This window comes from Mycobacterium sp. KBS0706, assembly GCF_005938675.2.
Classification (GTDB): domain Bacteria; phylum Pseudomonadota; class Alphaproteobacteria; order DSM-16000; family Inquilinaceae; genus Inquilinus.
Window position 1 is genome coordinate 1 of the sequence record NZ_VCCH02000043.1, and the last position, 57,671, is coordinate 57,671.

Below are 57,671 nucleotides of genomic sequence, written 5' to 3' on the forward strand. Positions count from 1 at the left end.
CATGGGGCCGCAATCCCGACGGAGCAGCCGGATCCTCCCGATGGCCAACGCGCCACTCGGCACGTGCGGTGCGGTCCTGGACGGCCCCAGCCTGCAGCACGACGTTCATCCGCATCTCCTGATCACGCGCTCCCGCGGGCCGGGCTCGGCGGCGGTCAGTAACCATGTCCATAAGGGAACCCCGCGGGGGCGGTGATACTGACGGAATACCGGGATTGCAGCGCCGGGCCGAAATGGGTTCGCAATGCCGTGTCCGCGATCGCATAGCCCCAGTTGATCAGCTTTTCCTGAACGACATCGGACAGCGCCTCGAGCCTGGTTGGCGTTTCCGCCAACGGCCTGGGATCGCGCCCTGTACATCCCAGTGGATCGGACGGGGCACCGTAGTCGGAGAATGCGGTGCGGATTCCCCAATATGTCCCCGTCCGGTCATTCGCCTCGTATGCGTCGATAAGCTGACGTTTCCGGAGGCTTCGGACCTGGTTGTCGACGATGTTGAGAATCCGAATGGAATGACGCATCCAGTCATGTGCTGGGGTCTCATCGGCCGCGATCTTCTGGCCGCCGTCGCTGACGAGAATTGTCTGATATCGCTTGAATGCGGCCTCCAGCCCGAGATTGTCGTACACGCCGCCGTCGCTCAACACCGCCTCGGTTTGGAATCCGGGTCCGAGATCGCCGACCGTGGACGGATCAACCGGGTCACCGATCGGGACCGTCACCGGGGAGAGGACCGGCGGAAACGCGGATGAGGCCGCCACGGCGAGGGAGAGCTTCAGCGTCGGATTCCGGAACAATCCAACGCGGTAATCCCCCATATACGGCCGGGAGAACCGCCACAGCGCTCCCGATTGCACATTCGTCGCGTTGATCACGAAGCGCGGGGCCTTGCCCGATCGATCATCGGGCAGATCGGAGAGCATTGCGCCCTCGAACAGCTCGTCGTCGTAGGATCGTGCAACGCGGTCGCCGATGGAGCCGGGCAGGAGAAGCCCGCCGAGGATGGCGCCGGCATCGACATCCGTGCGCGCCATCGCACGGATCTTGTCGACGACCAGATGCAGTCGCGTGGCCCGGCCGGAGGCGTCAAAGGCGAGGTCGTTCCAGCGCAGGGCAAGATAGCCCGCGGTGATCGAGCCGCCCGAGACGCTGGACACCCGTGCCAGCCGGGATAGCAATCCGGCCTCGTTCAGCCGGATCAGCGCGCCCAGATGGAAGACCATGGCGCGATAGCCGCCACCCGAAAGGCACAGCGCAATGCCCGGTTCGGGTTTGGCGTCGTCGTCGGCGAAAGAATTGTCGGTCATGTTGGTGCACCCGTCAGTCGCTGGACTCGTGGGGCGATCGGCCGAGCCGCTGCGGAGCAGAGATCCGCAGCGAAGTTGATCGCGCCCGCATGGGTCGGATCCCGATCAGATCACAAGCTTGAGATCGACCACCGCACCCACCGCGAAACTATGCGGTCCCCACTGTTTGGTGACTGTGACGTCGCCGGCCTTGCTGCCTTCCAGCACGACCGCGAGAGGCGTATCTATCGCGACCTCGCAACCGCCGTAATTTGGATATCGGCCGCGATCCCGCATGAAGAACCCGCGCAGGCCGGACAGCGAGGGGCCGTCGATCATGCCTGCGAGCGGTGTCTCAGGGCGAACACGCGGCAGGCCGTCGGGCCCCTGATCGATTTTATCGGGTCCGCAAACGAAGATCTTGACTGGTCCAACCGCTCCTTCCGAGGAACGCGCCACGCTTACGGCCAGCCAGGCCTTGCCTTTCGCCGGCTGCGGCGCTGTCGTTGCCGGTGTCTTGACCTCGCGATAGCCGAGCGCGACGAGCAAATTGTTGACTCCCGCGCTGCCGCCGGCGATTACCAGCGCGGTAATGATCAGGCCCGGAACGTCTGCCGCATATGTACTGTTGGTCGAGGCATTGATCAGCGTCGTGATCAGATCCAGTTTGAATATCGAAACAATGATGTAAGCGGAGACGATCGATATCAGATGTCGGATTGCGCGGGGGTTGAATGTTTCGACAAACGGTCTCCAGTTAAATAGAACGGCCAATGCCGATTCCAGGATCACGGCCAATGCGAACAGCAAAGAAATTGTTTCGAATGCAGAAAAATAGACTTTGCTTGATAGAGTTGTGGCGATGGGAGTGATTGATATTATAATTTCCTTTTGTGGTATATTTTCCGCTTGGTATGTGAGTTTGTCTTCTTTGCCGGATGCAGATCTCATCGGCTGGTAGATGAGGTTAGATTTTGTGCTGTCGCTGGGGTCGGTCTGGATGGCGGTGGTGCCGAATTGTGGCGGGATCACGACCTTGATATCCTTTGCCGGACCTGCGACCACTCGTTCTTCACCCACACCGACGGAGATCTTTCCAGTCGTATTTTCCGTCTGCGCCCAAGAAGAAAGAGCATGGGATAGAACGAAGATAAATATTAATGTATTTAATATCGATTTCATCATCACACTCTCTGTGATCTGCCGATAAAATACTGAAAAGTTCAAAGTATCTTCACAGAGGCTGATCTTATGACGAAGTTTGGCATTTTTTTTGCTGGAAATGCCGATCGTCAAATCAGCCCGGATTGCTGCCATCTGGAGAGGAGGCTCCGCGAGACCTCGAAATGCATGGCGTCCTCGACGGGGAATGCCGCGCCCCAAAACCATCCCGCCGCGTTGAAATAGGCGGATAGAACGAGAAGCCCGCGCTGCGTAAATCCATCGCCCTGTGTGTCCAGACTGCCGGCGAGTTTGATATCTACGGCTGTCCCCCATGAATGATTGGACACATTGGGGCCGATCTTGATTGTCCCATTCTTCTGTTTGATCTTGGTGAATCGACAGCACAGCATCCCCTCCGTCTGCAGTATTGCATATAGAGCAGGTTGCTCGGCCTTGACCCGGAGGAAGATCGCCTCGATCGCATCAAGCGCCGGCTTGATGCCGGTCAGGGCGAATGGGCCGACGTTACGCGTCGCCAGGAGTTTCTTGAATGGAGGGCTATTCGCGGTCGTGCATTTGCCATCCGGGCGATATTTGCCGTCGATGACCGGATGTCCGAAAAATCCGACCATGCCCTTGTTGTTGGCGGCTGTCAGGCCGAGATTGAATGTGCCGTGGGGTGGAACAGGAATTTTCTCAAGATAATTCATAGTATTCCTACTTGATAGTCGGAAATCGCTTCAGAAAGATCGGAAAGCTTCAATCAATCGGCCGAAAAGGCCAAGCCGGAAAAGTCGACCAGAATTCGGCCGATTATCTCATGACTGCTTATCTGTAGCAACCATAGGGACGAATCTGTGTCGGGAGCAGCCGAATTGTCCGGTGGGCCGACACGTCGGTGTCGGCAGTGAATGGAGCTATGCCGGGCCAGAGCCAGGACAGAATCGCGCCGTCGCCATCCACCTCCTCGCCGCCTTCCTCGCCAGTAAATGTCTGCGGACCCTAGCCTCGTTGGTCGGCACGCGGCGGCGGGCAAGGGCCCGAGGACCGGCGCTCGACGATCTTCGAGGCGATCAGGATGCGCTGCGGCGGGTCGTAGGGCGGCCGTCCCTGCCGGATCCGCTCGATCAGCAGGCGGACGGCGGCCGCGCCCATCTCGGCGCCATGGACCCGGACGGTGGTCAGCTGCGGCGAGATCTGCGTCGCCGCCACGAAGTCGCCGAAGCCGATCACGGAGACATCCTCGGGGATGCGGTAGCCGAGCCTCAGCAGCTCCGACACCACCGTCACCGCCAGCCCGTCATGCGGGCAGAAGATGGCGGTGGGGTTGACGCCCTTGGCCTGCAGCGCCCGCAGCGCGCCGACGAAGCCGCCATTCTCCTCGAACCACATCTGGTGCAGCGACGCGTCCGGCACGACCTCGGTGACCTCGCGGATGCCGTGGTAGCGCTCCGTCCGCCCGCGATAGGCGGTCGCGCCATAGACGAAGGCGATGACGCGATGGCCGAGCCCCAGGAGATACTGCCCGATCGCCTGGCCGGCCTCGCGGTCGGTGCCCGACACCTGGTCGACCGGCTCGAGCGGCGAGATCCAGCCCATGCGCACCACCGGGATGTGCATGGCGTCGACCAGCTCGATCGTCTGCCGGTCATGCGGCCCGACCACCAGCAGCCCGGCGCATTGCTTCGCGATCGAGGCGACGTGGTCGGGCGCGTGGGTCCATTGCAGCCGCAGCGGATAGCCCAGCCGGTGCGCCTCCTGCTGCACGCCGTTCTGCACCATCATCCGCAGCTCGCTGTTGACCAGGTCCATGTCGTAGCAGACGAAGCCGATGTCGCGCGGGCCGGCCTGCGCACCGGTATAGCCGAGCACTTCGGCCGCTTCCTCGACCCTACGGCGCGTCGCCTCGCTGACCCCGTCCTTGCCCGAGAGCGAGCGTGACACGGCGAATTTCGACACGCCGACGCGGTCGGCGATCTGCTGCAGCGTCACCCGGCCGCCCCGTCGTTCAGCGCCCATCGCCATCCATCATCGAAAAAAGATCGAACATAACGCTTTACCTAACAAAACCATACTGGAACGCTACCGTTAGCCAAAGCAAGAGCTAATGCGTTAGCCCTACTGGCTGGGAGGACACCATGAGGGAAGAGCTGAAGGCGGCGCTGAGCCGTCGTGCCTTTCTCGCGGCCGGCTCCGCCGCGATCGCCATCCCGGTGCTGCCGGTCCGCGCCTTCGCCGGGGATGCCAAGGAAGCCGCGGTGCTGCAGGCGCTGGTCGACAAGGGCGACCTGCCGCCGCTCAAGGACCGGCTGCCGGAAAACCCGCTGGTGATCACGCCGGTCGACCGCGTCGGCACGCATGGCGGCGACTGGTCCCACGCGCTGGTCGGCGGCGGGTCGCTGTCGATGCTGGTGCGCTACCAGGGCTACGAGCCGCTGCTGCGCTACACGCCGGACTGGTCGGGGGTGACGCTGAACGTCGCCGAGGATTTTCAGGCCAGCCCGGATGCGCGCGAGTTCACGGTCCGGCTGCGCAAGGGGATGAAATGGTCGGACGGCCACCCCTTCACCACCGAGGACATCCGCTTCTGGTACGAGGACATCCTGCTGAACAAGGAGGTCGCCTTCATCGGCCAGGACCACTGGAAGTCCGGCGGCAAGCCGGCCCGGCTGGAGGTGGTGGACGCGCAGACCTTCAAGGTGATCTTCGACCGGCCGAGCGGCCTGTTCCCGCTGCAGATCGCCTGGGCCAATTCCGACCAGACCTGCAAGGCGCCGAAGCACTACCTGCAGCAGTTCCACCCCAAGCACAACCCGCAGGCCAATGAGCTGGCCAAGTCCCGCGGCTTCGAGAGCTGGATCCCGCTGTTCCAGTTCGAGGCCGGCTTCGCCAGCGACAACGACTATTTCCAGAACTCGAAGCGTCCGACCCTCACGGCCTGGAAGCTGACCGTCGCGCCGGGGGAAAGCACCGAGCGGGCGATCGCCGAGCGCAACCCGTATTACTGGAAGGTCGACACCGCCGGGCAGCAGCTGCCCTATTTCGACCGCATCGTCTACCAGATGGTGGCCGACCCCCAGGTCCTGCTGCTGAAGGTGCTGCAGGGCGAGATCGACATGATGGACCAGTACATCGCCACCCCGGCCAACAAGGCGGTGCTGTTCGACGGTCAGGAGAAGGGCGGCTACGGCTTCTACACGCTGACCTCGACCGAGGCCAACGAGATGGTCTTCATGCTCAACCTCAACCATCCTGACGAAGTCAAGCGTACCCTGTTCCAGACCAAGGACTTCCGGGCGGCGCTGTCGATGGCGCTGGACCGGCAGGCGCTGATCGACACCGTCTTCATCGGCCAGGGCGCGCCGGCCCAGGCGTCGATCGAGACGGGCGATCCGCTGTATGTCGAGCGGCTGGCGACGCAGTACACCAGCTACGATCCGGATGGCGCCAATGCGTCGCTGGACAAGATCATCCCGGACAAGGACGGCGACGGCTACCGGCTGGACAGCCAGGGCCGGCGGGTGTCGATCATCTTCGAGATCGACCAGTCGCGGACCACCTTCGTCGACATTTTCCAGCTCGCCATCCCGATGTTCCAGGCGGTCGGCATCGACGTGCAGATGAAGCCGATGGACCGGTCGCTGTGGGAGACGCGGGTGCGGCAGGGGCGGGAGTTCGACGGCACCGCGCACAAGTTCGGCGGCAATTCCGGCATCCCGGCGATGCTCGACCCCCGCTATTTCCTGCCCTACACGACCGAATCCTTCTACGCCAAGGGCTGGCAGCTCTGGTACCGCGACCGCACCAACCCGGATGCGATCGAGCCGCCGGAGGTGACGAAGAAGCAGTTCGATCTCTACGACCAGCTCAAGGCCACCGCGGATCCCGCGAAGCAGAACGAGCTGATGCGGCAGGTCCTCGAGCTGTGCGCCGACGCCTTCTACACCTTCGGTGTCACCTTGCCCGCCGACAGCTACGGCGTCGTCCGCAACGCCATGGTGAACGTCACCAGGTCCATGCCGAACTCCTTCGGCTGGCCGACGCCCGGCCCGACCCGGCCGGAGCAGTACTTCAAGGCCTGATCCCCGCGCCGGCCGATCCGGGCCGGTCCCCCATGACCACGCCGATGGACACGATGCCCGACACCTCGCAGCCGACCGCCCTCCGTACGTCCGACTGGTACCGGACCGCCACCCGCTGGACCCAGCTCACTCTGGCCGAGGACGACCCGGTCCGGTTCGACCCCGAGGTCTGGATCGACCTGTTCCGTCGCACCCGGTCGAACGCCACCTGCCTGTCGGCCGGCGGCTATATCGCCTATTACCCGAGCCAGGTGCCGCTGCATTATGTCAGCCGCTTCATCGGCGAGACCGATCCCTTCGGCACGCTGGTCGCCGGCGCCAGGTCGCTCGGCATGCATGTCATGGCCCGGGTCGACCCGCACGCCATCCACCAGGATGCGGCCGACGCCCATCCGGAATGGATCGCGGTCGACAAGGACGGCCGCCCGCGCCGGCACTGGGCCTATCCCGACGTCTGGGTCACCTGCGCCTATGGCGACTACAACAGCCGGTTCATGCCGCAAGTGGTCGAGGAGATCACCCGCAACTACGATATCGACGCCATCTTCGCCAATCGCTGGCAGGGCCACGGCGTCTGCTACTGCGACAGCTGCCGCACCCGGTTCAAGGCGGAGTCCGGCCACGACCTGCCGCTGCAGCCCGACGCCAACGACCCGGTGTGGCAGGCCTGGGCGGCCTGGCGCCGCAAGGTGCTGACCGCCGTGGTGGCGCAGTGGGACGACGCGGTGAAGGCGATCCGGCCGCATGCCAGCTTCATCCCGAACATGAGCGGCTCCTCGCTGATGGAGTTCGACCTGTCGGTGATCCAGAAGCACTGCCCGTTCCTGGTGGTCGACCACCAGGGCCGGCGCGGGGTCGAGGTCGGCTGGTCGGCCGGGCGCAACGGCAAGCGCATCCGCGCCACCTTCCCGGACCGCCCGGTGCAGATGATCACTTCGATCGGGCCGGAGGAGGAGTATCGCTGGAAGGACGCGGTGACCTCGGGCGAGGAGATCGTACTGTGGATCAATGACGGCGCCGCGCACGGCATCCATCCGTGGTTCACCAAGTTCAACGGCGTCGTCTCCGATACCCGCTGGGTCGAGCCGGTGGCCGATGCCTTCGCGGTGCATGCCGCGCTGGAGCCGGTGCTGGCGCCGATGAAGCCGGCGGCGGAGATCGCGGTGATCGACCCGTCGACGACGCTGCGGCACTGGGCGCCGGAGAAGCGCCACGAGGCCGAGCGCCACGACCTCGGCTTCTACCATGCGCTGGTCGAGGCCCGGCTGCCCTTCGAGCTGCTGTCGGACCAGGTGATGACGGCCGAGGCGCTGGACCGGTTCAAGCTGCTGGTCCTGGCCAACGTCTCCTGCCTGTCCGACGCGCAATGCGAGGTGATCCGCGCCTATGTCGGGCGCGGCGGCAGCATCGTCGCCGCCTATGAGACCTCGCTCAGGACCGAGACCGGCGAGAAGCGTCCGGAGTTCGGCCTGGCCGACGTGCTGGGCGTGACGCTGCAATCCGGCCCGCGCGGCATCGTCAAGAACAGCTATGTCGCCCTCAACGGCCGGCACCCGGTCAATGCCGGCTATGACGGCGCCGCCCGGGTCATCGGCGGCACCCGGCTGATCCACGTCGCCCCGGCGGCCGGCGCCGAGCAGCCCTTCCTCTATGTGCCGGACTTCCCGGACCTGCCGATGGAGGAGGTCTATCCCCGCGAGGCGCCGCAGGGTGCCGCGGTGGTGGCGCGCGAGACCGGGGCTGGCGGCCGGTCGGTCTACATCCCCTGGAACATCGGCGAGATCTTCTGGGAGGTGCTGGCGCCCGACCATTCCCGGCTGATCGGCAACGCCGTGCGCTGGGCTTTGGGCCAGGCACCGCAGGTCACCGTCGAGGGGTCCGGCGTGGTCGACCTGGCCTTGCGCGAGGATGCCTCCGGCCTGGCGCTGACCATCGTCAACCTGACCAACCCGATGATGCTGAAGGGGCCGGTGCGGGAGGTGCTGCCGCTCGGCCCGCAGCGGGTCTCGATCGCCGTGCCGCCGGGCCGGTCGGTGGCCAGGGCGGCGCTGCTGGTGGCCGGACGGGACGTCCCGGCGGTGCCGCAGGACGGCCGGGTGGTGATCGAGGTCCCGTCCATCGACCGGCTGGAGGTCGTGCACCTGACCTGGGGGTGAGCGGAAAGGCGCCCGGCGGAGACAGGGGAGGAGACGGATGCTCGGCTACATCCTCAAGCGCATTCTCTACATGGTGCCGACGCTGTTCGGCATGTCGCTGATCTCGTTCCTGATCATCCAGTTGCCGCCGGGCGACTACCTGACCTCGCTCCTGTCCTCCTGGTCCGACAACGGCCAGCCGATCGACCCGGCGCAGATCGAGCGGTTGCGCGCGCAATACGGCTTCGACCAGCCCTTCTACGTCCAGTACTGGAAATGGATGTCCGGCATCCTGTTCCGCGGTGACTTCGGCTATTCCTTCGACTGGAACCAGCCGGTCGCCGGGCTGATCTGGGACCGCATGGGGTCGACACTGGCGATCTCGCTGGCCAGCCTGGTCTTCGTCTGGGCGGTGTCGCTGCCGATCGGCATCTATTCCGCCGTCCGCCGGCATTCGGTCGGCGATCATGTCTTCACCTTCCTAGGCTTCCTCGGCCTGGCGATCCCGAACTTCATCTTCGCTCTGACGCTGATGTATCTCTGCTACCGCTACCTGGGGCAGAGCGTCGGCGGCCTGTACTCGCCGGAATACACCGATGCGCCGTGGAGTTGGGGCAAGGCCTGGGACCTGCTGGCCCATCTCTGGATTCCGGTCGTGGTCATCGGCACCTCCGGCACGGCGGCGCTGATCCGCATCCTGCGGGCCAACCTGACCGACGAGCTGAACAAGCCCTATGTCGTCACCGCCCGGGCCAAGGGCCTGCCGGAGCACCGGCTGGTGCTGCGCTACCCGGTGCGGATCGCGCTGAACCCCTTCATCTCGGCGATCGGCTGGGTGCTGCCCCATCTGGTCTCGGGCGTCACCATCACCGCGATCGTGCTGAACCTGCCGACCGCCGGGCCGCTGCTGCTGCGGGCGCTGGTGTCGCAGGACATGTACCTGGCCGGCAGCTTCATCCTGCTGCTCAGCGCATTGACGCTGGTCGGCATGCTGGTCTCCGACCTGCTGCTGGCGCTGCTCGACCCCCGCATCCGGTTCAGCTGAGGGCCGCGCCATGACCATTCAGGACCTGGCGGATCTGGACAGCGAAGGGCCGGCGACCAGCCCGCTCAAGCCCGGCCGCGGCGCCGCGGCCAGGGAGGCGGTCGGCCCCTGGCGGCTGATGCTGGGCAAGCTGCTGCGCCAGAAGGTGGCGATGGCGGCCGGGGCCGTGGTGCTGCTGCTCTACCTCGTCGGCGCCTTTGCCGAATTCCTCGCGCCCTCCAGCCCGGACCTGTCGCGGTCGCAATACACCTACGCCCCGCCGCAGGGCTTGAGCCTGTTCGCGCCGACGAAGGACGGCGGCTGGGAGTTCAACCTGCACGTCAAGGGCTACAAGGTCGAGATCGACCCGCAGGCGCTGCGCCGCACCTTCGTCGTCGACGACAGCAAGATCGTGCCGGTCGGCTTCTTCGTCAAAGGCCGGCCCTACAAGCTGTGGGGGCTGGTCCCGCTCGACCGGCACCTGATCGGGCCGGTCAACCCGAACGACCCGATGTACCTGCTGGGCGCCGACCGGCTCGGCCGCGACCTGCTCTCGCGGCTGGTCCACGGCACCCGGATCTCGATGTCGATCGGCCTGGTTGGCGTCGCCATGTCGCTCATCCTCGGCGTGGTGCTGGGCGCGGTTTCCGGCTTCTATGGCGGCTGGGTCGACATGCTGATCCAGCGGCTGATCGAGGTGGTCAGCGCCATGCCGACCATCCCGCTCTGGCTCGGCCTGGCCGCCGCCATCCCGCTCAGCTGGTCGCCGCTGCAGGTCTATTTCGTCATCACCGTGATCGTCTCGCTGCTCGGCTGGACCGGGCTGGCGCGCGAGGTGCGAGGCCGGTTCCTGGCCCTGCGCGGCGAGGATTTCGTCACCGCCGCCCGGCTCGACGGGTCGGGCGAGCGGCGGCTGATCTTCCGCCACATCCTGCCGTCGCTGACCAGCCATATCCTGGCCGTGGTCACCCTCGCCGTGCCGACCATGATCGTGGCCGAGACCTCGCTGTCCTTCCTCGGCATCGGGCTGAAGCCGCCGGTGGTCAGCTGGGGCGTGCTGCTGCAGGACGCGCAGAGCATCCGCACCGTTGCAACCGCCCCCTGGCTGCTGTTCTGGCCCGGCCTCGCCGTGGTGGTCGCCGTCCTCGCCTTCAACTTCTTCGGCGACGGGCTGCGCGACGCCGCCGACCCGTATGAGAGCTGAGGCAATGGACGCACCCGACGACGTGGCGCTGTCGGTCCGCGACCTGTCGCTCGACTTCCACCTGCGCACCCACATCCTGCACGCGGTCCGCAACGTCGGCTTCGACCTCCGCCGCGGCCGGACGCTGTGCCTGGTGGGCGAGAGCGGCTCGGGCAAGAGCGTCACCGCCCGCGCCCTGCTGCGCATCGTCGACAAGGCGGGCCGGATCACCGGCGGCCGGATCCTGCTGCGGGCGGAGGGGCGCGAGATCGACGTGGCAGCGCTGGACCCGCGCGGCCGCGACATCCGGGCCATCCGCGGCCGCCGGATCGGCCTGATCTTCCAGGAGCCGATGAGCTCGCTGTCGCCGGTGCACAGCATCGGCTCGCAGATCGTCGAGGCGATCCGCCTGCACACGGCGCTGGATCGGCGCGAGGCGAAGCAGCGGGCGATCGAGCTGCTGCGCCAGGTCGAGATCCCGGATCCGGAGCGGATGGCGGACCGCTACACCTTCGAGTTCTCCGGCGGCATGCGGCAGCGGGCGATGATCGCCATGGCGCTGGCCTGCGACCCGGACATCCTGATCGCCGACGAGCCGACCACGGCGCTGGACGTCACCACCCAGGCCGAGATCCTGGACCTGATCAAGCGGCTGCAGGTCGAGCGCGGCATGGCGATGCTGCTGATCACCCATGACATCGGCGTGGTGGCCGAGGTCGCCGACGACGTGGCGGTGATGCGCTTCGGCCGGATCGTCGAGCAGGGCCCGGTCGACGACATCTTCCATCGGGCGCAGCACCCCTACACCCGCCGCCTGCTGGCCTCGACCGCGAAGCTCGAGGCGGGCGGGGCGAGGCGGGCAGGGGCCGCGGCCGCCGGCGCGCCGATCCTCTCCGTGCGCGGCTTGGGCAAGGTCTATGGCGACGCCCGCCGCTGGCTTCCCGGCAGCGGCCGCTACGCGCTGCGGGCGGTCGACGACGCCAGCTTCGACCTGCATCCCGGCGAAAGCCTCGGCATCGTCGGCGAGAGCGGCTCCGGCAAGACCACGCTCGGCCGCCTGGTGCTGCGCATCGTCGAGCCCAGCGCGGGCACCGTCGCCTATCGCGACCGTGAGGGGCGCGAGGTCGAGGTGACGGGCCTGGGCAAGCGCGAGCTGCGCCGCTTCCACCGCGAGGTCCGGCTGGTGTTCCAGGACCCGTTCTCCTCGCTCAACCCGCGGATGACGGTCAAGGACATCATCGGCGACCCGCTGCGGGTCAACGGCCTGGCGCAGGGCCCGGCGCTGGAGGCGAAGGTCGCCGGACTGATGGCGCTGGTCGGGCTCGACCCGCAGGCGATGGAGCGGCACCCGCACGCCTTCTCCGGCGGCCAGCGCCAGCGCATCGGCATCGCCCGCGCTCTGGCGCTCGACCCGCGCATCATCATCGCCGACGAGGCGACCTCGGCGCTCGACGTGTCGATCCGCAGCCAGATCCTCGACCTGCTGCTGGAGCTGCGGGCCCGGCTGGGCCTCAGCTTCCTGTTCATCTCGCACGACATCTCGGTGGTGCGGTACTTCTGCGACCGGGTGATCGTCATGCACAAGGGCCGGATCGTGGAGACCGGCGACGCCGAGCAGATCTGCATCCGGCCGCGCGAGCCCTACACGCAGCGACTGATCTCGGCCGTGCCCAGCCCCGACCCGCGCCGCAAGCGCATGCTGCATCGCCTGCGGGTCGACGAGCCGCCGGCAATCGCCGCGAGAAGCGGTGCCGGCGGCTGACCGCAAGCTTCCAGAGCCCGATGATTTCGGGTCGGATCGCGCTGGAGGGATCGCACCGGGCGTAGCCTCTCCTCCCCGGGCTCGACCCCGGGGACCGCAGGAGAGGCAACGCGAAGACGCTCGGTATCCCGTCAGCCCCTGGCCGATGCGGTGACGTGACCCGACCCAATTCATCCCGCTCTGGCGAGGGCGGGAAACCACGTGTGGGCGTCCTGGGCTTGTCGAGCATTCACCCTCCGATCGCCCATGTCACTCTAATTCTTCTGTCTCAGTCCAGGGGTGCAGTCCACCCAAGGGGTGCAGTCCATCACACGCGGCACCGGCGCTGAGAGGTGCATGTCACCATCGCCGACCTGCTGGCAAGTGCCGGTGCGAGCCCCTCTGATAACGCGTAGAAATCCGCCGTCGTTGCGCCGAACGACGGCGGGATCCCTCGCCGTCCCGTGCTGTGCTTTAGCCAAGGAGATGTTCCAGTCAGCAAGTCAACATGTTGCGAAATCGCGTGACTCTCGAATTAAAATAAGGGATAATTAACAAATGGTGGGATAAATTCTTAGAATAGGGAATTATCCATGAACGCTTCGGAAGCATAGAACCTCTTGACTGTGTCGTTGTTTGAGCTGAGCTCTGTTGAGCTACGAACGTCGATCTTCTGCGTTTTGACTCTCAGCGTTGGCCCAGGAGCTGACGGCGCGTTCTTATGGGCATTTCATTGGGCGGGGTCTTTCGCATCGCTGAGCCGTTCCACGGACCTGCCGGGATGCTTGAGGAGAGCCTCGAGAGCGCCTGAGACAACCGAGGGCGCATATCGGTCCCTGTAAAAGCGGGCATGGCTCGAGAACACGCTTTTCGCAATGCGCGGCCGGCCGGGCCGGCGCTTCGTGCCGGACTTCATTTTTGAATCGTCATCCGATCGCAGTCTGAAAACGACGCAACACTGGTACTGATCGAAACGATTCCGAAAATCACGATATTGGGGAGGATGTTCTATGACGAATCACGATAGTCGCAGATGCGAGCATCATCGCATCCGAACAGCCATCGCTGTGTGGTCGGATTTTTGTGCGGTGGCCCCGAGCCCAGAACTGAAGGATCGCTTGAAAGCCGACTTGGCTGACGCGAAGAAGAAGTCAAAGTCCCCGCTCGCAGCAGCCTTTGGTCTCGCCAAAGGCCCACGTCGCTTGGGCTTTGACGATGGAGTAATCGTGCCACCGGATAAATTCCCGGTTGGGACGCCTTTTTCACTAATTCGTTCTGCGGCAGCCGATCGGGCACCGCTTCACGGAACCTTGCGTGTGGTCGTCGTGCTGGTGCAGTTTTCCGATCACGCGATGGCGCAGGCCGTGGCCCATTTCGACGACATCTTCTTCTCGACCGGTGTGCTCCCGAACGGCAGCGTTAAGGAGTACTATCGGGACGTCACGGGAGGACTGGTCGATATCGTTGGCGAGGTAGTCGGACCATATCAGTTGCCTCAGACACTCGCCTGGTACGCCAACAACAACTTCGGCATCGGCCGCCCCTCCGGTACGCCGCGCGCAAACATTATGGCGCGGGACGCCGCTGTCGCGGCGAATCCTCATGTAAACTTTGGCTTATATGACAACGACGGCAACGGCTACATCGACGCGTTTATTGTTGTGCATGCCGGCCAGGGTGGCGAGCAGACAGGAAATCCCAATGACATCTGGTCCCACAAGTGGACGCTTCCCTCGGCTTATGCCGCAGACGGCAAGCAGATCTTTGCGTACCTGACAATCCCAGAGGACGCACGGATCGGGGTTTGCGCGCATGAACTCGGCCATCTCCTTTTTGGTTTCCCTGATCTCTATGATACCGACGACACGTCCGAGGGCATCGGCAATTGGTGCCTGATGGCGGGCGGTTCGTGGAATGGCGGCGGCGACGTGCCTGCGCATCCCTCGGCATGGTGCAAGGTCCAGCAGGCCTGGGCGACCGTCACCAACATCTCGACCAATGGCGCGATCTCTATTCCGGACGTCAAGGTGAGCCGGAATATCCATCGCCTGTGGAAGGATGGCGCTGGGGGTTCGGAATACTTCCTGCTGGAGAATCGGCAGCGCACCGGATACGACGCGGGCCTGCCAGGCGATGGTCTACTGATTTGGCACATCGACGAAGCGCAATCGGGCAACACCGACGAGAACCATTACAAGGTCGCGCTGATGCAGGCCGACGGCCAACGCGATATGGAACTCGACAACAATCGTGGAGACGCCGGCGATCCCTACCCGGGCAACGCGGGCAACACATCATTCAATGCGACATCGACCCCAAACTCGAAGTCGTACGCAGGGCAGGACACCTGTGTATCTGTTGTCGGTATTTCGGCATCGGGCGCGACGATGACCGCGACTGCCGCCGTGCGATGTGGAAAGTCGATCGTCAAGGACAGCAAGGACCTGAAGGACCGCATCAAGGATGGCAAGGAGCTCGCCAAAGACCGCAAAGATCGCAAGGATCTCAGGGATCTTAAGGAACCGGTGAAGGAGGGCGCGAAAGATCGCAAAGATCTCAAAGACCGGATCGAGGGCAAGCCCATCACCAAGGAGATTCGTGACGGGGGCGTCGGCAAGACCTCCAAGGATTTTGCCGAGGGGCCCGGTGGCGGAGGTGGCGGCTTCGGCGAGAGCGAGCCATCACTCGATGTGCGCCAGTCAGTCGCGGAACTCGAAGCGAGGTTAACGGCCATTGAAAGCGCGCTGGGCTGGGGCGGGACCACGGAGCCATTCATCGGCAGCGACGTGCGGCCCGATCTTGTCGGCGGCCCAGACTATACGCGGGCCGGCGACCTGCAGGAGAGGATGGCCGCCGGCGATCGCGATGCGAAGCTTGCTTTCGACACGTTGCCCCCGTCGTGATCCCGACGGTCCTGATCCTCGCGCACGGCTACGATACTGGTGCTATTTCGGTGGCAGGATGGCTTGCGCGCAAGCTCAGGCCCGAGGCAGTGCGAGTCATATGCCCAGAGGCGTTGAGTCTGGCTCTCTGGTCGCATCGGGTTGATGCGCGCGGCAAGGCATCAACCCGACTCGTGCTGCCACACGCCGGGTCCTTTGCAACTTCCCAACTGGCCGCAGTGTTCAACCGTATCCAGTACCTCCCGCTCCCGCGATTCAATCGGGCAACGCCCAAGGATCGAGATTACGCCAGCGCCGAGCTTCAAGCTGTGATGGTGAGCTGGTTAGCTGAACTGGGCGACCGCGCGGTGCATAATGTGCGGCGTCACCCTTGGCTGTCACCCTCGCTGCCTTTGCTGCATTGGGCGCGGGCCACCGCCGCTTGCGGGCTGCCGGTGGCAGCGCATGTTGTGGCGAACTCGCCGCGAGTGGGGGCGAGCCCGGGGAATCCACCACTCACCTCAGTTACCGACGGCCAATTTGCTAACTCGAGAGTCGCTCGTGATCGTCGCAACGGCCTGGACAATGGTGTCCTCATGGGTACGGTGCTGGTCGCGGGCGAAGAGGCCGGAGGACAGCTGGCCGATCGCTGGGGCTCAAATTGCATCGAGGCGGCCAAGTCACTCGACTTCCCGCTGCTGGAGTTCCGGTTCGCACTGGAGGACCGGGAGATGGTCCTGGTTGCCGTGGACCCGTTGCCCACACTAATCGACCCCTGGGCCACAGCCCTCGCGGGTCGCCTGCTTTGCACCCTCGCAAGGGAGGCATCGCAGTGATCCTCATCTATGGACGAATCGATGATCCCCCCTTGGCAGGTGCCATTGAGGCGTTGCAGGAGGCCGGCGCGCCGTATGTTCTCCTCGAGCAAACTGCGCTCGATCGAGAGGGGCTTCGAATCGAAGTGGGACAGAAAGGCGTCGATGGCGTTCTCGTTGCCGCCGGAGAGGTGATTGCCCTCGAACGCTTCCATAGCATCTATGCCCGGCCGCTCGAATTGCAACCGCCCGTATTCGATCCGGCGGGAGCATCGCGGGCGCGGCTGCTTCATGAGCAGTTGTTCGAATGGCTGGATGTGGCCAACGCGCTGGTGGTGAATCGGCCTCGAGCAATGCAGTCCAACGCCTCCAAGCCGCTGCAGGCGCAGCTGATCGGCGCAGCAGGATTCGAAGTCCCAGAGACATTGGTAACAAGTAACCCTGAAGAGGTTCGCGCCTTCTGGCAGGAGCATGGTCGCGTCGTATACAAATCCGCCTCCGGCGTACGCTCGATCGTGCAGGAATTCCAAGAGCGCGACGTTGCACGCCTGGCGCGTCTAGCCGCCCTGCCAGTGCAGTTTCAAGCCTACGTGCCTGGCGTGGATGTGCGGGTGCATGTGGTCGGTCGTCGCGCGTTCGCCGCGACGATCGATAGCCCCGTGATCGACTATCGGTATGCGGCGCGCGAGGGCGCAATGGCTACACTGGAGCGAACCGATCTGCCTCGATCGGTCGCCGCGCGATGCGTTGCACTGGCGCGGCAGATGGACCTACCACTCGCCGGTATCGATCTGCGGCGGCGGCCGGACGGGCAATACATCTGCTTTGAGGTGAATCCAATGCCGGCCTATACTTATTTTGAGGCCCATACCGGGCTACCAATCGGCCGTGCGCTCGCTCAACTCCTGATCTCGGGTGAGGGCAAGGAAAGTGCGGGGCTCCACCGTGGTGCAGGCAGTCGAAAATCTTACCGAAATTCACGGGAGGGTCATCTCGCGGCGACCTCATCCCAGGCTCGGTGACTATGACATAGTCATGCTTCACCTTGACCGTGCTGATGCGGTGCCGGGCAAGGCGAACCTGCTTGAGTCGCTGCTGGGCGGCTCCGTCGAGGTTGCGGTTCGTCGCGAGCTGCTTGGCGCGTCCGCGTCCGGCGCGCATATGCGTTGCCGTGCGAAGCGCACGCCGGATGGCGCGATGTGCGAGGCCCATCCCGCTCCGGGAAATTTTGAAGTCTCTCAATAGCCACTACTTGGTCTCGATGAAGCGTGAGATCTGCTAGTCGGGTAGAGCGCAGATAAATGAGCTGTGCCATCATTCGAATAATTTCATCGAGGGAGGCCGTATTGAAATTAATGCCTCCTCACATACTGTGACGCCTGTTTCTCTGATCATGTATTGAATTATCTTCTTCGATCTTCTGCGGGATGAAGCGGATAGCTCGATATACTCCCTGAGCGAGGCCCGGTTTCGATGCCAGCTCGGCCGAAGCGGATGTTCGCTCTGGACGAGCTCAAGGGGCATCCAAGCGTCAGCGGAGGGGACGAGCCGGACTCCGCACGATAGGCCGTCCGGCTGCAGGAGCGCGACATCGACACGCTGCTCGACACCGCGAGCACCGAGAAGGCCATGGTCCGCCTCTGCCGCTCCCTCGCCATCGACTCCGACATCCGCCTCGAGAACGGCCCCGCCGCCCTGCTCGACAGCAGCCGAGCGCCGTCGCCGTTGGAGCCAGATGATTTTGGATCAGGTCACGGGGATCGCAGCGGGCGTCGCCTCTCCCGTTTGCGAGACCTTTTCAAAACCTCCATTCCCTCACCGTCATTGCGAGCGCAGCGAAGCAATCCAGGGGCCGCTCGCCGTGACCCCTGGATTGCTTCGTCGGCTTCGCCTCCTCGCAATGACGGTTTTTCGTAGGCGAAGGAAGTGTCTGATCACAAGCTCGCCAGCATTACCCCTCGATCTGCCGCCGCAGCGTCTCCAGATGGCGCATGGCGGTGACGCCGTCGCGGATGGTGGGGGCGTCGGCCGCCTCGCCGCGGAAGGCCTTCAGCGTCACCTCCAGCAAAGCGTGGTAGCCCTTCACGTCCTCGTTGGCGGCGGCGGTGAAGTTGGGCGACCAGGTCAGGGCGTCCTGGGTGTCGGACAGGGTGGCGCCGAGGTCCTGGGTCTTGAAGGCCGGGTCGCGGTAGTAGGTCACGTCGATGACGTTGCGCACCTCCAGCCGGCGGTGGTCGCCCATGACCTGGACGAACTCCATCGGCGTGCCGCGCGACTGCACCGTACCCATGACGATGGTGCCGATGGCGCCGCTGTCGAAGCCCAGCGCGATGTGCATCAGCAGGCGGCCGGGTCCGTTCTCGACCTTGCGGGCAGAAATCTCGCGGATCGGCGAGGCCGCCAGGAAGGCCGGCAGGTCCATGTAGTGGACGCAGTGATGCAGGAAGAAGCCGGAATAGTCGACCGCGCCGCGGAAATAGGTCGGCGCCGTCATGTAGGAGCCGTAGAAGCCCAGCACCGGGCCGAACTCGCCGCCGCGGACGATGTTGCCGGCGATGCGGTTGCCGATCGACCAGCGCTTCATGAAGCCGAGCACCAGCGGCTTGCCGGCACGCTCGGACGCCGCCAGCAGCTCCTCGGCCTTGGCGGCGGTGCCGCCGGGCGGCTTCTCCATGAACACCGGTAGCCCCTTGGCCAGCGCGGCGAGGCCGATGGCGTGGTGCGCCGCCGGGCCGACCGCCATGCCGACCGCGTCCAGCCCGGGATGGGCCAGCAGGTCGCGGTGGTCGGCATAGGTGGCGCGGACGCCGAACTGGCGGGCGGCGCGGGCCAGGTTGGCGCCGTCGACATCGCACAGCGCCGCCAGCTCGACGTCGTGGCGCGTCAGCTGCGGCAGCAGCATCTGGGTGGCATGGGTGCCGCAGCCGATCCAGCCGATCTTCAGCGTCATCGCCGGTGTCCTCCCATCGCCAGCGCGCCGCGCAGCAGGGCCAGGCTCTGCGTCAGCTTCTCCGTCTCGTCCTCATGCGGCGGCCGCCACTGCGCGATCGGCACGCCGAAGCGGTCGTCGTCGCGGCGGAACGGCTCGACCGAGATCGGCCCGTCATAGCCGACATCGGCCAGCGCCCGCGCCACCGCCACCCAGTCGGTGGCGCCGGTGCCGACGAAGCCGCGATGGTTCTCATTGGCCTGGAAATGCACGAAGCGGTCGCCGGCCTGGCGGATCGCCTCGGCGATGTCGGCCTCCTCCATATGCATGTGGAAGGTGTCGAGCATCAGCCGCACCTCCGGCCGGCCGACCCGGTCGATCAGTTCCAGCCCCTGGCGGGTGGTGCACAGGATGTCGGTCTCGAACCGGTTCAGCGGCTCCACCGCCAGCGTCACCCCATGGTCGCGGGTGGCGTCAGCGGCCCGGCGCAGCCCGTCGACGCACCAATCCTGCCGGCGCAGGCGCAGATCCTCCGGCACCGGCGCCGGCGGCCGCCCGGCGAAGACCAGCGGGTTGCCGTAGAGCGGGCCGCCGATGATGCGGGCGCCCAACGCCTCGGCGCAGCCGGCGGCATAGCGCAGATAGTCGACGCCGGCCTCGCGCGCGGCGGCCTCGTCGCCGGTCAGGTTGCGCTGCAGGTTGACCCGGGCGGCCAGCACGACGGACAGGCCGGCGCCTTCGATCGCCCGGCGGGTCTCGGCGAGGTCCAATTCGCCCGGCTCCGGCACCAGCAGCTCGATGAAGTCGTAGCCCATCGCACGGATCCGCTCGAACCAGCCGAAATGCTCGGCGGTAAAGGGGCGCGCGACTTGCATGGAGATCAGGCCGATCGGGTTCGGCATGGAGGGGGTCACTTTCGGTCGAGGGTCGGTCATCCCTTCACGGCGCCTTGGGTCAGGCCGCCGATCAGGCGTTTCTGGACGAGCAGGAACAGGATGGTGGCGGGCAGGGCGCCGACCACGCCGCCGGCGGTCAAGAGGCCCCATTCGATCTGGTATTCGCCGATCAGGGTCTGGATCGCGACGGTCATGGTGCGGACGGTGCGGCCGCCCAGCGTCAGGGCGTAGAGGTATTCGTTCCAGGCGGTGATGAAGATGTAGATCCCGGTCGCCACCAGCCCGGGGACGCACAGCGGCAGGATCACCCGCCACAGCGCGCCGAGCCGCGAGCAGCCATCGGTCATCGCCGCCTCGTCGAGGCTCTTCGGGATGGCGTCGATGTAGCTCGTCATCATCCAGATGGCGAAGGGGATGGCGACGGTGGCGTTGGCGATGATCAGCGCGACATGGGTGTCGATCAGGCCCAGCCGCCGCATCAGCACGAACAGCGGCAGGATCAGCAGCACGACCGGGAACATGTTGATGACCAGGAACTGGACCATCAGCAGCCGACGCCCGGCGAAGCGGAAGCGCGAGAAGGCATAGGCGGCGGTGACGCTCAGCGTCAGCCCGACTGCGACCGTGCCCAACGCCACGATCAGGCTGTGGCCCATGTTCAGCAGGAAGCTGGTGCGGCCGAACAGCCGCTCATAGCTGGCGCTGGTCCAGGCCGACGGGTCGACGGCGACGCCGCGGCCGACGATGTCGTCCGGCGGCGTCAGCGAGGTCAGCGCCATCCACAGATAGGGGCCCAGCGCGAAGCCCGCGATCAGCAGCATCGGCAGGTGGATCAGGCCGATGCGCTGCCAGGGAGAGCTGCGGGTGACCATCAGTCCATCGCCCTCGTGGTGCGCCGTAGATAGACCAGGACGAAGCCGGCCAGCAGCAGGGTGAAGATCACCGCCAGGGCCGAGCCGTAGCCGAAGTCGAGATTGGTCCTGGCCTTGATGAAGGCGTAGAGCGGCAGGGTGTGGGTGGCGTAGCCCGGGCCGCCGCCGGTCATGACGAAGATGACGTCGATCGAGTTGGCGACCCAGATCAGCCGCAGCAGCGCCGCGGTCGCGATCACCCCGGCGATCGAGGGCAGGGTGATCCGCCAGAACTGCTGCCAGGGCGTGGCGCCGTCGATCGCTGCCGCCTCGTACAGGTCGCGCGGCACCGCCTGCAGCCCGGCCAGGATCATCACCGCGAAGAACGGGAAGCCCTGCCAGGTCAGGGTCAGGATGATGGCGTAGAGCGAGGTGCCGGGATCGGCCAGCCAAGGGAAGGCGCCCTGCAGCATGCCGAGGCGCACCAGCACGTCGTTCAGCACCCCGGCGTTCGGGTCGTAGATCCAGCGCCACATCAGGGCGATGACGACGCTGGGCAGCGCCCAGGGGATGATGACCACGGCCCGCGCCAGCGGCCGCCACCAGAAGCGCTGGTTCAGCAGCAGCGCGGTGACGAGGCCGAGCAGCAGCTGGGCCGGGACCGTGATCCCGACCCAGAGCGCGGTGTGCTGCAGCGAGGTCCAGAACACCGGGTCAGCCAGCGCCTTGGCGAAGTTGCCGAGCCCGGCGAAGGGCATCTGGTTCGGCCGGAACAGCACGAAGTCGTGCAGGCTCAGGACCAGCGCCTGCAGCATCGGCAGGAACACGATCAGCAGCGTGACCAGCACCGCCGGGCTCAGCAGCACATAGGGCAGGATCCGGGTCCGCGCCTTGCCGCGGACCGGGGCCCTCCGTGCCGTCGCTAGGGTCATCGACATAAGCCTCGTCCTCGCCTTACGGGGCGTAGAGCTGCTCGATCTCCTGCATCATCTGCTCCGGCGTGATCTCGCCGGTCAGGGCCCGCTGCATCGCCGCCGGCCACACCGTGTTGACGAAATCCGCGGTCTGCGAGACGGCCGGCAGGCTGTGGGCGAAGGGCAGGGACTGCACCGTGGCGTCGACGAAGCGCTTCTCGTGCAGCGTCCAGCTGGCCGCGCCGCTCTTGGTCACGGGCAGCTGGCCGGTCGCCTTGTTGAACTCGACATTGGCGTCGCCGCTGGCCAGGAAGGCGATCCATTTCCAGGCCGCGTCCTTGTCCTCGGCCGAGGACAGCACGGCCAGGGATTCGTCGCCATAGGAGGTCCAGCGGCCGCCATTGCATTCCGGCACCGGCACGGCGGAGACCTTGTCGCCCAGCGCCTTCACCATGCCGGCGGAGGAGCCGATATGGTGGATCGTCATCGCCGTGCGGCCCTGCTGGAAGGCGGCGATGATCTCCTGGAACCCGTCATTCGGGGCCGAGGGCGGGAACAGCTTCTGGTTGCGGAAGAGATCGACCAGCCAGGTGTTGGCGGCGACCACCGGCTGGCTGGTCAGCCCGCCCTTCTCGAATTTGGCGCCAGCCGACAGGACGAACGGCCCCCAATGGTCATAGCCGCCCTTGCCGCCGCGGAAGCCGAAGCCCCAGATGTCCGGCTGGCCGTCGCCATTGGTGTCGCGGGTCAGCGCCTTGGCCGCTTTGGCGAAGTCGTCGCAGGTCTTCGGCGGCTGCAGCCCGGCCTCGGCGAACAGGTCGGCGCGGTAGTAGAGGTAGGAGACGACGTACTGGACCGGCAGGTAGTACTGCTTGCCGTCCGGCCCGCCATTGATCTTCAGCAGGTCGTCCTGCAGGTCGGCCTTGCCGTCCCAGCCGGCGACCCGGTCGTCGATCGGCTCCAGCGCCCCCATCTCCACCAGCCGCGGCTGGGCGAACAGCTTCACCATCGCCGCATCCGGCGCGTTGCCGCCGGCGATCGCGGTGTAGAGGTTGTCGTAATAGCTGTTCCAGGGGATGTTCTCGGCCTCGACCTTGATCCCCGGATTGGCCGCCTCGAACTTGGCGACCAGATCGGCCACCGGATTGTCCGGATTGTCGAAATGGTACCAGAAGCGGACTGTGCTCTCGGCCTGCGCCGACCCGGCGGCCAGCGCCAGCAGCGCGGCGAGCGCCGCGCCCTGCATCTTCCTCATGACGTATCCTCCTCCGTTTATGCGTTTTCGTTGAAGCGCCGGGCCCAGGCCCCGGCTTCGGCGAAGGCCGTTCGGGCCTCCGCCAGCGCGCTCGTCATCTGCATGAAGCCGTGGATGACGCCGCGATGGGCCCGCACCGGATCGGACCGGCTGAGCGCCTGCAGCCGCGCCCCGAGCATCAGCGTGTCGCCGAGCAGCGGGTCCAGCCCGGCGGCGTTGAGATAGAGGGGCGGCAGCGCCCGCAGCGCGGCGTCCGGGGCGGTGAGGGGAGAGACCGCCGGCTCTCCCCATGTGGCGGGATCGGGCGCGTACCAGTCCCGGTACCGTATCATCTTCGCGGTGGTCAGCCCGTAGCCGCCGGGGCCGAAGCGCCGGTGGGAGTCGGTGTCGTGGTCAACGGCATAGACGCCGTAGAACAGCAGCCCGAACTCCGGCAGCCGCCGGCCGGATTCCTGCTCGCGCAGCATCAGCGCCAGCGCCAGGTTGGCGCCGGCGGAATCGCCCGAGATGCCAGCCGGACCTGTGAGTCTATGCTCCGCCAGCACCTCCGGCAGCGCCCGCCAGGCCGCCACGGAATCGTCCAGCCCGGCGGGGTAGGGATGCTCCGGCGCCAGGCGGTAATCGACGCCGATCACGGCCATGCCCGTCGCCTCGGCCAGGCAGCGCATCGCCCGGTCATGGGTGTCGAGGCTGCAGAAGGCCCAGCCGCCGCCATGGATATAGAGGATCGCGCCGCGCGCCGATGGTGGCCGGAACAGCCGGGCAGGGCGGGGGCCTGCGCCGCCCGGCAACGTCAGCGTCGCCGTCTCCATCGGCGGCAGGTCCCGGTTCCAGCGCCGGTTGCCCGCTTCCGCCTGGGCCCGGCCTTCGGCGGCCGGCAGAGTCATCGGGTCCGGCAGGTGCCCGTCCTCAGCTGCGAGGCGCGCCATGATCGCCGCCATCTCGGGGTTCGGGGCGTCGTTCGGGTCGAAACCGCTCATGCCTTGGGTCCCTCGGGTGCGGCGCCGAAGATCGACGGGCCAACATCGACGATGGTCTCGATGTGATGGCCGATGGCGGCAACGGCCGCGGCCTCGTCCCGCGCCGCCAGCGCCTCGACGATGGTCCAGTGCCGCTTGGCCGTGGCCGTCAGGTCGCGCCGCTCGCCGCTGCGGGTGATCTTGAAGCGGTGGTTGTGCAGGATGCAGCGGTGCAGCAGCGGCTCCACCGCCGGCAGGCCGGCGGCCCGGAACAATCGCCGGTGGAAGGCGCGGTCCAGCTCGGTCTGGCCGTATTCGTCGCCGGCCAGCGCCTTCGCCTCCATGCCCTCGATCAGGGCGGTGAGGTCCGGCAGCAAGGTGGGGTCGGGATGGCGCAGGGCGCGGGCGATGCCGCGGGTCTCGATGCCGTGGCGCAGCCGGAACATCTCGACCGCCTCGTCCTCGGTGCAGTCGGCGACCCGCGTTCCCCGGTGCGGCAGGCGATGCACCAGCCCTTCCTCCTGCAGCGCCAGCAGCGCCTCGCGCACCGTGCCCTGGCTGCACTGGAAGCGCTGCGCCAGCTCGAGCTCCAGCAGGGCGATCCCGGGCGCGACCTCACCCAGCATGATCATGCGCTTGAGGCCGTCGAAGACCTCCGCGCTCTTGCCGGGCCGCATGCCGTCCTGCGCGATGGCGAGCATCTCCGTCCCTGACTCGAATTATCGATATTGATAACGATATCGATAATTCGGCAATGCGCAAGCCTGTATCACGCCGCCGCGCCGGCCGCCCTCAGGCGGCGGCCTGACTGATAACAGTGCAGGCGCGCTTCAGGGCATCGAGGGCGTCCATCAGCCGGGCCTCCTGGCCGTGCCGCTTGATGCAGGTGATGATGATGCTGGCGACGGCATGGCCGCCGCGGTCCAGGATCGGGCAGCAGATGTCGGTGAGGCCGACGAAGTCCCGGCTCTCATGCAGCTCGAAGCCGCGGCCGCGGATGCCGTCCAGCGACGCCCGGAGCTCCTCCTCCGTCACCCGGCCCTGGGCCTGGGGCAGGCTTTCGCGGATCAGGCGCTGCTGCACCTCCGGCGGCTGGAAGGCGACGATCACCTGGCCCGAGGTCGCGTCCACCGCCGGCCGGTTGAAGCCGAGATTGAGGGTGAAGCTGATGTCCGGCTCGCCGGAGACCGAGGCCAGCACGACCGTCCGGCCGCGATACAGCACCACCAGATGGGCGGAATGGCCGGTCTCGGCCGCCAGCGCGTTCATCACCGGCACGGCCTCGGTCACCAGGTTGCGCACCCGCGGCGTGCGCAGCCCCAGCGAGAACAGCCGGTTGGTCAGGGTCAGGTCGTCGCTGGCCGGGTCGCGGGCGAGGTAGTCCCGCTCCAGCAGCACCATGACCATGCGGAAGATCTCGCTCTTCGACCGGCCCAGCTCGTCGGCGATGCGGGTCAGCGACAGCGGCTCGTCCCGGCTGGCCAGCAGCTCCAGGATGTCCAGGCCCTTCTCCAGCGCCGGCGCCGAATAGGCCGCCTTCTTCTCCGTCACCTTTGACCCCCAAGCGATTCCGGCCGGACTGTATCGCTGCAACCGGCGCTCTGATGAATGTTTTATATATGATGTTGACATCACCAATGAAACAACCCTAGCGTTTCATCACAGGCGGCAGCGACCGCCGAAGGAGGCGCTGGTGGAAAGCATCGAGACCGTGGCGGTGGGGTCGAGCAGGGGCGGGGCGGCCGTGCGTCGCAGCACCGCCTTCACCGACATCGATTTCGATAAGCCGGGTCGGCAGGTCGGCTTCTTCCACATCCCGCAATCGCCGGACGACGACGCCTGGGGCACGGTGCGCATCCCGCTGGCGGTGATCGCCAACGGCACCGGGCCGACCGTGATCCTCGAGGGCGGCAACCACGGCGACGAATATGAGGGGCCGATCACCCTCGGCGAGATCATCCGCGACCTCGACCCCGGCACGATCCAGGGCCGGCTGATCCTGATCCCGGCGATCAACCTGCCGGCGGTGGTGGCGGGCAAGCGCACCTCGCCGGTCGACGGGCTGAACTTCAACCGCACCTTCCCGGGCGACCCGGCCGGCACCATCACCCGGCAGATCTCGGCCTATGTGCAGGATGTGCTGCTGCCGCGCGGCGACGCCTTCCTCGACCTGCATTCCGGCGGCTCGTCCCTCGACATCCTGCCCAGCGCCATCGTCGAGCCGGCGCCCGATCCCGCGCATCAGCGGCGCAACATCGACGCCGTGCTGGCCTTCGGCGCGCCGATCACCGTCGTGGTCGACAATCTGGGCGAGCCGCGCACCGCCACCGCCGCCGCCGTCGCCGCCGGGCTGACCGTGGTCGGCACCGAGATGGCGGGGGCGGGGACGGTGTCGCTCGATGCGCTCGACATCTGCCGCCGCGGCGTGCGCAGCGTGCTGGCCCATCTCGGCGTGCTCGACCCATCCTTCGCCGCGCCGCGACGTGCCGATCCGAAGGTCTATGAGGTGGCGGGCGCGTCCTCCTATGTCCTCGCCGGCGACGACGGGGTGTTCGAGCCCTATCACCGCGACGGCGCGGAGGTGCAGGCCGGACAGCCCGCCGGGCGTATCCATTTCCTGCATGATCCCGGCCGCGCGCCGGCTGAGCTGCGCTACGGCGCCGACGGCATCGTCTATGCCCGCCGCCAGCCCGGCCGGGTGCGGCCCGGCAATTGCTGCCTGGTCGTCGCCTCGCCCTATGGCGGGAGCCTCGGATGATCGGCTTCCGCGACATCGAGGCCGCGGCCGGCCGGATCCGCGGCCATGTCCGGCGCACCCCGCTGGTCCGGGCCGATCAGCTGCTGCAGGCGCCGACGGCGGCGCCGCTGTGGCTCAAGCTGGAATGCCTGCAGGTCACCGGCTCGTTCAAGGCGCGCGGGGCGACCAACCGGCTCTTGGCCGCCGACCCGGCGTCGCTGGCCCGCGGCATCGTCACCGCCTCCGGCGGCAATCACGGTCTGGCGGTGGCCCGGGCCGGGCATCTCGCCCGGGTGACGACCACCGTGTTCCTGCCCGGCAACGCCTCGCCGGCCAAGCGCACCAAGCTGGCCGGCTGGGGCGCGGAGGTCCGGATCGAGGGCACGGTGTGGGACGAATCCGATCGCGCCGCCCGCGCCTTCGCCGAGCAGACCGGCGCGGTCTACTTCCACCCCTTCGCAGATCCCGAGGTGGTGGCGGGGCAGGGCACGGTGGCGCTGGAGATCGCCGAGGACCTGCCGGAGGCCAGCCTGTTCCTGATCGCGATCGGCGGCGGCGGCCTCGCCGCCGGCATGGCCACGGCGATCCGCGCGCTGCAGCCGAAGGCGCGGATCATCGGCATCGAGCCGGTCGGCTCCCCGACCCTGCAGGCAAGCCTTCAGGCGGGGCAGGTGGTGACGCTCGGCGCCGTCACCACCGCGGTGCCGACCATGGCCTGCGGCCGCACCGACCCGCGCGTCTTCGACATCATCCGCCGAACCGTCGACGAGGTGGTGCTGATCGAGGACCGCGACATGGAGCGGGCGGCACGCTGGCTATGGTTCGAGCTCGGCCTCGCCGCCGATCTCAGCGGCGCCGCCTCGGTCGCGGCGCTGCAATCCGGCCGGGTGGTGCCGCGCGACGGCGACGTCGTCTGCGGCCTGGTCTGCGGCGCGGGGTCGGACGGCCTCGCCGCCTGAACGCGGCGCCCGGAGGGCAAAGCCTTCCCAACAACAAGCAAGTGCAACCGAGGCTTCACAGGAGGACGAGAACCATGATGAAACATGTGCTGTCGGGCGTGGCCCTCACCGCGGTCCTGGCCCTGTCGGGCCTCGCATCCGCCGCCGAGCCGGTGCTCGGCCTCGCCGCCATCGACCTGCAGAACTCCTTCTTCGTGCGGATGAAGGAGGCGGGCGACACCGCAGCCACGGATTACGGCGTCAAGACGACCTGGCAAAGCGCCGAGGGCAGCCTGGAGAAGCAGGTCGCCATCATCGAGAACTTCATCAACCAGAAGGTCGACGCCATCCTGGTCGACCCGCTGGACAAGAACGCCCTGCTGCCGGTGATCAAGAAGGCCGAGGCGGCCAAGATCCCGGTCATCACCATGGGCAACAAGGTCGAGGGCGGCTGGAACACCTCGACCCTGTATCCGGACCAGGAGAACATGTCGATGGTGGCCCGCGCGCTGGGCCAGACCCTCGGCGGCGAGGGCGAGGTCGGCCTGCTGGTCGGCACCCGCGGCAACTTCGTGTCCGACACCCGCGAGAAGGCCTTCACCGAGACCCTGGCCAAGGAGTTCCCGAACATCAAGCTGGTCGGCATCCAGCCCACCGGCTGGGATTCGGCCAAGGCCACGGATGCGGCCCAGACCTGGCTGACCACCTATCCCGACCTGAAGGCCGTCGGCTGCATCTCGGATTCGATGTGCCTCGCCGCCAGCGCCGTGGCCCAGGCGATGGACCGCAAGCTGCTCTATGCCGGCTATGACGGCGACGAGGAGATGCACCCGCTGCTCGATGACGGGTCGATGGTGATGGACGTCCTGACCGGCGCCTACCGGGTCGGCTACTGGAACATCGCGGTGGCGGCGCGGCTGGCCAAGGGCGAGAGCATGCCCAAGGACCTGTACATGCCGACCTATTTCGTCACCTCCGACGCCGCCGCCCAGGCGCTGGCCGGCAAGGGGCTAAAATTCGAGCACATCACGCCGGAGGCCGCGACCAAAGCGGCCAAGGCCTATACCGAGCAGCTGGGGCCGAAGCAGCCGACCTCCGCCATGACCGTCGCGAAGTGAGGGGAGGGGCGAAGGACGGGGAGCGGGCGATGCCTTCGAAACCGGCGGATGCCGCCACGGCGCGGCGCCTGTCGCTGGCCGGCACGGGCTTCGGCAACGACCTGGTGCTGGCCGGGCTGATCCTGCTGGTGCTGGTCGGGTTTGGCCTCGCCGGACCCCGCTTCCTGTCCTTCGCCAACCTCGTCTCGATCGGCCAGCAGACCGCGGTGATCGCCATCGTCGGTTTCGCCATGACCGCGGTGATCATCGCCCGCGGCATCGACATCTCGGTCGGCAGCACGCTCGCGATCGCCGGCATCGTCGCCGCCCAGGCCTATGGCGCCACCGGGTCGCCGCTGCTCGGGATCCTGGCGGCGCTGGCCGCCGGCGGCGCCATCGGGCTGATCAACGGCCTGCTGATCAGCGCCGTCGGCATCAGCCCGTTCATCGCCACTTTGGCGACGCTGGCGGCGGGGAAGGGGGCGGCGCTCAGCCTGTCCGGCGCCTCCAGCATCCCGGTCGACAGCCCGGTGCTGCTCTGGGCCGGCGGCGCCGACATCGCCGGCTTCCCCGTGTCCCTGCTGCTGGCCCTGCTGCTGCTCGCCGGCTGGTGGGTGCTGCTGCACCGGACGGTGCTGGGCCGCTGGATCTTCGCGGTCGGCGGCAATGCCGGCGCGGCCCGGGCCTCGCTGATCCCGGTCCGCACGGTGCAGACCCTGACCTATGTCCTGGCCGGCATGTCGGCCGGGCTGGGCGCGGTCGTGATCATCGGCCGCCTCGGCTCGGCCCAGCCGCTGGCCGGCACCGGCCTCGAATTCGCGGCGATCACCGCCGCCATCGTCGGCGGCACCAAGCTGTCGGGCGGCGAGGGCAGCGTCACCGGCACGGCCTTGGGGGCGTTGCTGCTCGGCGCCATCAACACCGGCCTGTCCTTCCTGCAGGTGCCGCAGCAGGCGATCTACATCGTCACCGGCGGGCTGGTGCTGTTCGCGGTACTGCTGAGCCAGCGCGACCGGCTGGCCGCCACCGTGGCGAAGTGGCGCCGCCGCAGCCGCGCCGCCCACACGGTGGAGGAGGCGGCCGTGCCGCGCTGTCTGGACCGGCACGAGCTGCGCATCGTCGGGCTCGGCAAGATCTTCCCCGGCGTCAAGGCGCTGGAGGGCGTGGCCTTCGATATCCGCGCCGGCGAGGTGGTGGCGCTGGCGGGCGAGAACGGCGCCGGCAAGTCGACCCTGGTGAAGTGCCTGTCCGGCGTGCACCAGCCGGACGAGGGCGGGCTGATCCTGGACGGCCGCCCGGTCCGGCTGCGCACCCCGGCCGAGGCGGCGGCCGCCGGCATCGCCGTGATCCACCAGCATTTCAGCCTGGTGCCCGACCTGACCGTGGCCGAGAACCTGTTCCTGGGGCGCGAGCCGGGCGGCATCGCGCTGCGCCGGGCCGAGATGCGGCGCAAGGCGCGCGAGGTGATCGACCAGTTCGGCCTCGGCCTCAGGCCCGACGACCGGGTCGGCACCCTGACCGTCGGCCAGCGCCAGATGGTCGAGATCGCCAAGTCGATGCTGTCCGAGGCCTGGCTGGTGATCATGGACGAGCCGACCAGCGCCCTGTCGACCCGCGAGCGCGATCGCCTCTACGAGCTGATCGGCCGGATGAAGGGGATCGGCTGCGCCATCCTCTACATCTCGCACAAGATGGAGGAGATCTTCACCCTGGCCGACCGCGCCGTGGTGCTGCGCGACGGCCGCTTCGTCGGCGACCGCGCGATCCGCGACCTCGACGAGCCGGCGCTGATCGGGATGATGGTCGGCCGCGACATCGGCAACGTCTTCCCGCACCGGCCGGTGCCGCGCGGCGACCTGCTGGTCGCGGTCGACGACATCGCCGATGGCGGCCTGCTGCGCTCGGCCAGCCTGACCGTGCATGCGGGCGAGGTGGTGGCCCTGGCCGGGCTGATGGGCAGCGGCCGGTCCGAGGTGATGCGCTGCATCGCCGGCCTGTCCGCCCACCGCGCCGGCACGATCCGGATCGGCGGCGCGGACCTGCCGGCCGGCGATGCCCGCCGGGCCAATGCGCTGGGCGTCGCCTATGTGCCGGAGGACCGGCATCTCGAAGGCTTCGTCGGGCCGATGTCGATCCAGGACAACGTCACCCTGGCCTGGATCCGGGCCCGGTCCGCGCTCGGCCTGGTGCGGCCTTCGGCTTTGGCGGCCGAGGCGGGGCGGCTGATCCGGCAGCTCGGCGTCCGGCCGCCCGATCCGCGCAAGCGCGTCGGCGACCTGTCCGGCGGCAACCAGCAGAAGGTGGTGATCGGCAAATGGCTGGCGACGCGCCCGCGGGTGCTGCTGCTGGACGAGCCGACGCGCGGCGTCGATGTCGGCGCGAAGTCGGAGCTGCACGCTTTGATCGCCGAGCTGAAGGCGCAGGGCGCCGGGATCCTGATGGTGTCGAGCGAACTGCCCGAGGTGCTGGGCGTCGCCGACCGCATCGTGGTGATGCATGAGGGCCGCACCGCCGGCGAGCTGCCGCGCGGCGCGACCGAGACCGAGGTGATGGCGCTGGCCTTCGGCCGCAGCGCCGAGGTGCCTCGCCCGACGAAACAGGAGAGGGTAGCGGGATGAGCAGGATGAGATTGGCCATCGTCGGCGCCGGCTTCATGGGGCAGTTCCACGCCCAGGCGATCGCCGGGCTGGAGACGGCGACCCTGTCGGCGGTCGTCGACCTGTCGGCGGAACTCGGCCGCAAGACCGCCGACCAGTATGGCGCCCGACATTTCAGCGACGTCCAGGCGGCGCTGGCCGCCGATGCCGCCGACGCCTATGTCGTGGCGCTGCCGGACACGCTGCACCAGGACGTCACCTGCGCCCTGCTCGAGGCCGGCAAGCCGGTGCTGGTCGAGAAGCCGATGGCGCACACGCTGGAGGCGGCGAAGGCCATGGCGGCGGCGGAGAAGAAGGGTGGGGGCCGGCTGCTGGTGGCCCATATCCTGCGCCACGACCCGCGCTACGTGCAGGCGGCGGAGGCAGTGCGCGCCGGCAGGATCGGCGACCCGATCCATGCCAGCTCCGGCCGGTTCACCGTGCGCGACATCGGCACCCGCATGAACGGCTCCTCCAGCGTCTGCTTCTATCTCGGCGTGCACGACGTCGACGCGCTGCAATGGATCAGCGGCGCCGACGTCACCCGGGTGTATTCCCGCGCCGTCTCCAAGCTGATGCCCAGCCTCGGCGTCCAGTCCGAGGACGCAATCTTCACCACCTGCGACATGTCGAACGGCATGGTCGGCCAGCTCTATTTCGGCTGGTCGCTGCCGAGCGACATCCCGACCGGGATTTGGGCCCGGACCGAGGTGATCGGCACCAAGGGCGTGGTCGACCTCGACGTCCGCGACCACGGCCTGCGCGTGCTGTCCAGCGGCGCCTGGAGCCTGCCGGACGGGCTGCACTGGCCGACGGTCAACGGCCGGATCATGGGCGACCTGTATGAGGAGTTGCGCCACTTCGTCCAGGCGGTGCGCGAGGACAAGCCCTTCGTCATGTCGGTGCCCGAGGCGCTGCGCGCCGTCGCGGTCAACGACGCGATCCGGCGCAGCGTCGCCAGCGGCCAGCCCGAAACGGTCGCCGACTGGCGCGGCTGACCGGGGCCCGGCCGATGCACAGCCGCTGGCTCCGCCGCGCCCTCGACCTCGCGCCGCTGCTGCTGTTGATCCTGCTGGTGGCGGCGTTCGGCCTGATCGATGCGCGGGTGGTGACGCCCGACAGCCTGCGCAATGTGCTGGCCCAGGCCACGCCGGTGGCGCTGCTGGGGCTCGGCGCCTTCGTGGTGCTGCTGACCGGGGGCATCGACCTCTCGGCCGGGGTGGCGGTGGCCTTTTGCAGCGTGGTGATGGCGGGTCGGCTGGACGCCGGCGATCCGCTGGCCCTGGCCCTGCTGGCCGGCCTCGCCACCATGGCGCTGCTGGGGCTGCTGAACGGCCTCCTGGTCGGCTATCTGCGCGTGCCGCCCTTCGTCGTCACCCTCGCCACCATGGTGGCGGTGCAGGGCGCGACCTTGTGGGTGGCGCAGAAGGGCGTGCTGATCCTGAAGAGCCCGACCCTGAAGGATATCGGCGTCGGGCAGACGGCCGGGGCGCCGAACTCCGTGCTGCTGGTCGGGCTGATCGCCATCGGCGCCTGGGCACTGATGCGCTGGACCCGCTTCGGCCTGCGCACCTACGCCATCGGCTCCGACCCCGCCGCGGCGCAACTGGCCGGGGTGCCGCTGCCGCGGCAGCAGCTGCTGACCTATGTCGTCGCCGCCATCTTCACCTTCCTGACCGCGGTGCTGATGATCAGCCGGGTGCCGGTCGTCACCCCCAATCTCGGGGGCACGCCGCTGCTGCTCGACGCCATCGCCGCGGCGGTGCTGGGCGGCACCAGCATCTTCGGCGGCCGCGGCACGGTGGCCGGGGTGGTGATCGGCGCCGTGATCGTCAGCCTCCTGACCAATGCCCTGCGCGTCTTCGGCGTGGATCCGTCCAGCATCGATCTGTTCAAGGGCGCGATCATCGTCCTGGCGCTGATCGCCGACGCCGGGATCCGGATGCTGCGCCTGCGCCTCGATGAAGGACGTATCGGATGAGTTCGCCCCCCTTCGCTCCCGGCCCCGGCCGCCTGGCCTGGAGCCCGTCGCCGGAGCTCGGCGCCCTCGGCAAGGGCCGCGGCGCCGTGCTGGTGCCGACCGGCGCCGTGGAGCAGCACGGGCCGCATCTCGCCACCGGCGTCGACATCTGGCTGGCGACGGCGGTGGCGCTCGGCGTCGCCGGTCGCGACCCCTCGGTCCGGGTGGCGGAGCCGATCTCCTACGGCTCCTCGGCGCATCACCTGGCCTTCCCGGGCACGATCAGCCTGCGGCCCTCGACCTTCATCGCCATCGTCGTCGATGTCTGCCGGTCGCTCGCCCGCGACCGCTTCTTCCCGATCGTGCTGAACGGCCATGGCGGCAACCGCGGCGCGCTGCAGGTGGCGGTGTCGGAACTCGGCGCCGACGGGGTGCGCAGCGCCGCCTTCTCCTATTTCGACCTGATCCGTGAGGATGCGGCGGCGATCCTGCCCGATGCCGACCAGGGCTGCGGCCATGCCTGCGCGCTGGAGACCTCGCTGATGCTGCACCTGTTCCCGGGCTCGGCGCGGGCGGAGGCGATCCCGGCGGGCGGCACGCCGTCCTGCTGGCCCGATCCGCATCTCTATTCCCCCAGCCCGATCACGGTCTGGCGCGGCTTCGAGGAGATCAACCCGACCGGGGTGATCGGCCGCCCCGCCGACGCCACCGCCGAGGCCGGGGCGAAGCTCTATGACGCCGCCGTCTCCCGGTCGCTGGAGGCGGTGCTGCGCCTGAGAGACGGCTTCGCCAAGGTCTGATCCTTCCCCTCCAACCGAGATGGTTCCCATGAAGACGATCAAGGGCCTGAAGGTCACCACCGCGCCCTCCGGCGCCACGGTCAGCCGCATGCGCATCGGTGGGCGCTGGGAGGAGGGCGGCTCCGGCGAGTTCCTCGAGGTCACCAGCCCGGCCACCGGGGCGGTGGTCGGCTTCGTGCCGCTCGGCACCCGCACGGACGCGCAGCGGGCGATCGCCGCGGCCCAGGCGGCGAAGCTGAAGATCGCCGGCCTGTCGGTGTGGGAGCGGTCGAAGCTGTGCTTCGCCGTCGCCGACGCCATCGAGAAGCGCAAGGAGGCGCTGGCCCGCACCCTGTGCCTGGAGCAGGGCAAGCCCTACCACGCCGAGGCGCTGGGCGAGGCCGGCGCTGCGGTCGCCGCCTTCCGCAACGCCGGCGAGCAGATCAAGTGGCTGGAGACGGCGTGCTTCCCGGTCGAGGACCGCAACAAGCGCGCCTTCAGCTTCCTGCAGCCCAAGGGGGTGTTCGGCATCGTCACGCCCTGGAACTTCCCGTTGGCGCTGCCGTCGATCTATTACCTCGCCCCCGGCCTGGCCACCGGCAACGCCATGGTCTGGGTGCCGGCGCCGACCACCTCGATCATCGCCGAGAAGCTGATGGAATGCCTGATCGAGGCCGGCGTGCCGGATGGTGTCGTCAACCTCGTGATCGGCGACGGGCCGGAGGTCGGGGACGAGGTGGTGTCCAACCCCGGCACCGACGCGATCGCCTTCACCGGCAGCTCCGAGACCGGGCGGATCATCGCGTCCCGCGGCGCCGGCAAGCCGCTGATGGTGGAGCTGGGCGGCAACGGCCCGACCATCGTCCTGGCCGACGCCGATCTCGACACTGCCGCGGCGCGGGCGGCGGCGGGCTGCTTCGCCAATGCCGGCCAGATCTGCACCTCGACCGAGCGCATCCTGGTGGCCGACGCCGTGCACGACGCCTTCGTCGAGAAGCTGGTCGCGGCGGCCCGGGCGGTGCGGATGGGCGACCCGTTCGACCCCGCCACCACCATGGGCCCGCTGAACAACGAGCCGAACGCGCAGAAGGTCGACGCCCATCTCGCCGACGCCCGGCAGCGCGGCGCCTCGATCCTGTTCGGCGGCGGCCGGGCCGAAGGACTGGCGACCCGGCTGTACTACCAGCCGACGGTGATCGCCGACCTGTCGCCGGACAGTCTGCTGAATGTCGACGAGACCTTCGGCCCGGTGGTGCCGGTGCTGCGCTTCCGCGACGAGGAGGAGGCGCACCGCATTGTCAGCAAGAGCCGGCTCGGCCTGTCCGCCGCGGTCTTCACCCAGACCATCCGCCACGCCTTCCGCTGGGCGGAGGCGCTGAAGGTCGGCATCGTCAATGTCAACGAGATGAGCCCGTATTGGGAGACGCATATCCCGGCCGGCGGCGCGGCCGGGACCAGCAGCGGCATCGGCCGCACCGGCGGCCGTCACACGCTGCTGGAGATGTCGGACCTGAAGACGGTGACGATCGATATCAGCCGGTAGCTCCTGCCGTCAGAACGAAACCTGTTTGAAAGCCCTGGTCTGGGCGGTGAGGGCCTGTTCGGTCGGCAGCCGCTCCATCGAGCTGGCGCCGTAGAAGCCGTGGCAGTGGTGGCAACGCTGCAGGACATAGGCGGCGTCCTCCGGCATCGCGATCGGGCCGCCATGGCACAGCACGATGAGATCCGGGCGCACCGCCAGCGCCGCCGCGGCCCAGTCGTCGACCAGGGCGACGCAGTCGTCCAGCGTCTTGGCCGTCTCGGCACCGATCGCACCGCCGGTGGTCAGGCCCATATGCGGCACGATGATGTCAGCGCCGGCCTGTGCCATCGCCACCGCCTCCTGGGCCGAGAACACATAGGGCGTGGTCAAGAGGTCGAGAGCGCGGGCGCGGGCGATCATCTCGACCTCGAGACCATAGCCCATGCCGGTCTCCTCCAGGTTCTGGCGGAACACCCCGTCGATCAGGCCGACGGTCGGGAAGTTCTGCACCCCGGCGAAGCCCATGGCCTTGAGCTGGGACAGGAAGTGGTCGGTGAGCATGAACGGGTCGGTGCCGTTGACTCCGGCCAGCACCGGCGTCTGCTTCACCACCGGCAGCACCTCGCGCGCCATCTCGACCACGATCTCGTTGGCGTTGCCATAGGCGAGCAGCCCGGCGAGCGAGCCGCGGCCAGCCATGCGGTAGCGGCCGGAGTTGTAGATCACGATCAGGTCGATGCCGCCGGCCTCCTCGCATTTGGCGGACAGGCCGGTGCCGGCGCCGCCGCCGACGATCGGCTCGCGGCGTTCGACCATGCCACGGAACTTGGCCAGGAGGTCGGCGCGGGTGAAACGGGTCATGATATCGGTCCTTCGGATCACGGGGTGACGATCGCCCGGAACTCGCGCACGAGGGCGGCTGCGAATTCCGGGTCGTTGATATGCAGCGGCAGCTCGATCAGCTGCCGGTCGGCGGTCTGCCGCAGGTCGCGGCGCAGGGCCTGGAACAGGGCCTCGTCCGCGGCCGGGTCGTGGAACGGCTGGCCCGGCGCGTCGATGGCCGAGACGCCGCCGAGCGGCAGCAGGAAGCGCACCGGCCCGGGGCACAGGTTGAGCCGCGCGGCGATCCAGGCGCCGATCGCCGCATTCTCCTCCAGCGTCGTCCGCATCAGCGTCACCTGGGCGTTGTGGACATGCAGGCGCCGGCCGCGGAATTTCTCCGGCACCGTGTCCATCGCGCCGAAATTCACCATGTCGATGGCGCCGGTCGAGCCGACATAGGGCAGGCCGGTCCGGGCGATGGCGCCGAAGCGGTCCTCGCTGCAGGCGAAGACGCCGCCGACCAGGAAATCCGCGACCTCGGTGGTGGTGGCGTCGATCACGCCGCGCAGGAAGCCACCATCGGCCAGCTTCTCCATCGACTGGCCGCCGGTGCCGGTGGCGTGGAACACCAGGCAGTCATGGTCCTGCTCCAGCAGGCGGCGGATCTCGGTCACGCAGGGCGTGGTGACGCCGAACATGGTCATGCCGATCGCCGGCCGGTCGCCCGAGCCGGCAGGGGCCCGCCATGTCGCCATGCCGGCGACGGCATGGGCGGCATTGGCGATCACCCGACGGCTGATGGCGTTCAGCCCGGCGATGTCGACCACCGAATGCATCATCGTCAGGTCCGTCGCCCCGACATAGGGCGCGACATTGCCCGAGGCGACGGTCGACACCATCAGCTTCGGCAGACCGACCGGCAGGGCGCGCAGCGCCGCCGTCACCAGCGCCGTGTTGCCGGTGCCGCCCAGGCCCAGCACGGCGTCGATGTCATCGCGCGTCGCCAGATAGCGCGTCAGCGCGGCCGCCATCGCCGTCACCGCAACGCCACGGTCGGTGGCGCCGAGCACCGCGGCGGCGCCGTCCGGATGATGGCCGGCGACCTCGGCCGCGGTCACATCGGCCTCATCCCCGACGCTACGTGTGCCGACATCGACCAGCTGTGCCGCCACGCCGGCGGCCCGGATGCAGTCGCGGGCATAGGCCAGTTCCGCCGCCTTCGTGTCGCAGGTCCCGATCACCAGCACCGCCATGTCTTCCCTCCCTGTCTCCTGGCTTTCAAAAAGCATATTGCATATTGTGTATTCTTCACAAGCCGGATAGGGTGCTGCCCATGAGCGCTGAAAAACACCTCACCCTCCGCGAGCGGATCCGCGACGAGCTGGTCCGGATGATCGTCAGCGGCGAGCTGCCGGCCGGGGCCGCGATCGACGAGAAGAAGCTGGTCGAGCGGCTGTCGACCAGCCGCACCCCGTTCCGCGAGGCGATCGGCACGCTGGAGCGGGAAGGGCTGATCGAGATCCGCCCCTATCGCGGCTTCTTCGTGCGCCAGCTGTCGCGCAAGGATGTCGAGGACCTGTACGACCTGCGCGAGACGCTGGAGGCGATGGCCGCGAAGCGGGCCGTCGAGCGCGCGTCGGACGCCGACATCGACCGGCTGTCCGCGATGCTCGACCGCGCCGTCCAGGCGCTGCGGTCGGACGACATGGCCGCCTATGCCGCCGAGGACCGGCGCTTCCACGAATTCATCGCCGAGCTGTCGGACAACCACGCGCTGGTCGACACGCTGTCGCGCCTGGCGCTGCAGATCCAGATGTGCCGGGTGATCGCCAATCGCAGCCGGGATTTCGCCGAGCGCGCGGCGGATGAGCGCGACCGCATCCTCGGCGCCTTCCGCCAGCGCGACGCCGGGCTCGCCGCCCGGCTGATGGCCGAGCACATCGCCGATGTCCGCCAGTCGGTGATGGCGCAGCTGATGGCGGAGGCCGGCTGATCACCGGGCCGGCCCGCCAAGAGGTACGGCCCATCCAACAGGGAGGATCTGGGAATGCTGAGACGTCTCGGCCTGGGGCTGGCTGTCGCCGCCGCCGGTATCGCCGCGGGCTTCGCGCCGGCGAAAGCCGAAGTCCTCAAGATCTGGGGGCCGGAGCAGATCACCGACCCGGTGATCGCCGATCTCTGGAACGGCCTGAAGGCCGATTTCGAGACGGCCAATCCCGGCGTCACCGTGGAGTTCATGGTGCCGACCGGCACCATCTCGAACGGCGCCGTCCAGGCGGCGATCCAGTCCGATGCCGGGCCCGACCTGGTGCTGACCAATTCCGGCGTTGGCCGGGTCGGCATCGTCGCCAAGGCCGGGCTGGTGGTGCCTCTGACCCGCTACTATGACGAGCGCGGCTGGAAGGCGCAGCTGTATCCCTGGCTGTACGACACGCTGAGGGGGCAGTTCGGCGGCGAGATCTACGAGATCCCGGACGGGCTCGACGTCATCGGCGTGTTCTACCACAAGGACATGTTCGCCGAGCACGGCTGGACCATGCCGCACAACTACGAGGGCTTCCTCAAGCTGCTCGGCGAGATCAAGCAGGCGGGCATCCAGCCGCTGACCGTCGGCCCGCGCAACAACGCCAATGGCGGCCATCTGTTCGGCAACCTGCTGCAGGTGACGGCCGGCCGGCAGGTGGTCGGCGAGGTGCTGTCGGGCAAGCGGCCCTGGACCGATCCGGCCATGGTCAAGGGCGCGCAGCGCCTGGTCGACCTGGTCGCCTCGGATTATGTCCAGCCGCAGATGGTGGGCCTCGACCTCGACGCCGCCGCCCGGCTCTGGTTCACCAGGCGCGCGGCGATGATGGTGGCCGGCCCCTGGTTCACCAACAACGCCCGCAAGGCCGGCTTCGACATGGCCAATGCCGGCTATGCGACGATGCCGTCGGACATCGCCGGCGAATCCCTCGCCACCGGCGGCGTGGGCTGGAGCTGGATGCTGCCGAAGACTTCGCGCCATCCCGACCTCGCCCTGAAATGGCTCGACTACATCCTGTCGGATGCGGTGATGACCCGGCGGGCCTCGCATGCCAGCAGCTGGATGGTCTATCCGCGGGCCTTGTCCGGCCTGACGCCGAGCCAGCCGGTGCTGGCCAGCGTCTTCGCCGCAGCCGACAGGGGCGTCGGCTACAACCCCAGCGTCTACATGCCCGGCAACGTCCTCGAGGCCTATATGCAGGTCATCCAGGGCCTGATCGGCGGCCAGATCGGGGCCGAGGCGGGCATGGCGCAGATCGACGGCCAGATGCAGCAGGCGGCGAAGTGACGGTGCTGCCCGATAGCGCGGCGCGGCGGGTGCGAGGCGGGCGGCGGTTTCTGACCAAGACCGCCCGGCCGGGCGGGGAGGGGCTGCGGGCCGCCATCCCCTTCCTGCTGCCCGCAGTCGGCCTCTACGCCCTGTTCACCCTGCTGCCGATCGCCGACACGCTGCGCCTCAGCGTCACCGCGGCGGACACCGGTGCCGGAGCGGCCGCGGGCGGAGGCTTGCAGAACTACGCCCGGTTGGCCGGCGACCCGATCTTCTGGCAGGCGCTGCGCCAGACATTGGTCTGGCTGGTGCTGCACCTGGTCTTCGCCGGGGGCTTGGGCTTCGCCCTGGCCCTCGCGATCTCCGGGCTCAAGGCCGGGCGGATCTTCTACCGCTGCGCCTTCTTCCTGCCGCATGTGGTGTCGCTGGCGGTGGTCGGTGTGATCTGGAGCAAGATCTACGACCCCTATTTCGGCCTGATCAACGGCGCCTTCTACACCCTCGGCCTCGACAGCCTGGCCCGGGGCTGGCTGTCGGAGCCGTTCCTGGTGCTGTTCTCGATCAACATCGCCAGCAGCTGGCAGGGCTTCGGCCTGTACATGCTGCTGTTCATCGCCGGGCTGCAGGGCATCGACCGCACCCTTTACGACGCGGCGGAGGTGGACGGTGCCACCGCGGTCCAGAAGCTGCGCCACGTCACCATCCCGGGGCTGCGCGAGGTCATGACCTTCGTCGCCTCGCTGGCCCTGATCAACGGGCTGAAGGGCTTCGCCACGATCTGGGTGATGACCCAGGGCGGGCCGTTCTACCGCAGCGAGCTGCTGACCACCTACATCTACAAGCTGGCCTTCCAGCTGCAGGACCATGGCCGCGCCGCGGCGCTGTGCGTCGTGCTCAGCCTGATGGCGATCGCCATCACCGTCGGCTTCAACCGCTGGCGGGAGCGGGTGCGATGAGCGCCCGCCGCCGCTCCGACCGCTGGCGGGCGCTCGGCCTGCTGCCGCCGCTCGCCTTCCTGCTGGGGCCGTTCCTGTGGCTGCTCGCCTCCAGCCTGAAGACCGAGGCCGAGATCGCGACCGCCGATCCCTTCTCCGCGCCGGACCGGCTGATGTGGGCGAACTATGTCGACGCCTGGCGGATCGGGTCGTTCGGCGAGCTGATCCTGAACAGCCTGGCCAATGTCGCGGCGGTCGTGGTGCTGATGATCCTGGTCTGCGCCCCCGCCGGCTACGCCTTCGCCAAGATGCGGTTCCGCGGCGGCGAGGCGCTGTTCTACCTCCTGATCCTCGGCCTGACCGTGCCGATCCAGGCGATCGTCATTCCGCTGTACCAGCTGCTCTCCGGCCTCGGGCTGCTCGACAGCCTCACGGGCATCACCCTGGCCCAGGTCGGCAACGGCATCCCCTTCGGCGTCTTCCTGATGCGCAACTTCTTCCGCAACGTGCCGCATGAGCTCTTGGAGGCGGCGCGGGTCGACGGCTGCGGCCACGGCCGCATCCTGCTGCGGATCTTCCTGCCGATCTCGGCCCCCGCCGTCCTGGCCCTGGTCGTGATCAGCGCGCTCGGCACCTGGAACGACTTCTTCCTGCCGCTGGTGGTGCTGATCTCGCCCGAGGTGCAGACCCTGCCACTCGGCCTGGTCCGCTTCGCCGGGACCTATTCGACCGATCACCGCCTGGTTTTCGCCGGCACGGTGATCTCCTTCCTGCCGATCGTACTCCTCTACATCGCCACCCAGCGCCGCTTCACCGAAGGGCTGACCCAGGGTGCCCTCAAGGGATGACCGCATGACCATCACCTACAACTTCGAATATGAGCGGCGCCTCAAGGCCTGCTTCATCGGCGCCGGCGGCCATTCCTACCGCAACATCTACCCGTCGCTGCGCTACGCCCCGGTCGATCTCGCCGCAATCTGCGACGTCGATGGCGGCCGGGCGGCGGACTACGCCCGGCTGTTCGGGGCCGGCCGCAGCTACACCGACCATCGCGAGATGCTGGCGACCGAGAAGCCGGAGGTGGTGTTCATCGTCACCAGCTACCATCCGGACGGGCGGGTGCAGGCGACCGACCTGGCGCAGGACGTGCTGGCCGCCGGCGCCCATGTCTGGATGGAGAAGCCGACCGCCGCCAGCCTGGCCGAGGTGCGCGACCTGGAGGCGGCGAGCGAACGGCATGGCCGCTTCGTCATGACCGGGCTGAAGAAGGTCTTCTTCCCGACCATCGAGAAGCTGAAATCGATCATCGACAGCCCGGAATTCGGCCGGGTCTCCTCGATCGCCGTGCGCTACCCGCAGGCGCTGCCGCCCCCGGAGCAACGGGGCGACCTGGTGGCGATGCGCAGCTTCCTCGACCACATCTACCATCCGGCCGCGATCCTCCTGCACCTGATGGGGCCGGTCGACCGGATGAGCTATGAGTGGGAGCCGGCGAACGGCGCCGCCGTTGTGTCGCTGCGGTTCAAGGGCGGCGCCATCGGCAGCCTGCATTTCGCCGCCGGCCAGTCCGGCACCAGCCCGCTGGAGCGGGTCGAGGTGATCGGCGACCGCGCCAATGCGGTGGTCGAGAACGGCGTCCGGCTGACCTACTACCGGCGGGCGGCGCTGCCCGCCTATGGCCGTGCCGCGTCCTTCATCCAGGGCGACCACGAGGCCCCGATCGTGTGGGAGCCGGAATGCTCGCTGGGCCAGCTCTACAACAACAATCTCTTCTATCTCGGCTATGTGCCGGAGATCCTGCATTTCTGCGACAGCGTCCTGGCCGGCACGCCGCCGACCAAGGGCACGCTGCAGGACGCCGGCCAGATCATGGCCCTGTTCGAAGTCTTCCAGCGCACGCCGGCGGGCGTGACCGTCAGCCTCTGATCCCGATCGCGGAGTACGACCCTATGACCACCCATCCCTGCGTGGCCGACGCCGCCCGCCGCGAGACCGCGATCCTCGACTGGGGTCGGCTCGACTGGCTGGTGACCGGCGCCGCCATGCCCGGCGCCGAGCTGACCTTCGGCCTGGTGACGATCAAGCCCGGCGAGCGCAACCCGCTGCACTCGCACCCGAATTGCGAGGAGGTTCTGTACGTCGTCTCCGGCCGCTGCGAGCACCGGCTGGGCGACGAGATCCTGGCGCTCGAGCCCGGCTGCGCCATACGCATCCCGCGCGGCGTGCCGCACTGGGCGCGCTGCGTCGGCGAACAGCCTCTGCAGGCGATCATCGCCTTCTCCTCCGGCGACCGGCGGGCCGACATGCACGAGGAGCAGGGAGTGGCCTGATTTACGGACGCCGGGTCAGGAAGCGCGAGGATTCCCGGACCACGATGTTGACCGGGACGGCGACGTCCTTCGGCTCGGCCCGGTCTTCCTCCATCAGGTGCACCAGCTCGGACACCGCGATCTCGGCGCGGTCGCGCACCCGGATGTCGATCGTGGTCAGCGACGGGATGCTGTAGGCGCCATCCAGCATGTTGTCGACGCTGACCAGGATCAGGTCGCCCGGCACCTTCACGCCGCGCTCATGCAGCAGGCGCAGCGCCCCAATGGCGGCGTTGTCGCTGGCCACGAACAGGCCGTCGACGCGGTCGTTGCGGGCCAGGACCGCGCCCATCGCGGCATAGCCGCCATCGAAGGTCCAGCTGTTCGCCGCCTCGGTCAGGATGCCGTCGCGCGGCTGGCCCAGCGCGGCGACGGCATCCAGGAACGCCTTCTGCCGCGCGGTGCTGACGGTGGCGTCCTGCGGGCCCGCGATCATGGCGATGCTGCGGGCGCCGGCGCTGACCAGATGGGTCGCGGCCAGCCGGCCGACCTGGCCCTCGTCGACCAGCACATAGAAGCCGCGCTTGCGCCGCAGGTCGATGCAGAACGACCCGCGGCCGTGATGCTGCGGGTCAGGGATGCCCAGCTGGTCCAGGATCGCGGTGTAGGTCTCGCCATGCGGGCTGTAGAAGATCGCCCCGTCGACCTGGCCCTCGACGATCAGCCGGGTGCAGTGCTGCCGCACCGCCGACCCGCCCTCCGAGGCGGTGACGATGGCGTTGTAGCCGAAGCCGGCCATGGCGCGGTGCGCCGCCGACAGCCATTCCGGGATGATCGGCCAGTCGAGATGGTTCAGCACCAGCGCGATGGTACCGGTCTGGCGGCCCCCGGCGCGGCCACGGTCGGCGACATTGACCTGCAGCGCCTCGGCCGCCGCCTCGACCCTCCGCCGCATCTCCTCGCTGACCGGCCCGCGGCCGGTGATCACCCGCGACACCGTCGCGGTGGAGACGCCGGCGGCCTGGGCGATGTCGAAAAGCGTGACGCGGTCGGTCATTCCTGAGTCCAGAGGGGCGAAAGCCTGCCGCACCAGATCATGGAAGCCCCGGTTCCTGCAAGCTTTCTGCAACGCTTGCAGCAGCGCGTCTCGCGAAAAGCTACAGCTACGCGAGAATCCGGTTGACGGCAAATCGGACTCGCGGCAGCGTTGTGAAAATCTTGCAGTTCGTTTCATGAAATTGCAGCGCCGGCTGCGGCAGGCGTCGGAAGGGGAGGGCATGATGAAGCTCGGCCTGTACAGCGTGTCCTATGCCGGCATCTGGTACCGCGGCGAGGCGCTGTCGCTGCCCGACCTGATCCGCAAGGCGCGGCAGCTCGGCTTCGCCGGCATCGAGCTCGATGGCAAGCGGCCGCATGGCAACCCGATGGATCTCGACGCCGCGGCGCGGCAGGAGATCCGGCGGGTCGCGGCGGGGGAGGGGATCGAGATCGCCGCCGTCGCCTCCAACAACGACTTCACCACCCCGGTGCCGGACCATCTCGAGCCGCAGATCCTGATGGTGCGCGAGCAGATCCGCCTGACCGCCGATCTGGGGTCGAAGATCCTGCGCGTGTTCCTGGCCTGGCCCGGCGTCACCACCCGTGCCGACGGCCTGGCCCATTACGACGTGGCCCGGCGGCGCTGGGAGGAGATCTGGCGCGACACCACGCGGCTGGAGATCTGGCAGCAGGCCCGCGCCGCCTTCCGCGAGCTGGCCCGCTTCGCCGAGGGCCAGGGCGTGGTGCTGGCGCTGCAGAATCACGGGCCGGTGATCCGCCACCACCAGGATGTGATCGACATGGTGCGCGAGGTCGGCTCGCCGGCCTTCATGGCCTGCCTCGACGCGCCGCTGATGACCCGGCAGGACGACGACTACATGCGCCAGGCCTGCCTCGCCGGCCGCGGCCTGCAGGTGCATTCGCACGCCTCGGGCGAGTTCAAGCGCGACGCCAAGGGCCGGGTGGTGCAGTACCCGTACCGCTTCGGCGAGGACGTGCCGAACTATCCGGCCTTCGTCCGGGCGATGAAGGAGATCGGCTATGATGGCTATGTGTGCTTCGAATACTGCCACCTGGCGCTGAACGAGCGGAACGAGATCCAGGGCCGCGACTTCGTCGACTCCCAGGCCGTTCTGTTCCTCGAATATTTCGGCGAGTTGCTGCGCCAGGCCGAGCGCGCCGCCGCCTGATCCTTGCTGTCGAACGGAGAGATGCCGTGACCGATCGCGTTCTGCGTGCCGGGATCCTGGGGGCGGGGACCATCGCCACCGCCTCGGGCGGCTTCCTGCCCGGGATGACGCTGATCCCCGAGCTGGTCGCCACGGTCGCGATCGCCGACCCGGTGCCCGGCCGCGCGGCCCACGTGGCGCGCGACCACGGCATCCCGCACGCCCATGAATCGCTGGACGAGATGCTGGAGCGGACGGATCTCGACCTGGTCGTGAACCTGACGCCGATCCCGCTGCATTACGCGACCTCGAAGCGGATCCTGGAGACCGGCAAGCACCTGGTGCTGGAGAAGCCGCTGGCGAGCACGCTGGAGGAGGCGGACGAGCTGGTCGAGATCGCGACAGCGCGGGGCCTGAAATGCGTCGTCGCCCCGCCCAACCTGCTGTACCAGAACCGGGTCGAGGCCAAGCGCCTGATCGCCGAGGGCGCGATCGGCAAGCCCTGCTTCGCCCGGGTCCGCGGCTCGCATGGCGGGCCGGCCTCCGGCGCCTGGCCGCTGGACCCGACCTGGTTCTACCAGAAGGGCTCCGGCCCGCTGCTCGACATGGGCGTCTACGGCATCCACGACATCACCGGGCTGCTCGGCCCAGCCAAGCGGGTGGTTGCCTTCTCCGGCATCACCGAGCCGCTGCGCAAGGTTCGCGCCGGCCCCTTCGCCGGCTTGGACATCGAGGTCACGGCCGACGACAACACGCTGATGATGCTCGATTTCGGCGGGTCGACCTTTGCCGTGGTCGACGGCAGCTACAACGTCAACGCCGCCCGCAGCCCGCATGTCGAGATCTTCGGCCGGGCCGGGACGCTGAACCTCTACAACTATCACTCCAACCCGGCGCTGCCGCCGCTGGAGCTGTTCCGCCTCGGCGCCGCCCCGGCGGAGGATGGCTGGACCATGCCCAAGCCGGATCCGGCCGAGGGCGACCTGGACGACCAGTGGCAGCGGCTGAAGCGCGCCATCCTGGTCAAGCACCTGGCGGAATGTGTGCGCGACGGCACCCAGCCAGTGCTCAGCGCCGAACACGCCCGCCATGCACTCGAGATCATGGTGCGCAGCATCGACTCCGCCCGCACCGGCGCGGCGGTGGAGCTGCGCACGACCTTCTGACGGAGAGGACACCGATGGACACCTTCGGCATCGCCGGCTGGCTCTACCACCAGCCGATCCTGCACCAGAAGACGATGACCCAGCTCGAGCTGCCGGCCGCCGGCAAGGCGCTCGGCGTCGGGGTGATCGAGCTCTGCTCCGCCTTCTTCCCGAGCCAGGGCGCCGCCTATCTCAACGAGCTGCGGCAGGCGATCAGGGCGGCGGGCGTCAGCGTCCGCAACATCGCCGTCGACATGGGCGACATCTCCGCGGCCGACCCCGATCGCCGGCGCACCGACCTGGAGGCGCTGAAGCAGTGGTTCCATGTCGCCCGCGCCGTGGGGTCGGAGGCGATCCGCGTCAACAGCGGCGGCAGCGAGCCGACCACGGCCGAGGAGCTTGGCCGCATCGTCGAGAGCTACCAGGAGCTCGCGGCCGAGGCCGAGCATACCGGCGTGCATCTGCTGATCGAGAACCACGGCGGCGCTTCCTTCGACCCCGGCCATGTCCAGGGGCTGCTCAAGACGGTCGGGTCGACCTGGTTCCGCACCTGCCCGGACACCGGAAATTTCGTCGGCGGCACCTGGCGCGACGGCATCCGGGTGATGGCGCCCACCGCCTTCACCTGCCACGTCAAGGTCACCGCCTATGACGGCGCCGGCCAGCAGCCGCGCACCGGCCATGACGGCCGCGACCGCAGCGCCGACCTCAAGGAGATCCTGCGCACGCTGAAGGCGGCCGACTATCGCGGCCCGCTGTGCATCGAGGCCGGCATCGGCACCGACGAGGCCGACAGCGCCCGCGGCGCCATCCGCTATGTGCGGGAGCTCCTGGAGGCGATCTGACCTCACAAAACCTCAACCAGAGCGAAAGGGACCGCGATGAAGACGATCTCTCGCCATCACAAACAGGGACTGACCCGGCGCGGCCTGCTGCAGGCGGCGGCCGCCACCGGGATCGCCGGCGCCATGGCCGGCACCGCGCCCTTCGTCCGGGCGCAGGACGGCTCCGGCGCGCCGCTGCTTCGGATCGGCGCCGGCCAGGCGGCATCCTGGGTGCGCAACTTCAACCCACTGGTGCCGGATTCGCTGTTCCCGACCCAGTACGCGATCCATGAGCCGATGCTTGTGTTCTGCACCGCCACCGGCAAGACCACGCCCTGGCTGGCCACCGGCTGGGGCTTCAGCGACGACGGCAAGCGGCTGAGCTTCACCCTGCGCGACGGGGTGAAATGGTCCGACGGCCAGCCCTTCACTGCCCGCGACGTCGCCTTCACCCTGAACCTTCTGAAGAAGAACCCGGGCCTGTCCGGCTCCGGCGGCATCCGCGGCGTGATGGACACGATGACCGGCGCCGCGGCCACGGACGACCACACATGCACGGTCGATTTCAGCCGCGCCTTCACCCCGGCGCTCTACGCCATCGGCCAGCAGTCGATCGTGCCGGAGCATGTCTGGAAGGACGTCGCCGACCCGGTGACCCATGCCAATGAGAACCCGGTCGGCACCGGCCCCTTCACCCAGGTCACGGTGTTCAAGCCGCAATATTGGGAGCTGCACCGCAACCCGAATTACTGGCAGGCAGGCAAGCCGGGGATCGAGGGGCTGGCCTTCCCGTCCTACGCCTCCAACGACGCCGGCACGCTCGGGCTGATCAATGGCGACTTCGAGTGGATGCAGCTGTTCATCCCCGATGTCGAGAACACCTTCGTCGCCCGCAACCCCGACCATTTCCGCTACTGGTACCCGCTGATCGGCGAGATGGTGATGCTCTACGCCAACACGGCGACCAAGCCGCTCGATGACATCGTCCTGCGCAAGGCGATCGGCATGGGCGTCAACCGGCAGCAGATCTGCACCGTCGCGGTCTATGACTACACCAGGCCGGCCGACGCCACCGGCATGAGCGACCTCTACGCCCAGTGGAAGGACCCGGCGGTGGTCGAGGCCGGCAAGGACCTGGTCTCGTATAACCCGGCCAAGGCCAACGAGATGCTCGACGCCGCCGGCTACGCCCGTGACGGCGATGTCCGCAAGGCGCCGGACGGCACGCCGCTGGAGTTCGAGTTGGTGATGCCCTCGGGCTGGTCCGACTGGGTCCAGGGCGGGCAGATCATCGCCCAGAACCTGAAGGAGATCGGCATCCGGGTGAAGCTGCGCGGGGTCGAGGTCACGGCCTGGTATGACGCCACTTATAAGGGCTCGTTCCAGCTCTCGCTCGGCAGCACCAGCATCAACCCGACGCCGTTCGACCATTTCCAGTCGATGATGTCCGGCAAGGTGACGCGGCCGGTGGGGGAGGTGGCCGCCGTCAACTGGCACCGCTACGGCAGCCCCAGGATCGATGAGCTGCTGGAAAAATTCGCGGCGACCGCCGACGAGGCCCAGCAGAAGGGCCTCGCCCGAGAGATGCAGCAGGCCTTCCTCGACGAATGGCCGGCCATCCCGCTGTATCCCGGCCCGCAATGGGGCGAATGCAGCACGGCCAAGTTCAAGGGCTTCCCGTCGGCCGATGCGCCCTATGCGCTGCTGGGCCCGAACATCTCCTCGGAATCGCTGCTGGTCCTGACCGCGCTGACCCCGGCCTGAGATGTCCTATATCGCGCGGCGCCTGGGCTTCTACCTGGTGGCGGCCTGGGCGTCGCTGACCCTGAACTTCTTCCTGCCGCGGCTGATGCCCGGCGACCCGTCGATCGCGATCTTCGCCCGCTTCCACGGCCAGCTGAACCCGGCCGCGCTGACGGCGATGAAGACCGCCTACGGCCTGTCGGACGACCCGCTGCCGGTGCAGTACGTGACCTATCTGGCGCATGCGCTGCGCGGCGATTTCGGCACCTCGATCAGCTATTTCCCGGCGCCGGTGCTCGACGTCATCGGCTCGGCCCTGTCCTGGACCCTGCTGCTCGGCCTCACCGCGCTGCTGCTCAGCTTCGCCATCGGCAGCCTGCTCGGCGTGCTGTCGGCCTGGCATCGCGGCCGGCTGGCCGATGCCGTGCTGCCGCCGGTGACCATGCTGCTGCACTCCTTCCCCTATTTCTGGCTGGCGACGCTGGCGCTCTATCTGCTCGGCTTCCGCTCCGGCTGGTTCCCGCTGCGGCACGGCTACGACAACACGCTGCAGCCGGGGCTGACGGCCGAGTTCCTGCTCAGCGTCGCCCACCACCTGGCGCTGCCGGCCCTGACCATCGTCGCCGTGTCGATCGGCGGCTGGCTGCTCGGCATGCGCAACTCGATGATCGGCGTGCTGGCCGAGGACTATGTCACCATGGCCGAGGCCAAGGGGCTGACCATGCGCCGGGTAATGCTGTCCTACGCCGCGCGCAACGCCCTCCTGCCCAACGTCACCGCCTTCGGCATGTCGCTCGGCTTCATCCTCAGCGGCTCGCTGCTGACCGAGGTGGTGTTCTCCTATCCCGGCATGGGTTTCCTGCTGCTGACCGCAGTGCGCAGCAGCGACTACCCGCTGATCCAGGGGCTGTTCCTGCTGATCACCGCGGCGGTGCTGACTGCCAACCTGGTGGTCGACCTGCTCTATATCCGGCTCGACCCGCGGGTGCGGCTGCAATGACCGATTCCGCGATCCCCTCGGCCGCGCCGCGCTCCGACCGTCGGCCGTTGGCCCTGTTCTCCGACCGCAAGGCGCTGGCAGGCGCGATCATCCTGCTGCTGGCCGCCGCGATCGCGCTGCTGGCGCCGGTGATTGCGCCGGGCGACCCGAACGATTTCGTCGGCCGACCGAACCAGTCGCCCTCCGCCGCCTTCTGGTTCGGCACCACCAGCTCCGGCCAGGACGTGCTGGCGCAGACGGTGTGGGGCTCGCGCATCTCGCTCAGCGCCGGCGTGCTGGTCGGCATCCTGACCACGGCGCTCGGCACCCTGGTCGGCATGACCGCCGGCTATCTCCGCGGCCGGACCGACGACCTGCTGTCGCTGGTGGTCAACGTGTTCCTGATCATGCCCAGCCTGCCGCTGCTGATCGTGCTGGCCGCCTTCCTGCCGCCGGGCCACGCCACCATCGTGCTGGTGCTGACGGTCACGGGCTGGGCCTGGCCGGCGCGGGTGCTGCGGGCCCAGACCCTGGCCCTGCGCGAGAAGGATTTCGTCATCGCGGCGGAGATGCTGGGCGAAAGCCGCCTGCGCATCGTCTTCGTCGAGATCCTGCCGAACATGCTGTCGATCGTCGCCGCCAGCTTCGTCGGCTCGGTGGTCTACGGCATCGGCGCCCAGGCGGGGCTGGAGTTCATCGGCCTCGGCGACACCAGCGCCGTCAGCTGGGGCACCAACCTGTACTGGGCGGCGAACAACTCCAGCCTGCTGACCGGGGCGTGGTGGACCTTCGTGCCCTCCGGCGCCTGCATCGCCATCGTCGCCTTCGCCTTCTCGCTCTTGAACTACGCGATCGACGAGCTGACCAATCCGCGCCTCAGGTCGCAGCGCAGCCTGCGCCGGGCGATGCGCCGGCGGAGGCGCCGAGCCTGACCGGGCCGGAACCGGCGGCCGAGCCTGCTCATTGTCACCGAGAGTGGGAACCGCGTGGGAAGGGATCGCGGATGGAGCCGATCACGGGCGGGTGCCTCTGCGGCCGGGTGCGGTACCAGGCATCGGCCCGGCCCCGGGTCCATTACTGCCATTGCACGATGTGCCGGCGCGCGACCGGCAGTGCCTTCGCGGTGCTGGCCTGGATTCCGCAAGACAGCCTGCGCTGGGGCGGGGAGGGGCTCCCGCGGGAACGCCGCTCCTCGCCGATCGCGCGGCGCAGCTTCTGCGACCGTTGCGGTACCCCGATCAGCCTGAGCTATGACGGGCACGACGAGGTGGCGCTGCATGCCGGCACCCTCGACCACGCCGACGCCTTCGCGCCGGGGTACCATTATGGCGTGGAAAGCCGCCTGGCTTGGGCGGATTGCGGCGCCGCGCTGCCGTCCCGACCGACGGAGGAACACTGGGGCGACGCCTGACCGGTCAGGTCAGGGCCAGGACCAGCAGGATCAGGACGATGACCAGCAGCCCGACCAGGATCGGCAGCGTCCAGCGCGAGCCCTCCTGCTCCGGCCCGCGCGCCAGGCTGACATCCTGTGCGCGTTCGATGACCCGCTCGCCCTCGGGCTCTTTGACGGGCGGCGGCTCGGCGGGATCTGGCGTGCGGCGGCCCGGCACTTCTGAAACCATCTCCGCCTCCTCGGCGGCCATTGCGCTGACAAAGCAATGGCCGCCGGTGCGCCCGGGTTCCGCAATCCTCAATGCGCCGCGGCAGCGGACCGGCCTCGGCGCAGCAGCAGCGCCACCGGGATCATCAGCAGGGCCACGACCGCGAGCGCCTGGAACACGTCGATATAGGACAGCAGCGAGGCCTGGTCCTGCACCAGTTGCCCGATCCAGTCGAAGGCCTGCTGCCGCGCCGTGGCCTCGGTCGCGCCCTGGGTCATGAAATGCGCCGTCGCCTGGTCCAGCCCCAGCTGATAGGGCAGCGACGAGGGCGAGGCATGGCCGGCGAGATAGTTCTGATGCACCTGTGCGTTCTGGGCCAGCAGCGCGGTCGACAGCGCCACGCCGATCGAGCCGCCGAGATTGCGCGCCACGTTGATCAGCGCCGCCGCCTGGCCGGTCTTGTCCGGCGGCAGGTCGGCGTAGGAGGCGGTGGTGATCGGCAGGAACAGGAAGGGCAGGCCGATCATCTGGAACACCCGCGACCACGCGAAGTAGCCGAAATCCGCGCCGGGCGAGAGGGTGGTGAAGTGCCACATCGCCGCCGCCACCACCGCCATCCCGCCCATGATCAGGTATCGCGGCGACACCAGGTTGGTCAGGCGGGAGGAGATCGGCATCAGCACGAACATCACCAGCCCGCCGGGCATCAGCGCCAGCCCGGCCCAGGTGGCGGTGTAGCCGTACTGCTCCTGCAGCAGTTGCGGCAGGATCTGGGTCGAGCTGTACAGGATGGCGCCGACCGCCAGCATCACCAGGCAGGTGGTGCCGAACTGCCGGCGCAGCACCAGCCGGATGTCGACGATCGGGTCCTTGCGCGACAGCTCCCACGGCACCAGCAGGACCAGCGACACGAAGGAGATGCCGGCGAAGATCGTGATGAAGGTGGAATCGAACCAGTCCTCGCGCTGGCCCTTGTCGAGCATGACCTCGAGGCAGCCGAGCCACAGCGCGACCAGCAGCAGCCCGACCCAGTCGACCTTCAGCCCGCCGGCCAGCGCCTGGCGGCGCTCGCGCTGCAGCACCTCGGGCTCGACCAGCAGCCACTGCACCAGGACCAGCGAGGCGATGCCCATCGGCACGTTGATCAGGAAGATCCAGTGCCAGGAGAAGTTGTCGGTGATCCAGCCGCCGATGGTCGGGCCGAAGGTCGGGGCGACGATCACGGCGATGGCGTAGACGCCGAAGGCCTGGGCCCGCTTCTCCGGCGGGAAGGTGTCGGCCAGGATCGACTGCTCGCTCGGCGCCAGCCCGCCGCCGCCGATCCCCTGCAGCACCCGGCAGAAAATCAGCATCTCCAGGCTGCTCGCCAGGCCGCACAGCAGCGAGCTGACGGTGAACAGGGCGACGCAGATCATGTAGAAGCGCTTGCGCCCGACCACGCCGGACAGCCAGCCGCTGATCGGCAGCACCACGGCATTGGCGACGAGGTAGCTGGTGATCACCCAGGTGCTCTCGTCCTGCCCCGCGGCCAGCCCGCCGGCGATGTGGCGTAGCGCGACATTGGCGATCGAAGTGTCCAGCACCTCCATGAAGGTGGCGATCGAGACCACGCCGGCGATCACCCACGGGTTGCGGCCGCCGGCGGCGGACCGGCTGCCGGCAGCCTCGGCGCTCATCGCACCGTCACGGTCGGCACGACGGACATGCCGGGGCCCAGCGGCAAGTCCGGCGGTTGGTCGAACACGATCTTCACTGGCACCCGCTGCACCACCTTGACGTAGTTGCCGGTCGCGTTCTCGGCCGGCAGCAGGGCGAAGGCGGTGCCGCTGCCGAATTGCTGGCTGTCGACATGGCCGGGGAAGTCCCGGCCGGGATAGGCGTCGATCGAGATCGAGACCGGCTGGCCCGCCCGCATCAGGTCCAGCTGCGTCTCCTTGAAATTGGCGGTGACCCAGATCTCGCGCGGCACCAGCATCATCAGGCTCTGGCCGGGCGAGGCATAGGCGCCGTTGGCGGCCGACAGCTTGGCCACGCGGCCGGCGACCGGCGCCGTCAGCACGGTGCGGTCCTGGTTCGCCTGGGCCTGCAGCAGCGAGGCCTGCGCCTGCTCCAGCGCGGCCGCGGCGCCCTGCGCCTGGGCCCGCAGCACGCCCAGCTGCTTGTCGGCGGAGGTCTGTCCGGACCGGGCGCCGTCGAGATCGGCCTGGCGCTGGCGCAGGTCGGTCCCGGCCTGGTCGGCCCGCTGCTGCGTGCCGGCGCCGGTCTTCACCAGGTCCTGCGCCCGCTGGTTCTCATCCTGGGCGAATTGCAGCGCGGCCTGGGCGGCGGTGACCTGCACCCGCGCCTGGTCGAGCCTGGCCTGCTGCGCTTCGATCTGAGCCGCGAAATTGGCGATATCGGCCTGGGACTGGTCGGCCTTGGCATGGGCCTGGGCCAGGGCGGCGGCATAGTCGCGGTCGTCGATCCGGGCCAGCACGGCGCCGGCCTCGACCAGCTGGTTGTCGGTCACCGGCACGTCGACGAGCGCGCCGCTGACCTGCGGGCTGACCGACACGCTGCGGGCATCGATGAAGGCGTCGTCGGTGCTTTCGTAATTCCGGGCGTGCAGCCACCAGCCGACGGCGCCGGCCAGCAGCACCACGGCCGCGACCGCGCCGATCAGCACCGCCCGTCCGTGTCGGGCGAGAAAGCCTCGGCGGTCCTCCTCCGGTGCGGCCGGCTTCCGGTCTTCGCCCGCTTCGGTATCGGTGCGGGCGGCATCGTCTGGCGTCATGGCAAGCCCTCGCGATCGGCTGCGATCGGTGCGTGGTCCCGACCCAGCAACGCGGGCAGGCCCCGGTCCGGCTCAAGCCGTGCGACGAAATTTCCCGCCGCCGCCGGCCGGAACGGCCCGTCGCCGGCTGCCGTTGCCCAGGCGAACCCCGAACCTCAGGAGAAGCGAGATGGCCCGCCCCACCGCCGGCGACGTCCTGGTCGAAACCCTGGTCGACTGGGGGGTCGACACCATCTTCGGCATCCCCGGCGACGGCATCAACGGCGTCATCGAAGCGCTGCGGATTCGGCAGGACAGGATCCGCTTCATCCAGGTGCGGCACGAGGAATCGGCGGCCTTCGCCGCCTGCGCCTATGCCAAATGGACCGGCAAGCTGGGCGTCTGCCTCGCCACCTCCGGCCCCGGCGGCATCCATCTGCTGAACGGGCTCTACGATGCCAAGCTGGACGGCCAGCCGGTGCTGGCGATCACCGGGCTGCAATTCCACGACCTGGTGCACACCTTCACCCAGCAGGATGTCGAGCTGGACAAGCTCTTCGCCGACGTCGCGACCTACAACGTCCGGATCATGGGGCCGAACCATGTCGAGAACGCGGTCGATCTGGCCTGCCGCACGGCGCTGGCCCGCCGCGGCGTCGCCCATGTGACCATCCCGGTCGACATGCAGTCGCAGCCGGTCGAGGCGCGGACGCGGTCGGAACGCAACGTGCCCGGCCATGTCTCCGACGTCATGGCCCCTCCGGCCCAGATGCCGGGCGAGGACCAGATCGCGCGCGCCGCCGCGATCCTGAATTCCGGGAAGAAGACCGCGATCCTGGCCGGCCGCGGCGCGCTGGGCTCCCGCGAGGTGCTGGAGGCGGTGGCGGAGCGGCTGGGCGCGCCGGTGATCAAGCCGCTGCTCGGCAAGGGCGCGCTGCCGGACGACAGCTCGTATTCGACCGGCGGCATCGGGCTGCTCGGCACCCTGCCGTCGCAGGAGGCGCTGGAGGAATGCGACACGCTGCTGATCGCCGGCAGCGCCTTCCCTTATATCGAGTACTACCCGAAGCTGGGGCAGGCGAGGGCGGTGCAGATCGACCTCGACCCGCAGCGCATCGGCCTGCGGTGCCCGGTCGGGGCCGGCCTGGTCGGCGACGCGCGCAAGGTGCTGGAGGCGCTGCTGCCGCGCCTGACCCATCGCGACGACCGCTCCTTCCTGGCCAAGGCCCGGAAGGGGATGAAGGACTGGAACGCGCTGATGGTCGAGCGCGGCACTCGCCGGGACACGCCGATGAAGCCGCAGGTGGTGGCGCATGAGCTGGACCGGCTGCTGCGGCACGACGCCATCGTCGCCACCGATTCCGGCACCATCACCACCTGGGCGGCGCGGCACCTGACGATGCGCGACGGCATGATGTTCTCCTGCTCCGGCAACCTCGCCTCGATGGCCTGCGGGCTGCCCTATGCCATCGCCGCGGCGGTGGCCTATCCGGACCGGCAGGTGGTGTGCTTCATCGGCGACGGCGGCCTGACCATGCTGATCGGCGAGCTGGCCACCTGCGTGAAGTACAACCTCGACATCAAGATCGTGGTGATCAAGAACAACGCCCTGGGCCAGATCAAATGGGAGCAGATGGTGTTCCTGGGCAACCCGGAATATGTCTGCGAGTTGCAGCCGATCGACTTCGCCACCGTGGCGCGCGGCTTCGGCGTCGCCGGCTGGACGGTGGACGACCCGGCGCAATGCGGCGAGGTGCTGCGCGAGGCTTTGGCGGCGCCGGGCCCGGCCCTGGTCGAGGCGGTGGTCGACCCGCATGAGCCGCCGATGCCGGCCAAGGCGACGCTGAAACAGGCGGTTCATCTGGCGGAGTCGCTGGCGCGCGGCACCCCGGCCCGGCGCAAGATCGCCCTGACCGTCGCCTCCGACACGGTGCGGGAGCTGGTCTAGGGGCGAAATCCTGACGCTTGGTACCCGAGACGAGCTTCCGCTTCGGGCGGGAAGCGGTGGAGGCCCGGCATCGCCGAGCCTCCTGACCGCAAAGGGTGAATATCGGACCTTCGGACCACGACCGATGGACGTCCGCAAAGCGGCGGTAATGAGACTTGTTGGTGGATGCTCTCCGACCCGAAGCGTCCGGCCGGCCACTAGGGTCGAAAATTCGGCAAACCATCGCTGGCTGGGGACGTTCGCAACCAATCCCGGCTTCGTTCCTCACTTGGGGGCGGTCGCGCTCAACGTTCGGTAGCTTGTCGCTGCCATCTTGGACCGGCTGCGTCGGCACATAGGCCCGCACGATGAGGGCGAATTGAGCGTCTGGCGCAGGCAGCCAGTTGGCACGAGCGATTGACCTACACCGCGATAGAGAAGCGGTCATTCGATGCGTGCGATTGGATGGCCGCCTTAACTGATTAGCGAACCTTGATGCAGCAGAATAACCTGGACATAGCAGTTCGAATCCCTCGCGACCCGCCATCCTGCTTCGCGCTCTGCGCCACGCAGGACTGGCCCTACGCCTGGATCGAAGCAGGATGCCCTCCGACGCCTCAGCGTAGCAGGGCCGGCTCCATGGCGCCGATGCCGGCGAGGTCTAACCAGGATGCTGGATGTGAGCGCTCGTTGACTTTGCTGTCGCCCTGCGCAGAGCGACATTCTCCTGACCAGACGCGACGACTTCGATTCTCAACTACCGCTGCTTTACCTGCGCGTGGGCATTCGCCTGCGGGGTGTCGGTCGCAGGGGTCTGGGTGTTTTCACCGACCTTGGGATCGCCCTGGCCGGGCGCCAAGTCGCCGCTATGGCCCGCTGGATTGGTGGCGAAGGCGTGGCTGTCTGTCGTCAGGCCATGCTGTTGCGCCGTGACAAGATGATCGGCGGCCTTGGCGGTCCCGCCGAAGGCGAGCACGGACGCGGCAAGAATGAGCATCATGCGGCTGGTCATGACTCATGTCCTCTCGTTGTCCAACACCCGTATTCCAGAGTACAGCGGCACCTCCGTGCGCCGGCGGCTGCCCGGCGCCACGATAGGTTTCATGGTGTTCTCCAAAAAGCACTTGATTTTTGGAGGGTCGCTCGGGCCTTGGTAGGCTCCGGCGAATTCGATATCACACCACGGGCGCTGCTTGGGACCACGTTCTTTGCGAGCCGTGAATCTATGATGTCGAGCGACACTGGCGTGACTTGCCCAAGCATTCACTCGAAGCCTCTCCATATTCGCGCCACGGCACGATGTTTTCAAGCCGCATTAAAAAAATGTAATGATGAAATAAATTGGCCCCG

Annotated in this window: 50 protein-coding genes; 31 read left to right on the forward strand and 19 right to left on the reverse strand. The window is 68.1% G+C overall.

From position 1 onward, the window contains the following. Positions 1–155 precede the first annotated feature (155 nt). The 4 genes from FFK22_RS22430 to FFK22_RS22445 form a co-directional block, all read right to left on the reverse strand. Positions 156–1,307: a patatin-like phospholipase family protein gene (locus FFK22_RS22430; protein ID WP_138886603.1), complete on the reverse strand. Its 1,152-nt coding sequence runs from the start codon at positions 1,305–1,307 to the stop codon at positions 156–158. 105 nt (positions 1,308–1,412) lie between these two features. Then, positions 1,413–2,603: a hypothetical protein gene (locus tag FFK22_RS22435; protein ID WP_138886602.1), complete on the reverse strand. Its 1,191-nt coding sequence runs from the start codon at positions 2,601–2,603 to the stop codon at positions 1,413–1,415. Next, the gene (locus FFK22_RS22440; protein WP_138886601.1) at positions 2,579–3,160 is read right to left on the reverse strand and encodes a M15 family metallopeptidase; all 582 of its coding nucleotides are present in this window, start codon (positions 3,158–3,160) and stop codon (positions 2,579–2,581) included. Before FFK22_RS22440 ends, FFK22_RS22435 begins: the two co-directional genes overlap by 25 nt. Positions 3,161–3,452: 292 nt before the next feature. Further along, positions 3,453–4,469 carry a LacI family DNA-binding transcriptional regulator gene (locus FFK22_RS22445; protein WP_138886600.1) on the reverse strand — a complete coding sequence of 339 codons (1,017 nt, stop codon included), beginning with the start codon at positions 4,467–4,469 and terminating at the stop codon, positions 3,453–3,455. A 119-nt stretch (positions 4,470–4,588) separates the two neighbouring features. Between FFK22_RS22445 and FFK22_RS22450 the strand changes: the two genes are divergently transcribed. The 9 genes from FFK22_RS22450 to FFK22_RS22490 all read left to right on the forward strand — a co-directional run bounded on the left by FFK22_RS22450 (position 4,589) and on the right by FFK22_RS22490 (position 17,557). Next, positions 4,589–6,532 (forward strand): ABC transporter substrate-binding protein, encoded by a 1,944-nt coding sequence (locus FFK22_RS22450; protein WP_138886599.1) that lies wholly within the window; start codon positions 4,589–4,591, stop codon positions 6,530–6,532. Positions 6,533–6,564: 32 nt separating this feature from the next. Next, positions 6,565–8,688 carry a family 10 glycosylhydrolase gene (locus FFK22_RS22455; protein ID WP_221938778.1) on the forward strand — a complete coding sequence of 708 codons (2,124 nt, stop codon included), beginning with the start codon at positions 6,565–6,567 and terminating at the stop codon, positions 8,686–8,688. 37 nt (positions 8,689–8,725) lie between these two features. Beyond that, positions 8,726–9,712, forward strand: coding sequence for an ABC transporter permease (locus FFK22_RS22460; RefSeq protein ID WP_138886598.1), 987 nt, complete (start codon positions 8,726–8,728; stop codon positions 9,710–9,712). Between the two features lie 10 nt (positions 9,713–9,722). Next, positions 9,723–10,895 carry an ABC transporter permease gene (locus tag FFK22_RS22465; RefSeq protein ID WP_138886597.1) on the forward strand — a complete coding sequence of 391 codons (1,173 nt, stop codon included), beginning with the start codon at positions 9,723–9,725 and terminating at the stop codon, positions 10,893–10,895. A 4-nt stretch (positions 10,896–10,899) separates the two neighbouring features. Next, on the forward strand, positions 10,900–12,636 hold the full coding sequence (locus tag FFK22_RS22470) for an ABC transporter ATP-binding protein (protein WP_138886596.1): 1,737 nt from the start codon (positions 10,900–10,902) through the stop codon (positions 12,634–12,636). A gap of 989 nt (positions 12,637–13,625) precedes the next feature. Beyond that, positions 13,626–15,518 (forward strand): M6 family metalloprotease domain-containing protein, encoded by a 1,893-nt coding sequence (locus FFK22_RS22475; protein WP_138886595.1) that lies wholly within the window; start codon positions 13,626–13,628, stop codon positions 15,516–15,518. Continuing rightward, on the forward strand, positions 15,515–16,333 hold the full coding sequence (locus FFK22_RS22480) for a hypothetical protein (protein WP_138886594.1): 819 nt from the start codon (positions 15,515–15,517) through the stop codon (positions 16,331–16,333). Before FFK22_RS22475 ends, FFK22_RS22480 begins: the two co-directional genes overlap by 4 nt. Beyond that, positions 16,330–17,334 (forward strand): RimK family alpha-L-glutamate ligase, encoded by a 1,005-nt coding sequence (locus FFK22_RS22485; protein ID WP_138886593.1) that lies wholly within the window; start codon positions 16,330–16,332, stop codon positions 17,332–17,334. The genes FFK22_RS22480 and FFK22_RS22485 overlap by 4 nt, the downstream gene beginning before the upstream one ends. Positions 17,335–17,347: 13 nt before the next feature. Continuing rightward, complete coding sequence (locus tag FFK22_RS22490) at positions 17,348–17,557, forward strand: hypothetical protein (protein ID WP_138886592.1); 210 nt, start codon at positions 17,348–17,350, stop codon at positions 17,555–17,557. A gap of 706 nt (positions 17,558–18,263) precedes the next feature. Here FFK22_RS22490 and FFK22_RS22495 read toward each other — a convergent pair. The 8 genes from FFK22_RS22495 to FFK22_RS22530 all read right to left on the reverse strand — a co-directional run bounded on the left by FFK22_RS22495 (position 18,264) and on the right by FFK22_RS22530 (position 25,667). Further along, a complete protein-coding gene (locus FFK22_RS22495) occupies positions 18,264–19,262 on the reverse strand; it encodes a Gfo/Idh/MocA family protein (RefSeq protein ID WP_138886591.1) in 999 nt (332 codons plus the stop codon). Then, positions 19,259–20,143, reverse strand: a complete 885-nt coding sequence (locus tag FFK22_RS22500; RefSeq protein WP_138886590.1) for a sugar phosphate isomerase/epimerase — start codon at positions 20,141–20,143, stop codon at positions 19,259–19,261. The genes FFK22_RS22495 and FFK22_RS22500 overlap by 4 nt, the downstream gene beginning before the upstream one ends. Before the next feature lie 29 nt (positions 20,144–20,172). Then, a complete protein-coding gene (locus FFK22_RS22505; protein WP_138886589.1) occupies positions 20,173–21,009 on the reverse strand; it encodes a carbohydrate ABC transporter permease in 837 nt (278 codons plus the stop codon). After that, positions 21,009–21,926 carry a carbohydrate ABC transporter permease gene (locus FFK22_RS22510; protein ID WP_138886588.1) on the reverse strand — a complete coding sequence of 306 codons (918 nt, stop codon included), beginning with the start codon at positions 21,924–21,926 and terminating at the stop codon, positions 21,009–21,011. Before FFK22_RS22510 ends, FFK22_RS22505 begins: the two co-directional genes overlap by 1 nt. Before the next feature lie 16 nt (positions 21,927–21,942). Further along, positions 21,943–23,157, reverse strand: coding sequence for a sugar ABC transporter substrate-binding protein (locus FFK22_RS22515; protein WP_138886587.1), 1,215 nt, complete (start codon positions 23,155–23,157; stop codon positions 21,943–21,945). Between the two features lie 17 nt (positions 23,158–23,174). Beyond that, positions 23,175–24,137, reverse strand: coding sequence for an alpha/beta hydrolase fold domain-containing protein (locus FFK22_RS22520; RefSeq protein WP_138886586.1), 963 nt, complete (start codon positions 24,135–24,137; stop codon positions 23,175–23,177). Then, the gene (locus FFK22_RS22525; protein ID WP_138886585.1) at positions 24,134–24,817 is read right to left on the reverse strand and encodes a GntR family transcriptional regulator; all 684 of its coding nucleotides are present in this window, start codon (positions 24,815–24,817) and stop codon (positions 24,134–24,136) included. The genes FFK22_RS22520 and FFK22_RS22525 overlap by 4 nt, the downstream gene beginning before the upstream one ends. A 91-nt stretch (positions 24,818–24,908) precedes the next feature. Next, positions 24,909–25,667, reverse strand: a complete 759-nt coding sequence (locus FFK22_RS22530) for an IclR family transcriptional regulator (RefSeq protein WP_186002590.1) — start codon at positions 25,665–25,667, stop codon at positions 24,909–24,911. A gap of 142 nt (positions 25,668–25,809) precedes the next feature. On the opposite strand from FFK22_RS22530, the gene FFK22_RS22535 reads away from it, so the two are divergent. The 8 genes from FFK22_RS22535 (at position 25,810) to FFK22_RS22570 (ending at position 35,806) form a co-directional block, all read left to right on the forward strand. Continuing rightward, a complete protein-coding gene (locus FFK22_RS22535; RefSeq protein ID WP_221938779.1) occupies positions 25,810–26,874 on the forward strand; it encodes a succinylglutamate desuccinylase/aspartoacylase family protein in 1,065 nt (354 codons plus the stop codon). Beyond that, complete coding sequence (locus FFK22_RS22540) at positions 26,871–27,812, forward strand: threonine/serine dehydratase (RefSeq protein ID WP_138886583.1); 942 nt, start codon at positions 26,871–26,873, stop codon at positions 27,810–27,812. The genes FFK22_RS22535 and FFK22_RS22540 overlap by 4 nt, the downstream gene beginning before the upstream one ends. Before the next feature lie 74 nt (positions 27,813–27,886). Beyond that, positions 27,887–28,909, forward strand: a complete 1,023-nt coding sequence (locus tag FFK22_RS22545) for a sugar ABC transporter substrate-binding protein (protein ID WP_138886582.1) — start codon at positions 27,887–27,889, stop codon at positions 28,907–28,909. A gap of 29 nt (positions 28,910–28,938) precedes the next feature. Beyond that, complete coding sequence (locus FFK22_RS22550; protein ID WP_138886581.1) at positions 28,939–31,506, forward strand: ATP-binding cassette domain-containing protein; 2,568 nt, start codon at positions 28,939–28,941, stop codon at positions 31,504–31,506. 5 nt (positions 31,507–31,511) lie between these two features. Beyond that, entirely contained in the window at positions 31,512–32,522 is a 1,011-nt protein-coding gene (locus tag FFK22_RS22555; RefSeq protein ID WP_186002591.1) for a Gfo/Idh/MocA family protein, read from the forward strand. A 14-nt stretch (positions 32,523–32,536) separates the two neighbouring features. Then, entirely contained in the window at positions 32,537–33,505 is a 969-nt protein-coding gene (locus FFK22_RS22560; RefSeq protein ID WP_138886579.1) for an ABC transporter permease, read from the forward strand. After that, a complete protein-coding gene (locus tag FFK22_RS22565; protein ID WP_138886578.1) occupies positions 33,502–34,284 on the forward strand; it encodes a creatininase family protein in 783 nt (260 codons plus the stop codon). The genes FFK22_RS22560 and FFK22_RS22565 overlap by 4 nt, the downstream gene beginning before the upstream one ends. A gap of 28 nt (positions 34,285–34,312) precedes the next feature. After that, the gene (locus FFK22_RS22570) at positions 34,313–35,806 is read left to right on the forward strand and encodes an aldehyde dehydrogenase (RefSeq protein ID WP_186002592.1); all 1,494 of its coding nucleotides are present in this window, start codon (positions 34,313–34,315) and stop codon (positions 35,804–35,806) included. Between the two features lie 9 nt (positions 35,807–35,815). On the opposite strand, the gene FFK22_RS22575 is transcribed toward FFK22_RS22570, so the two are convergent. Both FFK22_RS22575 and FFK22_RS22580 read right to left on the reverse strand, forming a co-directional pair. Continuing rightward, positions 35,816–36,646 carry a phosphoenolpyruvate hydrolase family protein gene (locus tag FFK22_RS22575; protein WP_138886576.1) on the reverse strand — a complete coding sequence of 277 codons (831 nt, stop codon included), beginning with the start codon at positions 36,644–36,646 and terminating at the stop codon, positions 35,816–35,818. A gap of 17 nt (positions 36,647–36,663) precedes the next feature. Continuing rightward, complete coding sequence (locus tag FFK22_RS22580; RefSeq protein WP_138886575.1) at positions 36,664–37,860, reverse strand: Tm-1-like ATP-binding domain-containing protein; 1,197 nt, start codon at positions 37,858–37,860, stop codon at positions 36,664–36,666. A gap of 80 nt (positions 37,861–37,940) precedes the next feature. On the opposite strand from FFK22_RS22580, the gene FFK22_RS22585 reads away from it, so the two are divergent. From FFK22_RS22585 to FFK22_RS22610, 6 genes are read left to right on the forward strand one after another with little or no spacing between them, the layout of a single operon-like run. After that, the gene (locus FFK22_RS22585; RefSeq protein WP_138886574.1) at positions 37,941–38,600 is read left to right on the forward strand and encodes a GntR family transcriptional regulator; all 660 of its coding nucleotides are present in this window, start codon (positions 37,941–37,943) and stop codon (positions 38,598–38,600) included. A gap of 54 nt (positions 38,601–38,654) precedes the next feature. Then, complete coding sequence (locus FFK22_RS22590; protein ID WP_138886573.1) at positions 38,655–39,917, forward strand: extracellular solute-binding protein; 1,263 nt, start codon at positions 38,655–38,657, stop codon at positions 39,915–39,917. Next, a complete protein-coding gene (locus tag FFK22_RS22595; protein ID WP_221938780.1) occupies positions 39,914–40,855 on the forward strand; it encodes a carbohydrate ABC transporter permease in 942 nt (313 codons plus the stop codon). Before FFK22_RS22590 ends, FFK22_RS22595 begins: the two co-directional genes overlap by 4 nt. Next, positions 40,852–41,682, forward strand: coding sequence for a carbohydrate ABC transporter permease (locus FFK22_RS22600; protein ID WP_138886572.1), 831 nt, complete (start codon positions 40,852–40,854; stop codon positions 41,680–41,682). Before FFK22_RS22595 ends, FFK22_RS22600 begins: the two co-directional genes overlap by 4 nt. Positions 41,683–41,686: 4 nt before the next feature. Continuing rightward, positions 41,687–42,760, forward strand: coding sequence for a Gfo/Idh/MocA family protein (locus FFK22_RS22605; RefSeq protein ID WP_138886571.1), 1,074 nt, complete (start codon positions 41,687–41,689; stop codon positions 42,758–42,760). A gap of 23 nt (positions 42,761–42,783) precedes the next feature. Then, on the forward strand, positions 42,784–43,164 hold the full coding sequence (locus FFK22_RS22610) for a cupin domain-containing protein (protein WP_138886570.1): 381 nt from the start codon (positions 42,784–42,786) through the stop codon (positions 43,162–43,164). Position 43,165: 1 nt separating this feature from the next. Here FFK22_RS22610 and FFK22_RS22615 read toward each other — a convergent pair whose 3' ends face one another. Next, positions 43,166–44,200 (reverse strand): LacI family DNA-binding transcriptional regulator, encoded by a 1,035-nt coding sequence (locus tag FFK22_RS22615; protein WP_373683759.1) that lies wholly within the window; start codon positions 44,198–44,200, stop codon positions 43,166–43,168. 175 nt (positions 44,201–44,375) lie between these two features. Between FFK22_RS22615 and FFK22_RS22620 the strand changes: the two genes are divergently transcribed. The 7 genes from FFK22_RS22620 (at position 44,376) to FFK22_RS22650 (ending at position 51,452) form a co-directional block, all read left to right on the forward strand. After that, positions 44,376–45,371 carry a sugar phosphate isomerase/epimerase gene (locus FFK22_RS22620; RefSeq protein ID WP_186002594.1) on the forward strand — a complete coding sequence of 332 codons (996 nt, stop codon included), beginning with the start codon at positions 44,376–44,378 and terminating at the stop codon, positions 45,369–45,371. 26 nt (positions 45,372–45,397) lie between these two features. After that, positions 45,398–46,516, forward strand: a complete 1,119-nt coding sequence (locus FFK22_RS22625) for a Gfo/Idh/MocA family protein (RefSeq protein ID WP_138886567.1) — start codon at positions 45,398–45,400, stop codon at positions 46,514–46,516. Positions 46,517–46,530: 14 nt separating this feature from the next. Then, entirely contained in the window at positions 46,531–47,340 is an 810-nt protein-coding gene (locus FFK22_RS22630) for a sugar phosphate isomerase/epimerase (protein ID WP_138886566.1), read from the forward strand. Between the two features lie 36 nt (positions 47,341–47,376). After that, positions 47,377–49,083, forward strand: a complete 1,707-nt coding sequence (locus FFK22_RS22635; protein ID WP_138886565.1) for an ABC transporter substrate-binding protein — start codon at positions 47,377–47,379, stop codon at positions 49,081–49,083. A 1-nt stretch (position 49,084) separates the two neighbouring features. Then, entirely contained in the window at positions 49,085–50,062 is a 978-nt protein-coding gene (locus tag FFK22_RS22640; RefSeq protein WP_138886564.1) for an ABC transporter permease, read from the forward strand. Next, a complete protein-coding gene (locus FFK22_RS22645; RefSeq protein WP_138886563.1) occupies positions 50,059–50,973 on the forward strand; it encodes an ABC transporter permease in 915 nt (304 codons plus the stop codon). The genes FFK22_RS22640 and FFK22_RS22645 overlap by 4 nt, the downstream gene beginning before the upstream one ends. A 71-nt stretch (positions 50,974–51,044) precedes the next feature. Beyond that, on the forward strand, positions 51,045–51,452 hold the full coding sequence (locus FFK22_RS22650; protein WP_138886562.1) for a GFA family protein: 408 nt from the start codon (positions 51,045–51,047) through the stop codon (positions 51,450–51,452). Between the two features lie 4 nt (positions 51,453–51,456). Here the strand turns inward: FFK22_RS22650 and FFK22_RS22655 are convergent, their stop codons facing one another. The 3 genes from FFK22_RS22655 to FFK22_RS22665 all read right to left on the reverse strand — a co-directional run bounded on the left by FFK22_RS22655 (position 51,457) and on the right by FFK22_RS22665 (position 54,415). Then, the gene (locus FFK22_RS22655) at positions 51,457–51,663 is read right to left on the reverse strand and encodes a hypothetical protein (protein WP_138886561.1); all 207 of its coding nucleotides are present in this window, start codon (positions 51,661–51,663) and stop codon (positions 51,457–51,459) included. A gap of 68 nt (positions 51,664–51,731) precedes the next feature. Then, positions 51,732–53,318, reverse strand: coding sequence for a DHA2 family efflux MFS transporter permease subunit (locus FFK22_RS22660; protein WP_138886560.1), 1,587 nt, complete (start codon positions 53,316–53,318; stop codon positions 51,732–51,734). After that, entirely contained in the window at positions 53,315–54,415 is a 1,101-nt protein-coding gene (locus FFK22_RS22665) for an HlyD family secretion protein (protein ID WP_138886559.1), read from the reverse strand. The genes FFK22_RS22660 and FFK22_RS22665 overlap by 4 nt, the downstream gene beginning before the upstream one ends. A gap of 169 nt (positions 54,416–54,584) precedes the next feature. Between FFK22_RS22665 and FFK22_RS22670 the strand changes: the two genes are divergently transcribed. Then, positions 54,585–56,342: a thiamine pyrophosphate-dependent enzyme gene (locus tag FFK22_RS22670; protein WP_138886558.1), complete on the forward strand. Its 1,758-nt coding sequence runs from the start codon at positions 54,585–54,587 to the stop codon at positions 56,340–56,342. 736 nt (positions 56,343–57,078) lie between these two features. Here the strand turns inward: FFK22_RS22670 and FFK22_RS22675 are convergent. After that, positions 57,079–57,333 (reverse strand): hypothetical protein, encoded by a 255-nt coding sequence (locus tag FFK22_RS22675; RefSeq protein ID WP_138886557.1) that lies wholly within the window; start codon positions 57,331–57,333, stop codon positions 57,079–57,081. Between the last annotated feature and the right edge of the window lie 338 nt (positions 57,334–57,671).

Coding starts and splice junctions, on each gene's coding strand:
- FFK22_RS22430 (WP_138886603.1), bottom strand. CDS start 1,307: ATGACCGACAATTCTTTCGCCGACGACGACGCCAAACCCGAACCGGGC.
- FFK22_RS22435 (WP_138886602.1), bottom strand. CDS start 2,603: ATGGCAGCAATCCGGGCTGATTTGACGATCGGCATTTCCAGCAAAAAA.
- FFK22_RS22440 (WP_138886601.1), bottom strand. CDS start 3,160: ATGAATTATCTTGAGAAAATTCCTGTTCCACCCCACGGCACATTCAAT.
- FFK22_RS22445 (WP_138886600.1), bottom strand. CDS start 4,469: ATGGGCGCTGAACGACGGGGCGGCCGGGTGACGCTGCAGCAGATCGCC.
- FFK22_RS22450 (WP_138886599.1), top strand. CDS start 4,589: ATGAGGGAAGAGCTGAAGGCGGCGCTGAGCCGTCGTGCCTTTCTCGCG.
- FFK22_RS22455 (WP_221938778.1), top strand. CDS start 6,565: ATGACCACGCCGATGGACACGATGCCCGACACCTCGCAGCCGACCGCC.
- FFK22_RS22460 (WP_138886598.1), top strand. CDS start 8,726: ATGCTCGGCTACATCCTCAAGCGCATTCTCTACATGGTGCCGACGCTG.
- FFK22_RS22465 (WP_138886597.1), top strand. CDS start 9,723: ATGACCATTCAGGACCTGGCGGATCTGGACAGCGAAGGGCCGGCGACC.
- FFK22_RS22470 (WP_138886596.1), top strand. CDS start 10,900: ATGGACGCACCCGACGACGTGGCGCTGTCGGTCCGCGACCTGTCGCTC.
- FFK22_RS22475 (WP_138886595.1), top strand. CDS start 13,626: ATGACGAATCACGATAGTCGCAGATGCGAGCATCATCGCATCCGAACA.
- FFK22_RS22490 (WP_138886592.1), top strand. CDS start 17,348: ATGCTTCACCTTGACCGTGCTGATGCGGTGCCGGGCAAGGCGAACCTG.
- FFK22_RS22495 (WP_138886591.1), bottom strand. CDS start 19,262: ATGACGCTGAAGATCGGCTGGATCGGCTGCGGCACCCATGCCACCCAG.
- FFK22_RS22500 (WP_138886590.1), bottom strand. CDS start 20,143: ATGCCGAACCCGATCGGCCTGATCTCCATGCAAGTCGCGCGCCCCTTT.
- FFK22_RS22505 (WP_138886589.1), bottom strand. CDS start 21,009: ATGGTCACCCGCAGCTCTCCCTGGCAGCGCATCGGCCTGATCCACCTG.
- FFK22_RS22510 (WP_138886588.1), bottom strand. CDS start 21,926: ATGTCGATGACCCTAGCGACGGCACGGAGGGCCCCGGTCCGCGGCAAG.
- FFK22_RS22515 (WP_138886587.1), bottom strand. CDS start 23,157: ATGAGGAAGATGCAGGGCGCGGCGCTCGCCGCGCTGCTGGCGCTGGCC.
- FFK22_RS22520 (WP_138886586.1), bottom strand. CDS start 24,137: ATGAGCGGTTTCGACCCGAACGACGCCCCGAACCCCGAGATGGCGGCG.
- FFK22_RS22525 (WP_138886585.1), bottom strand. CDS start 24,817: ATGCTCGCCATCGCGCAGGACGGCATGCGGCCCGGCAAGAGCGCGGAG.
- FFK22_RS22540 (WP_138886583.1), top strand. CDS start 26,871: ATGATCGGCTTCCGCGACATCGAGGCCGCGGCCGGCCGGATCCGCGGC.
- FFK22_RS22545 (WP_138886582.1), top strand. CDS start 27,887: ATGATGAAACATGTGCTGTCGGGCGTGGCCCTCACCGCGGTCCTGGCC.
- FFK22_RS22550 (WP_138886581.1), top strand. CDS start 28,939: ATGCCTTCGAAACCGGCGGATGCCGCCACGGCGCGGCGCCTGTCGCTG.
- FFK22_RS22555 (WP_186002591.1), top strand. CDS start 31,512: ATGAGATTGGCCATCGTCGGCGCCGGCTTCATGGGGCAGTTCCACGCC.
- FFK22_RS22560 (WP_138886579.1), top strand. CDS start 32,537: ATGCACAGCCGCTGGCTCCGCCGCGCCCTCGACCTCGCGCCGCTGCTG.
- FFK22_RS22565 (WP_138886578.1), top strand. CDS start 33,502: ATGAGTTCGCCCCCCTTCGCTCCCGGCCCCGGCCGCCTGGCCTGGAGC.
- FFK22_RS22570 (WP_186002592.1), top strand. CDS start 34,313: ATGAAGACGATCAAGGGCCTGAAGGTCACCACCGCGCCCTCCGGCGCC.
- FFK22_RS22575 (WP_138886576.1), bottom strand. CDS start 36,646: ATGACCCGTTTCACCCGCGCCGACCTCCTGGCCAAGTTCCGTGGCATG.
- FFK22_RS22580 (WP_138886575.1), bottom strand. CDS start 37,860: ATGGCGGTGCTGGTGATCGGGACCTGCGACACGAAGGCGGCGGAACTG.
- FFK22_RS22585 (WP_138886574.1), top strand. CDS start 37,941: ATGAGCGCTGAAAAACACCTCACCCTCCGCGAGCGGATCCGCGACGAG.
- FFK22_RS22590 (WP_138886573.1), top strand. CDS start 38,655: ATGCTGAGACGTCTCGGCCTGGGGCTGGCTGTCGCCGCCGCCGGTATC.
- FFK22_RS22600 (WP_138886572.1), top strand. CDS start 40,852: ATGAGCGCCCGCCGCCGCTCCGACCGCTGGCGGGCGCTCGGCCTGCTG.
- FFK22_RS22605 (WP_138886571.1), top strand. CDS start 41,687: ATGACCATCACCTACAACTTCGAATATGAGCGGCGCCTCAAGGCCTGC.
- FFK22_RS22610 (WP_138886570.1), top strand. CDS start 42,784: ATGACCACCCATCCCTGCGTGGCCGACGCCGCCCGCCGCGAGACCGCG.
- FFK22_RS22615 (WP_373683759.1), bottom strand. CDS start 44,200: ATGACCGACCGCGTCACGCTTTTCGACATCGCCCAGGCCGCCGGCGTC.
- FFK22_RS22620 (WP_186002594.1), top strand. CDS start 44,376: ATGAAATTGCAGCGCCGGCTGCGGCAGGCGTCGGAAGGGGAGGGCATG.
- FFK22_RS22630 (WP_138886566.1), top strand. CDS start 46,531: ATGGACACCTTCGGCATCGCCGGCTGGCTCTACCACCAGCCGATCCTG.
- FFK22_RS22635 (WP_138886565.1), top strand. CDS start 47,377: ATGAAGACGATCTCTCGCCATCACAAACAGGGACTGACCCGGCGCGGC.
- FFK22_RS22640 (WP_138886564.1), top strand. CDS start 49,085: ATGTCCTATATCGCGCGGCGCCTGGGCTTCTACCTGGTGGCGGCCTGG.
- FFK22_RS22645 (WP_138886563.1), top strand. CDS start 50,059: ATGACCGATTCCGCGATCCCCTCGGCCGCGCCGCGCTCCGACCGTCGG.
- FFK22_RS22650 (WP_138886562.1), top strand. CDS start 51,045: ATGGAGCCGATCACGGGCGGGTGCCTCTGCGGCCGGGTGCGGTACCAG.
- FFK22_RS22655 (WP_138886561.1), bottom strand. CDS start 51,663: ATGGTTTCAGAAGTGCCGGGCCGCCGCACGCCAGATCCCGCCGAGCCG.
- FFK22_RS22660 (WP_138886560.1), bottom strand. CDS start 53,318: ATGAGCGCCGAGGCTGCCGGCAGCCGGTCCGCCGCCGGCGGCCGCAAC.
- FFK22_RS22665 (WP_138886559.1), bottom strand. CDS start 54,415: ATGACGCCAGACGATGCCGCCCGCACCGATACCGAAGCGGGCGAAGAC.
- FFK22_RS22670 (WP_138886558.1), top strand. CDS start 54,585: ATGGCCCGCCCCACCGCCGGCGACGTCCTGGTCGAAACCCTGGTCGAC.
- FFK22_RS22675 (WP_138886557.1), bottom strand. CDS start 57,333: ATGACCAGCCGCATGATGCTCATTCTTGCCGCGTCCGTGCTCGCCTTC.